Raw genomic sequence first — 50,214 nt, 5'->3', positions numbered from 1 at the left:
CAATGAATACTGACTTCAAAACTGTTCTTACTCGAAAGTAAGAAGTAATTTTAAAGCTATTACCATTCCAACAGAATGGTAATGAATTGACTGTGCCAAGATTAAGTAAACTTAATCTCGATTGGTCACTCAGTTCATTGAACCCAATTGTGTTTCCGAAGAAACAGTCGTTACCTAAGTAACAACTTATTGGATTATCATCAACGAGTGCCCACACAGATTGATAGGTTTATATTTTTAAAGAGCTTTCTAACGAAACCAGCATTTGAATACCGTGTCGCTAGGGGTGCGTATCTTACGCTTCCCGATTTGAGAGTCAAGCGTTTAAACAAACTTTCTTTTCTCTACTTCAACCACCTGGTTTGTGACTTTCGTCTCATTCCCTGTCGTTGGAGCGGCATTATAGGGAGGTATTGAAACAAGACAAGTGTTATTTCACTAAATCAATTTGTTTGCCTAAAAAGCCAGCAAATCATTTAAAATAGGATAAAATTTCAACATTTGAGTCATGTCACATCAATGAATTGGAAAAAGGCCAGCCATATACGTAAGATTCATGTGTCTATTTTGTTAAACGTAGGCAGTTAATTTTCTCTAACCTAGAAGTAGTATCCTGATTATGAGTTCAAATAAATCAATGGTAATGATGATCGCCTTAGTTGTATTGGGTGGAATTGTCTTCTCGCAGGTCGAGATCTCCCCTGCTGTTAGTTTTGTTGTTGGTGTTCTTGCTTCTGCTTTTGTCCTTAAATTTTCCAACACTACAATAGAAGCAACCACAACACTTAGTGATCCTGCTACTAAGACGCTATATGTAGGGAACCTACCTTATAAAGCGAACGAAGCTCACGTTAAGGAGTTATTCGCCAAACATGGGGAAGTCTTTGCAGTGCGCCTAATGAAAGACAAGCGTACGGGTAAGCGACGTGGGTTTGGTTTTGTTGTTATGGCCGCCACTGATGCGGAAACGGCCATTCAAGGATTAAATGAAAAGGATTATATGCAAAGAACACTGAAGGTTCGGATTGCTAATGAACCGAAAACTCAAGAGGAAGAAGACGAACTGAGCTAAAGCCTAATATAGATAGCGCTCTATTCAGCGCATCTTCTTCCCAAGGAGGTGCGCTGGCATAGATTTCTCTGACACCCACACCATTCACTTGATCCTCAATCGCCAACAACTCTTGTACTCGGCGGGCGATCGCTTTTCCTGAATCCACCAGCTGAACATGATTGCCCAATGCTGCTTGAATCTCTTCTTTTATTAACGGGAAATGTGTACAGCCTAGAACAGCCACATCAATCTTGTTTTTTAAAGGCGCAAGCAGCTGGACCATTTCTTGGGCGTCAACGCTTTGCCCTCTGAGTTTCTCTTCCGCAATATCAACCAAACGAGTCAGACCCAGCATTTCCACGGGTTTGCTTTGTGAGAAGTCTCGGATTAGATCATGGGTGTACTCGCGCTTCACTGTTGCAGGGGTCGCAATTAAACCAATGGCTTTATTGGCCAGGTTAGAAGCAGGCTTGATGGCCGGTACAACACCCACAACTGGAATCGATAATTGTGCGCGCAAAGAAGGCAAGACAATCGTACTTGCGGTATTGCAGGCAATCACGACTAAATCGATTTTATGGGAGGCAGTAAACTCTGTTACTAACTGCTCAACTCGCTCAATCAACGTTTGGTGTTCGAGCTCTCCATACGGATACGCGGCATTATCGAATAAATAGTAATAGTCGATTTGTGGTAACGCAGCTTCTATCTCTTGATAGACAGATAAACCACCTACACCAGAATCAAAAATTAAAATTTTAGGTTGCTGAGACACGACACTATTCCACTGATTTATATGCTGGCGATCATACCCTTCGATTTTCTTTTCGCAATGCTTTCGCGCGGTATCTTTGGTGAGAAAAACGCTCACCATGCTCTACGTGTAGAAGCTCTAATTCTAATACTCCATCAAAACTGTGCGTTTGTGTCACCAGCGTATGAAATTCACCGTGCTCACCACAAGGATCGATCTCTTTTGGCAATCTCGCTAATAAAGAAGCATCGTACCATTGCCCGCAATAAGTGCGTTCAATACGATCGCCATCCGCCGTTACGAGCATGGTTTTAATGCCGCGGCTGATTATCTCTTGCGCCAGTTGTGCACTCTCTTGTCCCATCAATGGAAAAACACATTGCCACCCTGCCGGTTCAATGTAGCTACGGCGGTACTCTGCAATGCCATTACAGAACATATCACCAAAGGCAACGGCGTCGAATATTAACCCTGATGTTTTTAGCCCTTCAACCACCAACGATTTATAGCGTTTATTACTTGGGAAGACTTCTGGCAAGACTATCTTTACTAGCGGCAAACCAAGTAAGTCCGCTTGCATCTCTACCACTTCGATAGGTGTCGCTTGAAAAGGCACTTCACCTTCAAGGTAAGTCGTAAAGATGCCCACTACGTTATATTCGTCGCTTTCCATTAAGCGCTCTAAAGTGAGCGTGGAGTCTTTACCGGAGGACCAACTGACTATGATGTTTTTCATTTTTCTCTCTGATAGGAAAAAACCGCCCGGAGGCGGTTTAACAAAATTAAAATTGATACGTCATATTTGCAAAGAATCTACGTTCTGGTGCCGCATAGCCAATTGTGGTTTGATACTCTTTGTCTGTAAGGTTATCAACCTTACCTCTAACAACTAGTTTAGGCGAGATCCAATAGCCAACTGATATATCCCATAAACCAACCGAAGGTAACATATTTTCCTCGGTATAAGTCTCATTGGGATTCCCTAAGCGTTCGCCAGTGAATGTATATGTTAGATTGAAATCAAAATCTTCATAAGCCGCATCCATTAACCATTTATAGTTTTCATCAGCACGCTTTGCCAATTTATTACCCTGCGAGTCTTTATGATCTTTAAACTCTGCAATAACGGTATGGTGAATAAAAGAAGTATCGAACTGACCAGTAATCTCAATACCTTTCAATTTAGCGTCAACATTCAACGGATACCATGGCGAAGCCTGATACCAAATAATCAAATTATCAACTTTGTTATCATAAGCCGTAACTTCAAGATCGAACAGATTGAAACTGCCTATATAGCCAATTTCTCGATTAACAGCTTCTTCTGGCTGCAAATCCGCATTATCTTTTAAGTCAGAATAACTGGGAGCTTTAAAAGCTGTGCCCACCGCAAACCGGACTGCGTGGTTATCTGAAATACGATAAAGAGAACCTAACGACCATGTAGTGTAATTATCATATGAGTCATGCTTATCATAACGAACACTACCCAATACGCTTAGATCACCAAATTGAGCATCAACCGAAGTATAAACACCCGTTGTATCTCTTGCATCACCAGCTAAAGGATCTGGAGAGCCATAAGACATAGATCCATCTTTCAGCTCTTCCCTACGCCAATCAGCACCTGCTCCCATAGAAAAATCATCATTAAACTGATATAGGTTCAGAAACTGCACACTAGTTAACTCAATCTCTTTTTTTGTTCCCGCATTGTCTTTGCCCTCAGATTTTGAATAATCCAAATTCTCAATGGACTGCTGATTTACTCGCAAAACTGAATTAAAGTGCTCACGTTGATACTCTAATGCACCAGTTAAACTTAGATTTTCAGAGTAACCAAAATACTTAGAGCCCTTGTCATATTCTGTAAGGCTATCAAACCAACGTAGAGAAACGGTTCCCGTTAAAGTGTCGGTAATTGACTGACCATAAGAAGCAAATAAATTTTGACTCTCATAGCCATAATCAAGGCCTGTTGAAGGGTCTTTAATGTCAAAACCTTCCGTCTCCTCAAAACCACCGGCCAACTTCAATACACCAGTATTGTCTAATTCTGACGTTATCGAAAAACTCGCTTCTTTTTGCGCATCACTACCAGCTCCAAGCGATAAATAAGTCGCATCTGAACTATTACCAGATTCAGTAATTACATTAATTACACCAGCAATCGCATCGGAACCATAAAGAGCACCGCCAGGTCCACGAATCACTTCAACTCGTTCGATGATCCCAACCGGAATGTGATTAAACTTAATGCCACCAGCAGCTGAATCAATACGAACACCATCAACTAAGAATAGAATTTGGTCACTGTTATAGCCTCGCATAAAGACAGAGGCGCTATGCCCTCTCCCACCACTTTGAGAGACTTCAATACCAGGAACACGCTTAAGAATATCCACAAGTGATTTTGCTTGTATCTCATCAATTTCTTGCTTTGATACAACCGTAGTCGAAGCAACTACGTCATTTAGCGGCTGCTCAAATCGGCTAGCCGTCACTACAACGGTTTCGTCAACGGAGGCTTCTTGGGCTTGAGTGTAAGAGGTATAAGGAAGCAATGACGCAACGGCCACCGCTATAATAGAACGGTTCATTTTTGGGATAATCCTAAATCGCGTAAGTCGAACCGAGTAGGAAGCACTTTGCTTCTGCGTTCACTCGGCTGCTGGCAGGTCTTCGGACTTTAGAGCTATTAAATGTTACCTACTTACTCGACTTCCCGCCCATACTAGGAGCAGTGTCTTGGGAGTGTTCGTTCTCTATTACCGCTGCGCGTCAGTTCTGGAATTACACCAGATTCCCTTTTAAGCCATCTAAACTTCTAGAGAGCACCAGCTAGTCGGCGATGGTATTAATCAATTGATTAATTGTCCAGCAGTTATTAATAAATTACTTTAAATTCAATTATTTCATTCATATACGACCAATTAGATCGCAGAGTAAGAGAACGACTAACGACGCAAAACTGGACATACTGTGGATATCGAATAAAATCTGCGCTCTTAAATAAAATGCACCATACAAAGGTAAGACTATGGCGACTCTTGATGTAAACCCTCAACACTACCAACAGCAGTTGGCTGAAAAAGTTGAACGTCTCACAGGGATGTTTGCTGGCTATAATGTGCCAGAATTGGAAGTGTTTGAATCTCCAGAGCAGCACTACCGTATGCGTGCCGAGTTTCGTGTTTGGCACGAAGGTGAAGACATGTACTACATCATGTTTGACCAACAAACTCGTGAAAAATACCGCGTTGACCAATTTCCAGCAGCCAGTCGTTTGATCAATGATCTCATGCCTTTGTTGATTGATGCGATGAAAGACAATGAATCACTGCGCCGTAAACTGTTCCAAGTTGACTTTCTTTCGACCAAGAGCGGTGAAATTTTGGTGTCATTGTTGTATCACCGTCAACTGGATGATGCATGGATTGAAAATGCGAAAGCACTGAAGCAGCGTTTAAACGATGAAGGGTTCAATCTCAACTTGATTGGCCGCGCACGTAAAATGAAAGTCGTACTGGATCGTGACTTCGTTATCGAAAAATTAGATGTTAATGGCCAACCATACGTCTACCAGCAAGTCGAAAACAGTTTTACGCAACCAAACGCCGCGGTTTCTGAAAAGATGCTAGAGTGGGCCGTCGACTGTACACAAGACAGCAGTGGTGATCTTCTCGAACTTTACTGTGGTAACGGCAACTTCTCTTTGGCATTGGCACAAAACTTCAATCGCGTATTAGCGACTGAACTGGCAAAGCCATCGGTTGAATCTGCGCAATACAATATTGCTGCGAACAAAATTGAGAACGTGCAAATTCTGCGTTTATCAGCAGAAGAGTTCACTCAAGCGATTGAAGGACAGCGTGAGTTCCGTCGTCTAAAAGAAGCGGGCGTTGATCTGGCGAGCTACAACTGTAATACCATCTTTGTGGATCCACCTCGTTCAGGTATGGATATCGACACCTGTAAAATGGTGCAAAGCTATGAACGTATTATCTATATTTCTTGTAATCCAGAGACGCTACAAGAAAACCTCGATGTATTAAGCGAAACCCATAACGTGACACGTTTTGCACTCTTTGATCAATTCCCTTACACCCACCATATGGAAGCGGGTGTTATGCTGGAACGCAAAGCTTAGCCTCAAGTCGCGTCCTGTTAAAAACAAAAAACGAGCCGATGGCTCGTTTTTTGTTTTTATGTTTCGAATGGTTCGACATTAATTTAGTTTGCGACTTCTTCTTCCTTGGCCTTGGTCATGTAACCCAGTTTTTTACCAATCCAAAGCATTAGCAGCATTGAAACCATTATGGCAAAGAAGTTCGAACCTGAATCTGGATATTGTGCTTTCAAGAAAGCTGAGTGACCAAACGCGCCAACAAAGAAACACGCCAAACCGATCAGTGGGATGTCTTCTGATACTGGGTTATTTAAGTATTCTTGATATAGCGTTTGTACCGCTAATACCAACGCAATAATTGGGAAAATCGAAAAGCCGACTTCACTCATCGTTAGCCAAGAAAGTAACGAGTCACTACACATACCCGCAATCAGAGCGAGCACGAGTGTTTTTCTTTCTGAACCACATTTTATTGAACTGTTCTTATTAGACATTAATCTATCCCACCTTTTAATCGGTTACGTTCACGTTCTTTGCGATACCAATAAGCCCCTTTGGCTATCATTCGCAATTGCATGATCAAACGTTCAGCGAGTATTTCTCGCTCACGCCGATCGAGATCTAATACCTCTGCCCCGGAACTGAATACCAAAGTGACAGAAGCTTCTGCTTGGATAAAGGCCTCATCACGACTCATGCCCGTGCTGATCAAGAACTCTGTCAACTCTGCCGCAAAATGCTGAATCTCACGTGCAACCGCAGTACGAAAAGCAAAAGAAGTTCCTGAACGCTCACGCAATAATAGACGAAAAACGTTTGGGCTACTTTCAATGAATTCCATAAAGGTTTCCACTGAAGTGCGGATAACGCTGCCTTCTTTAGCAATCCTTTGACGAGCTTGACGCATCAACTGACGCAGTAACAAGCCTCCTTCATCGACCATGGTTAATCCTAGCTCATCCATATCTTTGAAGTGGCGATAAAATGAGGTTGGTGCAATTCCCGCTTCACGTGCGACTTCTCGAAGGCTTAAGTTTGAAAAACTTCTATCTGCACTCAATTGGCTGAACGCAGCATCGACTAATGAACGACGCGTTTTTTCTTTTTGCTGTGCGCGAATTCCCATGGTTTTCATATTCTGATTTCTACTTTTCTGACTAGGGAACCCCTAATATACATCGATTCCCTTAACGACTTAAGTGCCTTTATCCGGCAGATAAAAATAAACCGCAGTTAGATCCTTATTGCAATCATTTCTCTGCAAATTAGAGACCTAAAACAGGGCCGATGTCTGGATTTCGCGTTTTGCGCGTGATCTCATCGACTCTCTGGTATGACGGTTATTTACGCAACCAAATAATCCGTTAATATCTCGCTAAAGTAATGTAACAACAATATAACAAGGATAGAGCCATGGCCGTAAGCAATCATTTTGATGTTATCGTGATAGGCAGTGGCCCAGGTGGCGAAGGTGCCGCAATGGGCTTGACCAAAGCGGGGCTCAATGTCGCGATTATTGAGAAGGAAAGTAGCGTTGGTGGTGGGTGTACTCATTGGGGGACTATCCCTTCAAAGGCATTGCGTCACGCCGTCAGTCGCATCATAGAATTCAACAGCAATCCTTTGTTTTGCAAGAACAATATGAGCTTGCACTCTACCTTTTCAAATATCCTTAACCATGCAAAATCGGTCATCGACAAACAAACTCGCTTACGCCAAGGCTTTTACGATCGCAATGAATGCACCCTACTCTTTGGGGCGGCGCGCTTTATCGATACCAATACGGTCGCCGTCATGCAAAGTGATGGCAGCGAAGAATGTTACAGTGCCGATAAATTTGTGATTGCGACGGGCTCACGCCCTTACCGTCCTGATAACGTCGACTTTAATCATGAACGTGTTTACGACAGTGATTCGATTCTGAGCCTCAAACACGATCCCCGTCATATCATTATTTATGGGGCAGGTGTTATCGGGTGTGAATATGCTTCTATCTTCCGCGGGCTCGGGGTCAAAACCGACCTGGTCAATACTCGAGATCGGTTACTGTCGTTTCTTGATAACGAGGTATCTGATGCGCTTTCTTATCATTTTTGGAACAGTGGCGTCGTTATTCGTAACGATGAAACCTTTGAGAAAATAGAAGGCACCGAAGATGGCGTAATTGTTCATCTTCAATCGGGTAAAAAAATGAAAGCCGATTGTTTGCTGTATGCGAATGGGCGAACCGGCAACACCGATAAACTCAATTTGACTGCCGTAGGCCTTACCGCGGATTCGCGTGGCCAAATTGCGGTTAATCGTAATTATCAAACCGACGCTGAGCACGTTTATGCGGTTGGGGATGTCATAGGCTACCCTAGCCTAGCGAGTGCGGCTTACGACCAAGGGCGCTTTGTCGCGCAAGCGATCACCAAAGGCCAAGCCGATAATTACCTAATTGATGATATTCCTACGGGCATCTACACAATCCCGGAAATCAGTTCGGTCGGAAAAACCGAGCAAGAATTAACGGCAGCCAAAGTACCTTATGAGGTGGGACGTTCTTCGTTTAAACATCTCGCTCGAGCACAAATTGCGGGCAAAGACATTGGTAGCTTAAAGATACTCTTCCACCGTGAGACGAAAGAAATTTTGGGCATCCACTGCTTTGGCGAGCGTGCTGCTGAAATCATTCATATCGGACAAGCGATCATGGAGCAAAAGGGCGAAGCGAACACTATCGAGTATTTCGTCAACACTACATTTAATTACCCAACCATGGCGGAGGCGTATCGCGTTGCCGCTCTCAACGGGTTGAATCGTCTTTTTTAAAAAATTGAATTTATCCTAATAAAAAACCGTTCTAAGAACGGTTTTTTATTATTTTTTAATACCTTAAGACTTTTTGGCCTACCCTAGGCCAAAAAGGTCCCTTTACGCCATTGATAGGCCAATACCATCGCTAAGGTGACACCGCGCATCGCCATAAAACTCAACATCGCGAACCACAGCGCATGGTTTTGAGCACTTGAAAACACCATAAAAATAAGGAAAAAACTGCAGGTCGCAATAAACATGCTATTGCGCATCTCTCGTCCTTTTGTCGCTCCGATAAAGATACCGTCTAACAAAAAGCACCACATTGAGACCAATGGCATTGCCACTAACCACGGCATAAAGACCAACGCCTTATCATGCACGGCTGGAATATCGGTGATCACATTGATCAGAGAAGATCCGAGCACGCCAAAAGCAATGGTCAGTCCGATACAAATCACCAAGCTCCAGAAAAAGGTGCCGACTAATGATTGGTTTAGCTCATCACGGTCTTTTGCTCCAATCGCTTTGCCGACCATCGCCTCCATTGCATAAGCAAAGCCATCCATGCCGTATGAAATCATCATAAGAAAACTCATTAGCACCGCATTTGCCGCCACGATATCATCCCCAAAACTGGCGCCTTGAAAAGTCATGAAAGTGAAGGTCGTTTGTAAGCAAAGAGAACGTAAAAAGATATCTCGATTGAGTTTTACAAAACGCATTAACCCGTTTGCCGTATCTTTAATGAGTACTGCCAAGGCTGGCATTTGTTGAACGCGCCAAGTATGACGCACACACATTAAGCCAAAGGCCATACCGGTATAATCGGCGATGACAGAGGCTAATGCCGCCCCTTCTACTTGCCAACCTAACCCTAGAACAAACACGATATCCAATACAATATTGGTGACATTCGTAATGATCACCATCCACATAGGCGCTTTCGCATTTTGTGTGCCTAGTAACCACCCTAATAAAACAAAGTTGGCTAACGCGGCGGGCGCACTCCATGCTCGAATCGAAAAATATTGCTGACCGTAATATTTTACCTTTTCACTGGCCTCACTAAAGCTGAATACCGCATCGCCGATCCATGAATGAAATAAAAGAAATAACACGGCGAAACCGAGCGCCATCGTCATACCTTGTGTAAAGACGAGGCCCAACTGATGAGTATTTTTACTGCCAAATGACTGGGCCGTAAGCCCTGTTGTCGACATACGCAAGAAGCCTAATAACCAGAAGCTCACGCTGATCATCATGCTGCCAAGTGCGACGCCCCCTAAATACCAAGCATGATCTAAATGGCCAATAACAGCCGCATCGACCAAGCCAAGTAAGGGAACTGTGATATTGGAGAGCACCATTGGAATCGCGAGCAACAACACTTTCTTGTGTATTGCTCGATTGGGTAAGATTTGAAGAATTTGCACGTTGAATATTCTTTGCTGACTTTATGTGCAAAGTGTAACTGGATCACCAACGAAGCTGAACCACTACGGGTGTGAATCGCTGCTTTGACCCAATAAAGGTTGTTAGCCAGCGCTGCCATAACTTCCAACGGTGACAATGCTGGTCAAGTGGTGAAGAGGTTTCAACCCAATGCGCCCACGGCAAATATCGCAATATCGCCTCCCCTGGACTCGCAAAACCATGCGCATATTGTCCGGACCCCATTTTTTGTCCTAAGCGATGCATGCAACGATCACCGGCCAACACTAAACTGGCTTTCGCGCTATCAAAATGCAGCCCGAGCGCTTGTATGAATTTAGCAATTTGCATTGGATTACAATCAAGAAGGGCATGCTCGCAAACAATCATCACCGGAGATTGTTCAGGAATGGATAAATCGTTCAACCACGACAAATCATCAACACTGCCACACTGATGGTGATAGCGTTCACTGGCGTGAAACAATTTTTGTCGCCAGAGTAAGTTTTCCGTCACATCCAATTCAAGCCATTGGCAGCGGCCATTATCAAGACGATAGAAACGCGTATCCAACCCCGCTCCTACATTCACAATCCACCCATCTGGATTCTGCTTAAGAAAAGCGCTGACCTGTTTATCGCATAATTGGGTAAGTGTGGCATGAAGCAATTGCTTTTGATCGACATCACCAGAGAAACATTCCGGTGCGAGTTGGCATCGCTGACAAGCGGTGGCAGCAATCGGATCATAAACCAAGCCGTCATCCACAAAACTTTCTCTGCTGCGCAGCCATAAGGGTTGCACTAAATTTGCGGGGATCTGATGTCTTTTTTTGGGGGGGTATCTTGAGGGGGACATTATTATCTACCTTCCTTAGCAAGAAAGTAGATAATAATAAATATCACTCGCAATAGCAATTAAATGAGATTAATTCTCAATTCGATTGTATTACCTCGATTGATTGGCTTACTACATCCAATCGGTATTACGAATAATACCAACGGCAAGACCTTCAATCGTTAGATGTTGGCTTGTTAGGTCAACTTTAATTGGCGCAAACTCTGCGTTTTCTGCATGCAGTAAAACCGTTGAACCTTTACGCTCAAGACGTTTAACCGTCACATCATCATCAACGCGAGCAACCACAACTTGGCCATCTCTCACATCTTGGGTTTTATGTACGGCAAGTAGATCGCCATCCATAATACCGATGTCTTTCATTGATTCGCCATTAACACGCAATAAGAAATCTGCTTGCGGCTTAAACATCGCGGGATCAACTTTGTAATGAGATTCTACGTGTTCTTGTGCCAAAATAGGCTCCCCTGCGGCAACTTGGCCAATCAGTGGTAACCCTTGGTCATCATTCGCTGCATCTTCAAGCAAAATACGAATGCCACGAGACGCGCCTGGAATAATTTCAATTGCTTGTTTTCTTGCTAAAGCTTTAAGGTGTTCTTCTGCCGCATTAGCAGAGCGAAAGCCTAAATCTTTTGCAATTTCCGCTCGTGTTGGCGGCATGCCAGTGTCTTCGATTTTACGTTTGATCAAATCAAAAACTTCTTGCTGGCGGGGCGTTAACGGCTTCATAAGTCACCTGTCTTTTTATACAGTTCACTGTGAGTATATCCAGTAAGTGAACAAATGAAAAGCGAATTGATGATTTTTTAATAACTTACAAAACATGAATACCACGCCCTTCACCAGTGGTGAAAAATAAACGCCCCTGGCGAACAAAGACCCTACCAACACGAAAAACTGCCCCAACATTTCGCGATCATTTGAGAAGAGAATACTCTGTCGGTTTCTTTTTATTAAATGAGAAATGCCTAGATAAAGCTGCTGCTTTTGCACTCAATAATAATTAAAAGGTTCGACCAGTTTCTGGTATCCTTGCCAGCTAAAAAATCTGCTTGGGCACATCTCCACTTCTACACTTAAAGAATTGGAAATGTGCTTATGCTAATTAATTCATTTGAGGCAAAGAACCTTTATGTCTTCTGGACGCTCTCTATCACGTTCTTTTTTAAAGTTACCATTATCGGTACTTGTTAAAGGAACGGCTATCCCTTCAAATCCGATTGAAGACCATAGCATTGATATTAACAAGCCTATTATTTATGCACTGCCTTATCGATCTAACGTCGATTTATTAAGTGTAAAGAAGCAAGTCGTCTCTCTTGGTTTACCTGATCCACTAGAACCGCTCGTTATTAACGGCAAAAGCTTTAACCGTTTTGTTTTCATCTCTTCACGTGAAACCATGATCGGCAATGATAACGATGTTCCTGCAGAATCTATTGCACTATTTTCAGAGCTGCTTGCCCTGCACAAAGATGACAGCGAGCTGGATATCCAAGTCCTACCGATAACGGTACTTTGGGGACGAAAGCCAGGCAAAGAAGGTAAGCAAAGTAATTACCTACAATCCTTAAATGGCCCACAAAAAGCCAAAGCAGTATTGTTCGCGGGTCGTGATTGTTTGGTTCGCTTTAGCCCGGTGGTGTCACTTCGCTATATGGCAAACTCTCACGGCACTGACGCTTCTATCGCTCATAAATTAGCGCGCGTTGCTCGCATTCACTTTTCTCGCCAAAAATTGGCGGCATCGGGTCCGAACCTGCCAAGTCGCCAGGCGCTATTCCGACGCTTAATGAAATCAAAAGCCATTGAGAAAGCAATTGCGGATGAAGCGTTAGCGAAAAATATTCCCATCGAAAAAGCGCGCCAAGAAGCGCAAGATATCATGAATGAGATCGCCGCCGATTTCTCTTATTCATTGATCAAACATGGCAGCCGAGTGCTTGGCTGGTTATGGAACCGCATTTACCAAGGTTTAAACATCAGTAATGCGGCAACAGTGCGTCGACTTGCTCAAGATGGGCATGAAATTGTTTATGTGCCTTGTCACCGCAGCCACATGGATTACCTGCTTTTATCTTATGTGCTTTACCAAGAAGGCATGGTGCCGCCGCATATTGCCGCTGGTATTAACCTGAACTTCTTCCCTGCTGGCCCAATCTTCCGCCATGGCGGAGCGTTCTTTATTCGCCGTAGTTTCAAAGGCAATAAACTTTACTCGACTATTTTCCGTGAATATTTAGCCGAGCTGTTTGCTAAAGGCTATTCGGTTGAATACTTTAGTGAAGGTGGGCGCTCACGTACCGGCCGTTTGCTACAAGCGAAAACCGGTATGCTGGCTATGACAGTACAAGCGATGCTGCGTGGTTTGAATCGTCCAGTAACGTTAGTACCTGTTTACATTGGCTATGAACATGTGATGGAAGTGGGCACTTACGCGAAGGAACTGCGTGGTAGTCGTAAAGAGAAAGAGAACGCAGGCTTAGTGCTACGCACAATCCGTAAACTACGTAACTTTGGCCAAGGCTATGTAAACTTTGGTGAGCCGATCCCGCTGAACCAATACTTAAACGAACACGCGCCAGAATGGACCAAAGATATTGATCCAATGGGTGGCTCAAAACCACAATGGTTAAATCCTGTCGTGAACGATTTGGCCACGAAGATGATGACACACATCAACGACGCTGCAGCCACCAACGCATTAACACTTTGTGCAACCGCTCTGCTCGCTTCACGTCAACGAGCGTTATCACGCGACAGCTTAGTCAAACAAGTCGATTGCTATTTATCGCTACTGAAACAAGTGCCTTACTCAAGCACATTTACCATGCCAAATGATGATGCCGAAGCGCTAGTGAAACACGCTGAGTCATTAGATAAGTTTGTGATTGAAGCAGACAGCATGGGTGAAATCGTTTCATTGGATCGTAACCAATCGATTTTGATGACTTACTACCGCAATAACATCATCCACTTGTTTGCTATCCCAGCGCTGATTGCGCAGATGTTGGTACGTCGCCAACAGCTAACTTTGGCGCAAATTCAAGCCAATGCTGCACAAATCTACCCTTTCTTGAAGCAGGAATTGTTCTTAAGCATTGAGGCAGATAAATTGGACGACACGGTAGAAGCTTACGTTGTTGAGCTGGCTCGCCAAGGTCTGATTACCCTGGAAGACCAAAACGTGAAATTCAATCAGAGTAATTCACAAGTGCTGGTCCTGCTTGGTCGAACCATCTCTGAAACGTTGCAACGTTACTCTATTGCGCTGAACTTGTTAGTCGCAAACCCTGAGTTAGGTAAGGCCGACCTTGAGATGAAGAGCCAAGATATCGCGCAACGTCTTGGTCGCCTACACGGTATCAATGCACCGGAGTTTTTCGACAAAGGTGTTTTCTCATCGATGTTTACCACGCTAAAGCAGCAAGCCTATCTGAATAACGAAGGGGATTGCGACACAGAGAAAACCACTCAGCTTGCCGAATTGCTGTACTCATTCCTTTACCCTGAAGTACGACTGACCATCAAGGAAAGTGTCTGCCAGGCAACGGAAGTACATGACGATCTCGGGGAAGAAACCGAATAACGGGGTTCACTACTCGCTAAGAGTGAAACGCAGACCAACAAAAAGGGCATCTATCGATGCCCTTTTTTACATTTCGAACTTTCACGATACGGTCAGCAGAGGTTACCAAAAGGCAATCAATAAACCGATGGTGATCGCCATACCCACATAGTTGTTATTAAGAAAAGCTTGGAAGCACAACTCTCGATCACGATGACGAATCAAATGCTGCTGGAATACAAACAATGCCGCAACCACAAGGATCGCCCAATAAAAACTGGCCCCAAGTGAATACCACATGCCTAACATAATCAACATTAAGACGGTGAGTAGCTGTAAGCCACCAATGATCATTTTGTCGAAACGGCCGAATAAAATGGCTGTCGACTTAATACCAATATTCACGTCATCATCGCGATCAACCATGGCATATTGCGTATCATAGGCAATCGTCCAAAGCGCGTTCATCACAAACACGAACCACACCATTGGAGGAAGCGCATTTGCTTGTGCAGCCCAAGCCATCGGAATCGCCCAACTAAAAGCCAAACCAAGAAAGAGCTGAGGAAGATGAGTGTAGCGCTTCATAAAGGGATAAATAAACGCGAGCACAATGCCAATAAAAGAAAGCTGAATCGTTAGAGTATTCATGGTCAGCACCAATACAAACGACAGGACAGCTAACAAAATAAATAAGGCAATGGCTTCTTTGCTGCTAATAACCCCTGATGGCAGCGGACGATTCTGTGTACGCTTCACAAATCCATCCACTTTCCGGTCAGCAAAATCGTTAATCACACAACCAGCGGCACGCATCAAAATCACCCCGACCATGAACACAACAAGGACATCCAAACGCGGAACACCTTGTGCGGCAATAATCAGAGCCCACAATGTCGGCCATAGCAACAATAACGTCCCTATCGGCTTATTCATGCGCATTAACTGCCAATAGGCTTGAGCTTTAGCGGTGGTCATCTACACACTCTCCTTGGTATAAACGGGGGCACTCGGCAAAAACAATTCAGCCACAAGCATCGGCTTGTGATTCATCCACAAACGAGAACGACGGGCAAGTAACACGCCCTGTGGTGTTTCAGCCCAACCCACTTGCAATGCATCCCGCCTAACCGCTTCACTGCTAAAGACAGTAATACCGAGAGGCACCTCTCCCTGGCGAGTCAAATCATGAGGCTGATCAGACAATGATGATTGTGGGATCAAGGTACGACCCAAGATCCAAGCCGCGCCATCACCATTCAATACCACCTTTCGTAGTAAGCACTGCTCTTCGGCTAACAGCGCCACCTCTTGGTCATCCAGCTGATCAACAAGCACCACTTCATTATGAAAGAGATCCACGTTCAATTGCTGGCAATAAGTTTCTAATAAACGTGACAATGAGCCCTGTTCCAAAAGCCAATCTCTCGCAATCTGAGTTGGAAAATGAAACGTTTCAGGCTGTTGCCACTCCACCTGGCGCAGTGCGGACAAATAAAGCGCAATCATTTGATTCATACTAGTATTCAATAAGTTGCTTTATCGGCGTACAATAAAGCCTCAATCTGGTGTATTAACCCACAACACTATATTGTGGTTAACAACAATTCACTACAAAATAGATGCTCTATTGTAACAAGACTCAAGCGATTCGAGTATCGCGATCAGAAGAAAGAAAAATTAGAAATATGCTTAAACGTTACATAGCCCAAATATTTGCCCTGTTTTTTCTTATTGTTGCCATACCATCGGTGGCACAAGAAGAAAGCAGCATGCCAAATTTAGCCTACTTCACTTTAGAGCCAGACTTAACCACCAACTTCTATACCAAAGGTGAACAGCTTGGCTATATTCAAGTTCGTATTGATATTATGGTGGCGAACCCTGCGGATTTAGTTTTGGTTGAAAAGCATCAACCTCTAATTCGAGATGCGGTGATTGAAATGCTGGGCGAACAAACGGAAGAAACGATCAAATCCCTCGCGGGTCGAGAAGATCTTCGCAAACGCTTGGTCGAGCAACTCAACGCCACGCTGCTGCCTGAAACAGGCAAGACCGTCATTGCGGATTTATTGTTTACGAAATATCTCTTCCAATAAGCGCGATCGGTTCTCGCAAACGTTAGAGACAAAAAAAGCGGCCTAGCCGCTTTTTTTACTTTTGCACACCACATGTCGCTACGCTTTTCGACTATCGAAAAGCCCTATCGCAACGCCCGTAAGCAAACCGACTAAATGAGCGGTGTTGGCGATCGCCATAAACGGCTGAACGAATCCCAGAACTAACCAAACCAACATAAAACCAATCAAAGGTTTTGGCATGATGAGCCCTTTCTCTGGACGACGGTATCCAATAACCCAAATGTACCCAACGAGCGCATACACCACGCCGGATAAGCCACCAAAGTTCGCACCCTCTATCCAAAATTGACCAATACCCGAAACAGCAGCAGACAACAAAAACAGCTGAAGTAATTTACCACTCCCCACTCGCAACTCAATATCGCCACCCAATTGCCACCACCACAACACATTAAAAGCAATGTGCATAATGGAAAAATGCAGCAGAGCATGTGTCACCCAGCGCCACAGTTGCCATTCTTGGCCAGCAAATGCCGGGAAGTGCAACGCCTCAAAAACAGGCCTACCGGATCCAAACTGCTGTAAGACAAAGATCACACAACACGCCGCCATAATAATTAAGGTGACAGGCCCAGCCTTCGCTTTGATCATTCCCATCATACTGGGTGAGTAATAACGAAAATGGTTGGTGCGGGTCTCCGCCATATCCCAAGATGCCGCTTGGTATTTAGCGTCATTCGGTTGGCTTAAAAATTGTGCCAGTTCCGCCTCGGTTTCCGCTTCATGCTGCGAATCAACAAGCCATAGCGCAAATTGACCATCCCCTTCCGGCATTAACTTAATTTCTATTTGGCGTGATGCCATATAGTCAATAAATGCCTGCGCCATACGGGGCTGGTTTAATGCCATCAGTCTGATCATGTTCTACCCTAATTAGCTTGAATTGGAAGGCTTGCACGATGCCAAGCTTCAAAACCACCGTCGACACTGTAGACCTGCTCAAACCCTTGGTTAACCAAATATTGTGCCGCGCCTTGGCTACTCACACCGTGATAGCACATCACTAGAATGGGCTGATCAAACTCAACCTCATCCATAAAGCTCACCATCGTATCGTTGGTGAGATGAAAAGCCTGCTCAGCGTGTGCCACGGCAAAAGATTGCGGATCTCGAATATCGACAAGGCGTGTATCACCTTGTTCTAGTAACGCTTGCGCGGCGATAACATCAATATGCTGAAACTGGTCCATTTACTTTCTCTTTCTCATTATTATTCACTGCTGCCATTGTAACCTATCCAGTGCTCAATAAGCACACGATGCGAATAAGGTTATCCACCTGCGATCACTTATTCGCCATTTGTGGATAAGTTTGTGGATTACGTTGATAAAGTGCTTTTCTCAATTTCGATCCACAATATGTAGTGACGATCCTTACTTTTTTGTGTGTAAAATGAATAATATCCCCAAACCGAATTCCCCTCTAAAGCCTTTGTTTACCCCGCTTTCTGACACCAAGCCAAGAATTTCATCACAGAGTTACCCACAGGCTAGAGATAAAAAAATGATCGCGTTTAGCGATCAGATATAAAAAAACCGAGATCATGGGATCTCGGTTTATCGATTCAGGCTGAGAAAAAACTACATTTCACCAACGGCCAATTTCAGTTTCTTCATCGCATTTTTTTCAAGTTGACGAATACGCTCAGCAGAGACGCCGTAGTTTTCGGCTAACTCTTGTAATGTCGCCTTATTATCGGCTAACCAACGAGAACGCACGATGTGCTGGCTACGCTCATCAAGGCTGGCCAAGGCCAAACTTAAACGATTGTTGGTGTGCGCTTCCCAGTTTGCCGCTTCGACATTCTCAGCGACATCAGAAGACTTATCTTCCAAATACAGCATTGGAGCCGTTATTGATGCGCCGGTATCGTCATCGTCAGCGCTAATTTCAAATGTCGGGTCTTGCGCCGCTAAGCGTGATTCCATTTCACGAACGTCTGAAGGCTCAACGCCCAGCTCACGTGCGACGGTTTCTACTTCGCCGTTATTAAACCAACCTAAACGTTTTTTAGACTTACGAAGATTGAAGAACAGTTTACGCTGTGCTTTGGTTGTCGCCACTTTCACAATACGCCAGTTACGCAGCACGTATTCATGAATTTCAGCCTTGATCCAATGCACGGCAAAAGACACCAATCGAACCCCAACTTCAGGGTTAAAGCGTTTTACCGCTTTCATCAAGCCAATATTGCCTTCTTGAATGAGATCAGCCATTGGTAAACCGTAACCAGAGTAGCCGCGCGCCACGTGTACCACGAAACGCAGGTGTGAAAGGATCAACCCTTTCGCTGCATCAATTTCGCTGTTGTAGTGCAAGCGCTCTGCTAGCCCACGCTCTTCATCAGGCGTCAGCATTGGGTAGCTGTTCACTGAGCGAATATAGCTATCTAAGCTATCTTGGGATACGACCACCATTGGGTACACTTGGTTACTCATTCAATTCCTCATCAATCTAAGATCTGAATTAGGCTCTTTTTAACCCGACAATCTTGAACCTAAAATGAACAGGTTTCAAGCAAGGGGTCGACATTATGCATAAACAAAACATCAGCACAAGCAAAAAAGTATACGGTAGCGTATACTTTTTGCAAGTCTAATTTGTTCAAAAATAGGACAGGTGAAATTTATACAGGTTCAATTTCATTAAGATGGCGCTGTGCTGAGACTTTCGCAGCCAAGCAACCAAGAAAGGTGCCTAACATCAGTAGCAGCAAGGATTCATCCCAACTTAAGCCGATTAATCGGAAGCGGCTATCATACAGAAGCGCCAATTGTTCAACACTGCTATTAAGCAAAATTGTGATTAACACGGTAAGAATCCAAGCACTTACTGAGCCCAATAGACCAAACCACATCCCTGAATACAAATAAGGGCGAAGAATGAAACTGTCTGTAGCACCAATCAGCTTCATGGTTTGAATCGCATCTTTGTTGGCCTGAACATTAAAACGCAATGTATTTCCGACAATCAGAAACACTGATCCCAGCATTAATATCGACAAGGTCATCACGATGCCAGTGACAAGATGCTTGATCGCATCCAAGCGACTTAGCCAATCCTCGTCCAAACGAACATCACTGATCTCTTCTTCGGCTTGCACACGTTTCGCTAATAATTGAACGCTTTGCTTATCATCACTGGCAGGCGTAATCACTAAGACGCCCGGTAATGCATAATCATCAAGCAGCGTAATGGCTTGCTCGAAACCAGAATACTGGCTCAAATCATCGAGACCTTGCTGAGGTGAGATGTATTCAACAGCTTTGACTTCTTGCAGTCTTTCCAGCTCATCTTTGAGCACCATAATACGCGGTTCTGGTGTTTGCTCTTTAATGTAAGCACTGACATGCGAAGGACCTGCGACACTTGTCGTGGCGACCGCAATGTTCTTACCCAATAAATACAAAGAAGCGGGTAACGTTAACGCCATCGAAATAACCGCAAGCGTTAGAATATTACCGAGCGGGCGCGACCACAGCGCCAAAAAAGAACATTTGGCCTGTTTAAAATGAATAGTGAAATAACTATCACGTTGAACGCCGTCATTCTTTTTACTGGCTTTTTTATTGCGGACATTAGCGGCCATAGTCTTCAACCTCACTCATAAAGCCTTGGTTCAATTCCATATGGCGGTACTGCGGACGCGAATTCACTAAGTTAACATCGTGCGTCGCTATCAAAATCGTCACACCTGCACGATTAAATTCTTCTAAGAGTTTCAACACTCGGCTCGACAGTTCTGGGTCGAGGTTACCGGTGGGCTCATCAGCCAACAATACCGTTGGTCGATTCACAACGGCACGGGCAATACCGACTCGTTGCTGCTCTCCACCAGACAACTGACTTGGTAAGCAACGCGCTTTATCAAGTAAGCCGGTTTTATCTAACGCCGCAGAGACACGACGTTTTATTTCATTTTCAGCGATCGATTCAATACGCATAGGCAATGCCACGTTATCAAAAACGGTGCGATCCATGAGTAAGCGATGATCTTGAAATACAATACCGATATTGCGACGCAGTAGAGGAATGTCCTTACTCGGAATTCGGGTAATGTCATGCCCATTAAAGCTTATCTTGCCATCCGTTGGACGCTCAATGGCGCAAATCAACTTGAGCAAAGTACTTTTACCCGCACCTGAGTGACCACCTAAAAATGCGATTTCACCACGACGTAGATGAAAGTCGACTTTCTGTAGCGCTTGTCGGCCACCCCGATAAGCCTTGCTGACTTGCTGAAACTTAATCACCCGTCATTCCTCTCGCTAGCAACCGGTTAATCTTCTCGACTAAATAATGCGTCAATAAATTCTTGTGTCTCAAATGGACGCAAATCATCAATGCCTTCACCAACACCAATATAGCGGATTGGAATTTGGAATTGATCGGCCAGCGCAAAAATAACGCCACCTTTGGCTGTGCCATCAAGCTTCGTTAATGTAATGCCGGTTAGCGGAGCCACATCACTGAATAATCTCGCTTGGCTAATCGCGTTTTGACCCGTTGCCGCATCCAAAGTCAACATGACTTCGTGCGGAGCAGAATCATCAATCTTTTTCATAACACGAACAATCTTACGCAGCTCTTCCATTAGGTTCGCTTTGTTTTGTAGTCGTCCGGCCGTATCGGCAATCACCACGTCATAACCGCGAGCTTTCGCCGCTTCAATCGCATCGTAGATAACCGAAGCGCTATCCGCTCCGGTATGCTGAGCGATCACAGGAACATCGTTGCGCTCGCCCCATACTTGCAATTGTTCCACCGCTGCCGCACGGAAAGTATCACCTGCAGCCAGCATGACTTTTTTACCTTCCGCTTGAAACTGTTTCGCTAATTTACCAATGGTGGTTGTCTTACCCACACCATTCACACCCACCATCAGAATCACAAACGGGGTGTTGCCGTTATTCACATCGAGTGGTTTTTCGACATTAGAAAGAATGTCTGCCATCTCTTCTTTTAGTAAGCCATATAATGCCTCACCATCTTTCAGATCTTGGCGGCTGGCCTTCTCAGTTAAATTATTGATGATCTTCATGGTGGTTTCCATGCCGACATCGGCAATCAATAACTGCTCTTCCAACTCTTCAAAGAGTTCGTCGTCAATCTGCTTCCCTTTGAACAAGCCAAAGAAACCCGCACCGATATTCGCTTTCGTGCGAGCAAGGCTGCGCTTTAAGCGAGCAAAAAAGCTCTCGGTTGGTTTTTCTTGTTCGACCACTCGAGGAGCGGCTGGCGCTTCTACTTCTGCTTCCACTTCGGCTTTTTCAAGATGAACATCAACCTCAGGGGTAAGCTCTGCAACAGGCTCTTGTTCGGCAATATCTTGCTCTACAGGCTCTTGCTTTACTTCTTGTTCTTGTGGCTCAACCACTTCAGGTTGTGATTGTTCTACTTGTTGCTGTTCTTCGGCTGGTTGCTTTGCTTGGTCATCGTCTCCGAAACCAAGCCAAGAGAGCAATCCGCGCTTCTTTTTTTCCGTCATCTGGGGCTATCCTAGATTGTCTTAATTAACTCTCAAACTTTTCCAATGCTATGGTAGCAAGGTGGAAAAGAAACATGACAACAGTGTGAAAAGTCTCTACGCCAAGCGTGATTTAAGGTTACACTTTGTCATCAATGAAATTTGGCTGTACTCAGGCGTAATCGCTGAGCGACTGGGTATAGTATCACTTTATTCTCGGTCAAAAAATCTATGCAAAGACGTCGCCAGCAAAACACATCACAAAAAAAACCTTCCACCGGCTTTATTCGCATTATTAGCGGTTTATGGCGTGGCCGAAAGTTACCAGTACACGATGCCGAAGGCCTTCGCCCAACCACCGATCGCGTAAAAGAAACGCTCTTTAATTGGTTGGCACAAGATGTGCCACAAGCAAAATGTTTAGACCTTTTTGCCGGTTCCGGCGGCCTTGGTTTTGAAGCCGCATCACGCCAAGCTGAAATGGTGACATTAATTGAGCTCAACCCCACGGCATTTAAGCAGCTAGAGCAAAATGCCACGGCACTGAAAGCCAACAACATCACGGTCAAAAACACCGATGCTCTGAGCTTTTTAAAGCAGCCAGGAACACCGCATCATGTGGTCTTTATCGATCCACCTTTCCGGAAAGGCCTCCTCAGCGAAGCGGTCGTATTACTGGAACAAAATGGCTGGTTGGCGGATGATGCTCTGATCTATATTGAAACAGAAAAAGAGTTGGCGATAGATGGCCTACCAGAGAGCTGGAGCTTGCATCGAGAGAAAAATGCAGGGCAAGTCAGTTTCCGACTCTACCATCGACAAACAGAATAAGGACATTCAATGAAATTTTTGATCTTATTAGCGAAAGCCGGCATCGGCTTTGTATGGCTGGTGCTTTTACTGAATATTTTTATGCCTTTTCCAGGTAAAGCCGCAATTGCGCTCTATATCATGACGGCATTCTTATTCTTTATGCACGGCTTACAAATGCTGATCTTTATTGGGGCGTTTGGCGATAAAGTGAAAATGAGCCGATGGGAAAGATGGTCTATCCTCATCTTTGGCATTTTTGCTCTGCTCGATATTCGTCGCAAGCACATGATGTAAGCATACTCATACGGCCCACGTCGTAGATTATAGATAATAAAACGCCGCTCAAATGAGCGGCGTTTTTTATGACAACACGTTATCGCGATACTTTGCTTGTTTAAGCCAAATAGTTTTTTACCCCATCAAGGAACATCTGAGTGGAGAGCATAACCAAGAGTAACCCCATCAAACGCTCGACGGCTTTTAAACCGCGCTCGCCCAACACTCGATGAAAGAAGTTATAGAACATCAGGATAAAAAACGTTGCACCCCAAGCGATCAGGACTGCCGCCGACAGCTCAAGTAATTGCTCTGGATGCTGACTAGATAGCAATAAAATCGCGGCAATTACCGATGGGCCAGCAAGCATTGGGATCGCCATAGGCACAATGAATGGCTCTTCCCCCGCCGCCAAGCCAGTAATACTGCCACCGCTCGGAAAAATCATCTTAATCGCAATGATGAAAAGAATGATACCGCCCGAGATACTCAATGTTTCCGGCTGCACATGCAAAAAGCTCATGATGCTCTTACCGGCAAACAAGAACAGCATTAGGATCATTAGCGCAAAACAAAGCTCACGCATAAGCACCTTGCGGCGACGTTTTGGATCCAAATGCTTAAGAATCGACAGAACAATCGGTAGATTTCCCAGCGGATCCATAATTAAAAACAGCATGGTCGCTGCAGAAAAAATATCCATGACTTCCCCTCTAAAATACAGTCGGCGAAGTATAACGACTTCCCTAACGACACGCTCTATTTAAGCCTGACTCATCGTGATGTTACCTAACAAGATTTCCTTTATAGATAGACGAATTAGTGCCCACAGACTCGCTCAGCATTAATCACCCACTTACCATCCACTTCGGTGATTTTTTCACGCTGAAGGAAAAAGTCGAATAGTGTGTCAAACTGAAAACCTTCTCGCTTACAAGTGCGAAACTGAGCTTGCTCACCAAATTGCTCGCTCACCACATCACTCAACTCTTGCTTGGTCATTGGTTTTTCGCGTAATAGATTTAACACTTTGTGGGCGTGGATTTCGTTACTCATACTTAGCACCTTTGTATTGAAGTTAGTCTTTATAAATCGGCGCCAAGCATAAGGGAAAAATATGAGGGCAACAATCCATGTTCACCCATCCCACTGACCACTCCAATTTAACCCGGCATTGCAATAAGTACGTTAGATGATGAATGAAGCAACGATCAAGGTATGGGCCAATAAATAGCTGCCTGAAATCAGATAACGACCCGCAGCAATCGGCTGCCGATAATCATGAACCGCCAACAGAATGGCTGACATCGTTAAGGACAAGCTACCTAAGAAGGCCAGTAAGGCTTGATGAGTATGTTGCAACAACCACAACTCACCCGTCACCCAATTTAACTGCAGTAAGGCCATTCCCATGATCACAACCGGGAAAATAAGCCGATCAATTTTCGGTAATAACAAGAAAAAGGCCACAACCCCCATTGCAAGCAACATCGCCGCGAGCCACCAAACCACTTGGCCGGACAGCTGTAACCAAAAAGCCGTGCTATAGCAAAGCTGGGCGGCAATAAAGCTGGCAAAGCAGATGCGCTGACTACGCTTAGTCATGTAAAGCCCATCCGCCAGCATGGAGATCATCAACCCCAGGGATATCCACCATTCAAGCTGCCCCACCAAGCCCTCTTGACTCCAAAGCATGACCAATAACAGCAGTAATGAAAAGACCGAAAAAAACACCGCCGTTTTACGCTGATGGTTTTCACTGGCAGAAATAGTAATAAAACCCGACAGGGCAATAGCAAGGTAACTCCACATAATGACACCTCCCTAAAAACGAAGAATCAGTTTAGGCTTGAGCTTCAAATTGTCTACCCATGAAGGGAAAAATTTGGATCTTGATGACTCTTCACCATTGGTTTGAGAAACGATTGTAAATTTCATGCGATTTCGCTCAATTCATACCCCCTAGCAACCAAATCAGCACTAACCGTCAAAACCACCACTCCAGAGACTCACCAAAACACACACACCATCAGAACTCAACTAAAAAACCTTAAATAACAATAATATAAGAAATAAATCCCGCAAAAAAAACAGCTTATAAAAAAGAAAACCTCACTGAATTTAAAATTATCGAACGCAAAAAAAGGGAAATGACCTAACATTCTTAAAATGCACCTAACAAAACTCTCTCACCGTATGAGAAAATTAAGTTTCACCACAAAAAACCACCCTCAGAGACTCAAACCCTCAAAAGAAGATACTATCTTATTGAGCGTTTTATACACAAAATTATAAACCAATAAAAACAACAACTTAATAAAGCCCAACCACTAAAGCCATGCTTGTAACGACTCAAAAAACAACCAGAACCAATGACTCTTACCGCCCATAAAACGGCATAAACACCAAACTTAATTTGTTTTTTATATGCTTTTTCAAGATCTAGCTTGATCAAACCACTAAAAACCTGCTATTCTTTAAAACAGAAAATGAGGCATCACTAGAAAGGAGCAGAGTTGTGATTACTTCTGAACAAAAACAAGGACTTGTAATGATTGCCGTTGTCGTAGGTTTAATGACTCTGCCAATGATGTACTAAGTCGAATTAAAAAAAGAAAGGGACGCCAATGGCGTCCCTTTTTGCATTATCTGAATGTAATTTACTCGGTTTGAGCATTCTTTGTGCTCACATGACCGTTTAACTAATTGAAAGTTAACTACTCCTTTCCAGGCTTAGCATTCAATTCGCTTAGAAATGCTGTGATAACTCATCCCAGTGAATATAATAGAAAAGTATTGCCGCCAGCGTAATCAATGTCATCAGTGAAATCGCCACTCGCCAAATAAAGCGACTACTGCGAGGCGTTAACTCTTTTTCACACTCATCGCAGACTTCAAGAAAGTCACGGCGGCTTTTCAGCTTGTAATCATGCTCGTGGACAATTTTGTTGCGAATCGTCGCGATGTAGCGCAGTTTACCAATGATATTATGCGGTAACCGCTCTTCACTGCTGGTGATAAGTTGATGTAAGCCTTTCCCTTCAGCATGGTATTGCGTTCTTAAGAGATGTTCGATTTTTCGCGTGCGTTTCACGACACTGTCAATATCTGACATCCGCTTTCTCCCTGTAAAATAACTCCACTCTTCATTCCTATTTATGTTCTAAATGAATAAGTTGCAAGAAAAATAATACCAAATGTCCGCTCGATTCAAATATTGATTAATGCCGGTAGCGCTGATCGTGTGTGATATGAGTCGAAGTTCTATTGGTCACATGACCATTATGTGGTTTATATCTCAGAGCATAGCCAACATAGCAATGAAAAAGTAGCTAGAATGCAGACAGAATTCATTGGGAGGAACGAATGCCAATTTCACTCTATATCGCGCTAGCACTACTTGCATTACTTGCTGGTTGGGTTTTTTCGAATTTCTTTCGACGTCACATGCAAGGCGAGAATGCACCAGAGCAAACCGTCGATGTCACGATTCTCGATAAGCAAGCCATCGCTAATGATGAAAGTGAACCCGGCCACGACGAACAAGAATATTGGATCTATGTACAAAAAGGGAAAATAGGTCCAAAACGCGAATTTCAAGTCGGCATACATTACTTTCAAGCGCTCAATCCTGGCGATAAAGGCACACTCACCTATCAAGGTGACAAGTTCCTTCATTTCGCCATGAAGCGCTAAGCGGCTTTCTCTCTAAGGCAGTAGCCACGCTGTCTTCTTTGAGCGCGCTAATAACCAACTTAGGCCTAGCGCGCCAGTGCCACTCAATAATATCCATAATGGAATAACCCATAATGGGTGCCCCTGATACCAACCCAGCGCTTTCATTGGCCACAAAAAGATCGGGTGCAATAAATAAATCCCTAAACTGTATTGGCTAATGAAAGCCACGATGGCATACCCTTTCTCCGGCAATTTATCCCCCAAGTAACGGCACACAATAAAAATCATACTCGCCGCCAATACCACATTTAAGGTTTTGTATGACAGCCAGCGCCCTACCGTATATTCCCCAGCGTCAACACTGTTTGAGACCACCATCCAAACCGTAAGCATTAATGAAAACACACCCAACCAAGTAAAAGTCATGACACTGGTTTTATTAAGCGGTAGCTTTTTATACAACAGGTAACCCAGAGGTAAATAACCACTATAGAGCCACATCTCTGCGCTCCAAGGGCCATCAATTTTGAGCAGATAAAGTAACGTTGTGACCAACCATACGGCGACAAAAGCATACAGCGCCTCATCATTGCCGCGCTTCACTGCCCACTGAAAGAAAGGGATAACGAAATAGAGTGGAATGAAATAATAGAAAAAGCCTAAATGGTAGTAAGTCGCATGTGACGGACTATTTTTAAGCACGTTGAGCGCCTCTTGCCCGTCAAAATCGGCCAATGTCCATCCAGACAAATACGCATAAAACAACGACCAAACGATAAACGGCAACAGCACTTTTCCTAAGCGTCGTTTGATGTAATAACCCAGTTCAAAATCCCGTTTATCGCTGAGCATCAACGCGCCCGTAATCAAAATAAACACCGGCACAGCCCAGCGACTAATACTGTTCACAGAAACGGCGGTTGCCCATTGGTCAAAGGGGATCACACCCAATTCATTACGGTACGGAGCTAAAACATGAATAGCGATAACCGCGATGGCCGCAACGCAGCGCAAAAGGTCAAAGAAACGAACGCGTTCTCTCATAAGATCATCAAACAAGGGGGGTTATGCTATTGAATATAGCAATAAAAAAGCTGACTAAACCAAAGATACGTTACGGTTTAGTCAGCTTTTAGTAAGGGAGTCATGCAGAGCATGCTCGAATAGAGCGGATTATGCTGAAGCAGGATTAAGCTTAGGTAGCTTTATTGAAATCACAGTGGTGATCGCTAAGAAGGCAAAAGAAACCCAAAGACACGCTGACAAGCCTGCCATTTGGAAGACCCATCCAGAAAGGACGGTACCAATTAAGCGCCCCATCGCATTGGCCATATAATAGAAGCCTACATCCAATGACACACCATCGCCTTTTGCATAGCTCACGATCAGATAAGAATGCAACGATGAGTTTACGGCGAACACCGCGCCAAAAATCATCAGACCCACCACAATCACGAGTTGTGGCTGCCAACCAATTTGCACAGCATAAGCGATTACGGCCGTAATGACCGACAGTAACGCCGCCCACGCAAAGGCCGCACTGCCATCAGGCACTCGCCCTTGCGCTTTACCCGTAATCTTAGGCGCTAAGCCTTGCACAAACCCATAGGCAATAACCCATAGCGCGAGAAAACCCCCGACCCAAAGGTGCGGCCAACCAAAGACAGTACCCAAGTAAATCGGCAGAGCAATCACAAACCATACGTCACGCGCACCAAACAAGAACATGCGCGCAGCCGACAGAATGTTGACCGGCTCCGACTTAGAAAAAATCTGACGGAACTTAGGTTTTACTTTCGCCTTGCCCAAATCGCTTTCAAGACCCAGTAAGCTGCCAATCAATACCAGCGTCAAAACGGCTGCCATGATCAGTACTGCGGCCTTAAAGCCCACCAGCGATAGCAATAAACCACCAATAAAGAAACCGACACCTTTTAGCGCATTCTTCGATCCAGTTAGGATGGCGATCCATTTATACAGCGCGCCTTGCTGATCGTCAGGCACTAACGTCTTGATAGAACTTTTCGCACTCATTTTGTTGAGGTCTTTCGCTATCCCCGACATTGCCTGAGCAAACATTACCCACGGAATCGTTAACCAGGCACTCGGCACCGCTAACATCACTAGCGCTGCAATCTGCATCCCTAGGCCAAGGTTCATGGTTTTATTCAACCCCAACCTTGCCCCTAACCAGCCACCAATAAGGTTGGTCACTACGCCGAAAAATTCGTAGAAAAGAAATAACGAAGCGATCTCTAGCGTGCTGTAGCCTAAATCGTGGAAATAGAGCACCACCAGCATTCGAAGGGCGCCATCCGTGACGGTGAAATTCCAGTAGTTAAACGTCACCAACATATATTGGCGAACACTTTTACTTAGATTGGCAAACATAACCCACCTTGTTTATTCAGTAAAAAGAGCTTTTGGACACCCATGATCCAAAAGCTCTACAAACTGTTATTCGCCTTGAGCAACCTGCTCGATATACGCAATTTGCACTGGTTTGGTAAACGCACCAGGACGTAAAGCCTGAACTTGTGAAACGATCTCATCTAATGCCCAATCACGCTCAAGCAATAGGTGCGCAGCAAGTAATCCTGTACGGCCAGAACCACCCATGCAGTGCATCGCCACTTTACCGCCTTTATCCACGATCTCTTGCAGTGTCGGAGAAGCCGCTTGCCATTTGGTCATGAAGTTACCATCTGGAGCACAATCGTCTTCGATTTCAATTTGAAACCATTGCATGCCCAACTCTTGAGTCAAAGAGCCAAGCTGTGAAACGTTTTTCTCTGCCAGTTCTTTATAATCCAAAGCCGTCACAATCGCTTCAACGCCCTGCTCTTTAAGCTGCTCTAAGCTCTCATATAGCGAAGCATCTTTAGTACCCGGGCAAGGCGTTAAGATCAATGCGCCTTCAGCAACATCTAGTTGCCATGTTGGATGAGCTAAAATTGAATCTGTCATTGTTATTTTTCCTTATGCTAAACCAACAGTACGAACCAACTCGGCTGTGCGAGTGGCGTAACCCATTTCATTGTCATACCACGCATAAATTTTCACCATGCGCTTACCTACCATCATCGTTGACAGAGCATCAACGATGGTTGAGCGAGGATCACCTTTGTAATCAATCGATACCAATGGGCGCTCTTCAAAACCTAAAATACCTTTTAGCTCACCTTGCGACGCTTCTTTCAGTAATGCGTTGACTTCTTCTACCGTCGTATCACGCTGTACATCAAAGATAATGTCCGTCAATGAGGCATTGGCTAGTGGTACACGCACCGCGTGACCATTGATCTTGCCTTCAAGCTCTGGAAAAATTTCCACAATCGCGGTGGCCGATCCTGTCGTGGTCGGAATCAAGCTCATGCCACAAGCGCGAGCGCGGCGCAGATCTTTATGCGGTGCATCCAAAATAGTTTGCGTGTTGGTCAAATCATGAATCGTCGTAAAGGCCGATTGCTCAATGCCGATTTTTTCTTGAATCACTTTTACAATGGGCGCGATGCAGTTTGTAGTGCATGAAGCCGCGGTCACAATGCGATGAACGTCTGGGTTAAAGATAGCGTCATTTACGCCAACCACAATGTTTGCCACGCCTTCTTCTTTAACAGGAGCCGACACCACCACGCGCTTAACGCCTTGTGCCAAATATTTATTTAGTAGCTCAGTTTTACGATGCTTACCGGTCGCTTCAATCACCACATCACAGCCAGACCAATCCACCGCATCAATCTCTTTCTCACGTGTGGTTTTGATGCGCTGACCAGCAATCAACATCTCATCGCCTTCCGCAGTAACCTCGTGATCCCATCGACCTTGAACTGAATCGAACTCAAGTAAATGCGCCAGAGTATGGCAATCACCCGCAACATCGTTTACCAAAACAAACTCCAGCTCTGGCCAATCGAATGCAGCGCGAAGTGCAAGGCGGCCAATACGGCCGAATCCGTTAATACCTACTTTAATAGTCATAATCGAGTCTCTTTCTACGTTTATTGGCAGCAAACAGGACGAGCCTGAATCGCGTTAAGTCTATCTATGTCTTGCTGGTACTCTGTCTTTAAACAATTTGACGCAACAAGATCGTCAATCAATTTATTCATCCATCCTGGTAAAGATGACGAACGACGATAAAACACCCATTGCCCTTGGCGCACATCCACCAAAATACCGGCCGATCTTAGCTGAGCAAGATGACGAGAAATTTTCGGTTGGCTTTCATTGAGCGCTTGAGTTAAGTCACCAACACACAAGCACTCCTCACGCATGATTAGCATTAAGCAACGTACGCGGGTTTCATCGGCAAGTAGTTTGAAAAACTGATGTGGCAACATAATTAATATACTCATATATGGATATGCGTATATCTTTATCTATTTAATCGGGAAGATCAAGTGGAAAAAATTCGATGTCACAAAAAGTTCATAAATAGCGCAATCAGGAAAGTAACCACCAGCACTCTGAGATGGGTTCATTGAATCAAGGTTGAAGCGCTGATGATAAAGAAAAATAAGCGAGGGAAGGGTCGGTAGAAAGGCGTCGATAAGATTGAAAGAATGAGCAGAAGCCACGGTACGCGACTGCTCATAAAAAACTGCGAATAAAAAGTAAGCCCTCAGAAATTGGGCGAATCTTTTAGCTTTTGGCCATCGCCAATAGAGCGCCGCAGCCGACAAACATCGAACCAAACACTTTATTAATTTTACCCATCACACGATCGGAACGGATAAAGCGGCCCATTTGAGAGGCTAATGTGGTGTACCCCAACATCACAATGGCATCGATCACCACCGTCGTGGCACCAAGGATAAGAAATTGCACCAGTTGCGGTTTTGATGGGTCAATAAACTGTGGAAACAGCGCCACCAAAAAAACAATTGATTTAGGATTGGTTAGATTAATGAACACCGCATTGCGCATCAGCAGCCAACCACTTAAGTGTTCATCACTATTGTGCGTAGATAGGCTATTTGTATCACGCCATTTTTGAATCCCTAACCACACGAGATAGCCCGCACCAACCCATTTAATGACGGTGAAAGCCATCGCTGACTGCGCAACCAGAGCACCAATACCAGCGCCAACCAAGACAATATGGAAAGCCAATCCAATTTGTAGGCCAACAATCGCCCCTAAAGATCGGCGTGTGCCATAACTAATGCCATTGCTGATTGAGTTAACGGTGCCCGAACCAGGCGCAAGACTGAAAACGATCGCCGTAACGACATAAGCGAACCAAACATGCAATTCCATGCTATTTCCTCTCGACTAAACGTATTTAGCCGCACATAATTTAAACTCGTTGCACCACCCCAAGATGTTAGGGCCAACAGAACATGACGACAGAGAGCGTAATCATTCAGTCTCCTTATACTCAAGAGTCTAATTTTGAGCAAGCAATCAATAATGAAGTTGCTGAGCAATGGCGCGAGCGCGAAGAAGGCTTTATAAAGACCCGAGATAAACGACAACTTTATTGGATTTCTCTCACCTCGCCCAAGCATTCTAAAGCGATTGTTGTCGTCAATGGCCGTATTGAGTGTAGCGATAAATATCAGGAGTTGTTTTTTGACCTCTTTCAGCAAGGCTACGATATTTATTCTTACGATCATCGGGGGCAAGGGTTATCTGAGCGCTTAATCGCTCATTCTGATATCGGCTATGTGGAAGAGTTTGATGATTACGTTGATGACTTAGCGCTGATGGTGAAGCATTTCAATTTAAGCCGTTATGACAAACGTTACCTCCTCGGCCATTCAATGGGCGGTAACGTAATGACTCGTTACGTACAAACCCATCAAGATCAGCCATTCGATGCCATCGCCGCCACCGCGCCTATGTTTGGAATGAACATCAAATGGTATTTAAAACCGATTGCGATGGTACTAAGCCAATTACTGACGGCTCTGCACAGCCAGCCGAGCTACGCCCCTGGACAAGCACCTTATTACTCGAAACCTTTTGATGGCAACTTACTGAGCCAAAGCCAAATTCGCTACCAATGGTTCAGAAAACTATACGACGAAAAGCCGCAACTTCAAGTGGGTGGCGCAAGTACACGTTGGGTGTGGCAAGGTATGATGGCATGCAAGCAATGCTTGCTGCTCACGCGCCAAATAAAACGGCCTTATCTATTGTTGCAAGCGGGTGATGACCGCGTCGTGTCAAACTCAGCACAAATTCGTTTTATCAAAAAGTTGGCCAACACCAATTCTCAATGTGCACTGAAAATTATTCATCATGCACGTCACGAGTTATTGTTTGAACGTGATGAATACCGAAATCAAACGTTACAAACCACCTTAGATTTTTTCGCTCAACATTGATCTCATCGCAGGTTAAATAAGGAAAATGCGTGATACTTTTTTACCCTCTTTTTCCGGTCTAAATTCAAGTAGACTGTGCTTTATCGCAATGCGAATCTTCGTATTGCTGCGGTAGTTCAATGAGGACAATATGACCACCACACGCAAAGACACTCCTTTTCAAATAGTTGCATCTGATCTTGATGGCACTCTTCTTGCGCCAAACCACCAGCTAAGTGACTTCTCAAAACAAACGTTGAAAGATCTGCACGACAAAGGTTACACCTTCATCTTTGCAACTGGTCGTCACCATGTCGACGTGGCGAGTATCCGTGAGCAAGTGGGTATTCCGGCGTATATGATCACCGCCAATGGCGCGCGCGTGCACGATCAACAAGATCAATTAATGTACAGCAACAATGTCCCTGCTGACTTAATTCCATCCGTGATCGAAACGATCAGTGTGGATCCTGAGATCTTCATTCATATCTACCGTGATGAAGATTGGATGTTGAATCGCGATGATGAAATGCTGCGTGAGTACCACAAAGATTCTGGTTTTACTTACACGTTATTTGATATTCAAAATCCACCAACGGAAGGCGTGGCAAAACTATTCTTCACTCATCCAAAGCAAGACCATGATTATCTGGTCACGTTTGAAGAAAAGCTGAATAGCAAATTCGGTGATGCTCTTAACATTGCTTTCTCAACACCTTGGTGTTTAGAGGTGATGGCCGCTGACGTATCCAAAGGGGAAGCACTTGAAGCGGTTGCGGAATCGATGGGCTTAAAACTCGACAACTGTATCGCTTTTGGTGACGGCATGAATGATGTCGAAATGCTGCAAATGGCAGGAAAAGGCTTGGTAATGGAAACCTCACACCCACGCGTTAAGCAAGCACTGCCAAATAATGACGTGATTGGTAGTAACGCTGATGATGCGGTTGCGCATTACTTGCGTGAACATTTGTTTTAAGTCGCTTATTCGTGATGAGAAGGCAGCTTTGGCTGCCTTTTTTATGTTTATTGCCGCCATTTTTTCTGATCATTTATTCCTTTCCAGTTTTGGGCAACTTTTCGCGCAGGTTCGCTGTCTATAAGCAAGAGGTCTGGTTCCACTTTCAATAACCAGACATAATAGCTTTGATGACCGTTCGCATAAGGAAGAGATACATGAAGGCGCTGAGAACCCCAGCGGCAATCGCCAGTCTGATGGCACTGCAAGCTTGCTCAATGTTTAATGCTAGCCCAGAGCTAGACCCCACTAAGAGCCACGCATCCAACGCCAGTTTGGACCAACCAAGCTCCATCAAACCTCAATCTTTTATTATGCGAGGTGAGGTCATTCTTGGGCATGAAGTCAGCTCTATTCAACCTTGTGGTAGCGAACAGCAGTATTGGTTATCACTGGATAATGATAAATTTCAACAAAGCATGAAGCTTATCAATACGCCTTATCAACCGATGTATGGCGAAATGATTGGTCACTTAGAAACGTCTGGCAGTGATGGATTTGATGCTGACTACAGCGCTCGTTTTGTGGTTGATAAAGTGAACTTGCTGACGGCCGAAAACCCGCAACGATGCCAACGCGCGGCCCAGAATACCCGAGCCTTTGGTAATGAGCCGTCTTGGTCACTCGATTTCACCTCGAGCTATTTGAGCTTTCAGCCTATGGGAGGCCAAAAGCAAAATTTGACGATCAATTCCTCACGAATCGAACCAAATCGACGTCGCTACGATTTTGATCAAGGGCAGCTTGAGCTCAACCTACGCAGTTGCTCTGACACCATGAGCGATACGCTTTATGGTTGGAGTGCGAGCCTACAAATAGACAATAAACGCTATGAAGGCTGCGCTACGCTCTCTAACGATGACGCAACAAAAGATTGGGTGGGTATTTATCAAGCCGCTTCGACCAAAAATAGCACCTTCAGCGTCAGACTGGATTTACATCCCGACCATGCCGCAACCACGACTTACCAGTACCAAGATGGTAGTGGGGACTCCGTTGAGCGAGGCTATTGGCAACAACTAAATCATGACCAACTGCAAGTCGTGATGACACACCACCAGCAGCAGCCGTTACTTTCTGAACGTATTTTTAATCGAAATGGTTATCAGCTTCATGCTGGAAAAGAAAAGGTGGGGAATATCATTTACCCTATCGCAGATGGCGGACTGGTCTTATTTAAATCAAAACAACAAACCGATGCCACGGCCATTGACCATTCGGTACAACAGGTACGACAACCAGCACTAAAAGAACCACTGGCGGTCGCTTCCTCTGCTCAATTTAATCCTAAGGTCGATCGCGCATTACGGGATTATTTCACCATGCATAACACCGATCCGAGTAATACACGCTATCGCTGGCTAACCTATGATTTAAATGGTGATGGACAGCCTGAACTTTTAGCGCAATTGGATTGGTGTGGTTCAGGTGGCTGTACCTTATTGATTTTTGAGGACCACCAAAAACAATGGCGATTCAATAGCCGAGTCACCTTGGTCAATACGCCACTCAATGTCGGACACAAAACACAGCACGGCTGGCGTGATCTGGTGCTCTTTGTCCGTGGCGGTGGCGCAGAGCCGAATCAACATGTCCTCCGTTACGATGGGATTAGCTATCCGATGAATCCAAGCATTGCGCCCGTCGCAGGACTGAATGATATAAGCCAAGTTCAACTCTTTAGCGATGGCTTAACGCCACACCAACAAGGGGTACAGATGTAATGACATCGTCATTCACTTCACCGACCGATCAGCGCACCACAGAGAAAACCGCTTGTTCAGGCTGTGGGTTACATCACCAATGTGTTTGCCTGCAACAACCCACATTTGATATACCCGCGCACATCGCGTTACTGATGCATGAAAATGAATTAGCACGTGAAACGAATACCGGTCAGTGGTTATTAAAAACCATTGCTTCGACGAGTCAGCATATCTGGCAGCGTAAGCAGCCTTGCCCCACTCTGATCGACTTAATCGAAAACCCCGCTTATTGTGCTTACTTGCTCTTTCCGAATGAAGACAGTATCGCACTAAGTGACGCCACTGCAGCCACACAGAAAAATGGAAAAAAACCGTTATTTATTGTTCTCGATGGGACTTGGCAAGAAGCAAAGAAAATGCTGCAAAAGAGCCCATGGCTACAGGCTCTTCCAAGCGTGCATTTAACGCCACAACAACAATCGACCTATCAATTGCGTCGTAACCAGCAGCAAGGACACCTATGTACCCTTGAAGTAGGAAGCTGCATAGTGGCGGAACTCGGATTAGAACCGCAAGCTCAGCAACTGGATGATTTTTTCCAATACTATATGCGCGCCTTTAAAGCCGACAAAAGCGGCCATGCTCTCAAACAGTAAGCGAACAGGCCATCACTCCAAACGTGATGGCCTTTAAAGTTCTAACAATGCCGCTAATCGATCAATTTCAATATCAGGAAGGACACGGGCATCGCGAGCGTGTGTGAGCAATATACCTTGATCGTTATACCAGCAAGCTTGAAAACCATTGCGTTTCGCTCCGGCGACATCGGTATGAAGATGATCTCCGACATGTAAGATATGGTGCGGCTCAAGCGCGAGATGCTGATGTGCTTTAACAAACATGTCAGCATGAGGCTTTGCATTGCCATCACGCCCACCTTTCAATACCAAACAAAAATACTGACTTAACCCAATTCGATCTAAGTCGACATTACCATTGGTTATCGCCACCAGCGGTCTCGTTTTAGCCAATAACGCCATTACGCGGTGTGTTTCGTCCGGCACCACGAAATCGCTGCGGTGCGCCAAGGTCACTTTCAGTAAATCATCCGCCGCTTGTTGAGCTTGCGCCAATGAGTAGCCCAAAGCGATCAACCCTTGCTCGGTCGTTCGATGACGCCACAAAGTCAGATCGCTGTTTAGACCGGGATCTTGTTCTGCTAATGACGTTTTCAAATCCAACCACCAGCGGCTTGAACGCGTCGCTGAAATCGGGTGATGAAGATGAAACCATTGATTCACTTGCTGAGTCATCTTTCTGATCACCGGACGGTTATCATATAACGTGTCATCAAGATCAAAGCTCATCGCTTTGATGGGCTGTCGTGAACGGTAATATTTCATCTTGTCACCTTCTTGCTGCTATCAAATCCATTGTTTGAAATCGAATTATTTCTTTCTCGCTCTAGGATGAGCCTGGTCATACACTTCCGCCAAATGTTGAAAATCAAGGTGGGTGTAGATTTGCGTCGTGGATATATTTTCATGCCCAAGCAGCTCTTGTACCGCTCGAAGGTTATTGCTCGATTCCAACATATGCGTTGCAAATGAGTGGCGCAATTTATGCGGGCTAATATGGCTCGCCACTGATTGCTTTTGCCCCCATTCCGCCATGCGTTTCTGAACATTACGGTGAGAAATACGTCCACCAAGTTTAGACACAAACAACGCATTTTCATCGCTATTGGCTAAACTTGAACGCACTTTTAACCATCTTTTCACCCACTCTTTCGCCATGCCGGAAAAGGGAACCTTACGCTCTTTATCGCCTTTACCAATCACTCGCAACTCACCGCTAAATAAGCTGACATCTTTAAGATTGATACTGACCATTTCAGCCAAACGCAGACCGGCACCGTACATCAATTCCATCATTGCGCGATCACGAATCGAAAGCGGATCGTCATCCGTCACATCGAGCAATTGCCCAACTTCATCAACATCCAGGTTTTTAGGCAAAGGGCGTTTTTTCTTCGGGGCGGAAACCCCTTTTGCAGGGTTAGCCGATAGCACTCCACGTAACAAAAGAAAATCAAAGAAACTGCGTAAACAAGAAAGTCGAGTAGCTAAGCTGCTGGCCTTCATGCCTTCTCGCATGCCTTTACTGGCTAATTGACGCACCCAAGCGGCATCGACTTGCGTCCAATCATTGACTCCCATGCTGCGCAAATGCTGAGCCATGGTTTCCAACTGTTGTTTGTAATTGCGTTGAGTATGGAGACTAAGCCCTTTTTCGCTTCGTAAATATTCATAGAAACGCTCTAAGGGCTTTTGCAGACTATTAGGCAGAGGTTGTACTGATTCGCTCATTGCTGTCCAATTGCCAAGGTAGCGTCACGATCACATGAGAGAGAACGGAGGCTAAATGGCGTAAAAACAAAGTATCCATATGGGGTTGGAAGTGGCCGCCATCTTCACTGGAAAACGCGATCAATCCTTGAGTTTTCCGTTTAATTAAAGGTAGCACAACATAAGAACCCAGCTCTGGTGACGATGTATTCTCACCAAAGAGCAATTCTCGGTCGGCTTTACGCATGCGGCCTAAATACGCGGATTTACCATTAAGGTTATTGGTTGCAAAGCGTTGGTAATGCTCTTGTAGCAGCAGATTGCGCGAAACTGACGACTCAAATAATCGCACATAGGCAATTAAGTCGAGTGATTTCGCTTTATTCTCGACCGCGACTATCGCATCAGACACGGTTTCACATTTTAATAGTTGCTCTTGCAGATCCATAAACTCGTGAAACGTTCTGTCATTGTTGGCTGCCAGCGACATCAAGGTCGTAATTTCTTCTTCTAACTCTTCAATGCGCTGACGCTGACGGTTGAGTTGGATATGAACCAAAGAAACCGCGCCTTGCTCTTGCTGTTGAATAGCAAGGCGATCGACCAACTCACGACGGCCTACGAAAAAATCGGGATGATCACGCAGATACTCTGCGACGACTTCTGCAGTGAGTGCATCTGCTTCAATTTGAGACACAAAACGATCCTTAATTAACAGTTAATCTGGCCATCATAAACATGGCTAGCGGGACCCGTCATGTAAAGTGGGTGCCCGACGCCCTTCCAGCGAATGCTAAGAGAGCCGCCCGGTAAATAAACCGTAACATGTTCATCAAGTAAACCTTGTGAGACCCCTACCGCAACCGCAGCACAAGCGCCACTGCCACAAGCTTGAGTTTCTCCGGTACCACGCTCATAAACGCGCAACTTCACTTCGTTACGGTTCAAGACCTGCATAAAGCCAGCATTAACACGTTCTGGGAAGCGTTCATGAGATTCTAATAGTGGGCCAAGTGTTTCAACTTCAGCCGTATCTACATCATCCACAACCGTCACAACGTGCGGGTTGCCTAAGCTCACCGTACCACAAAATAGTGTGTGATTTTCTGTACGTATAATGTAGGTTTTTTCCATTTGCTTGGCTTTAAATGGAATTTTGTTTGGCTCAAATTCAGGCTCACCCATATTAACGGTAACCTGATCATCCTCTTCGATCATGAGGATCATTTTGCCTTTTTTGGTACTCACACTAATGCTGTATTTATTCGTCAGCCCTTTCATGCGAGCAAAGCGAGCAAAGCATCGAGCACCATTACCACATTGTTCGACTTCACTGCCATCGGCATTGAAAATTCGGTAATGAAAATCCGTTTCAGGATCGTAAGGCGCTTCAACCACCAAAAGTTGGTCAAAGCCAACACCTGTGTAGCGATCCGCCAAACGACGGATCAAATCAGGTGAAAAAAAGATGTTTTGAGTAATGCAATCCACAACCATGAAATCATTACCCAAACCATGCATTTTAGAAAAATGGAAATGCATACAGTCTCTGTTACTCCGGTAATACACTCTCTAGTGCCCACAGACTCGTGAGTTCTTCACGCTGGCGAACAAGGTGGGCTTGGTTACCATCGACCATGACTTCAGCCGCGCGAGTACGTGTGTTGTAGTTTGACGACATGACAAAACCATAAGCACCTGCAGAACGCACCGCTAAAAGATCATTAGGTTCTAATGCTAATGAGCGATCTTTACCTAAGAAGTCACTGGTTTCACAAATTGCCCCCACAACATCATACTCGGTCGCTTCTGTATTGCGTGGATTTACCGGTACGATATCTTGCCAAGCTTGATAAAGCGCAGGGCGCATTAAGTCATTCATCGCAGCATCCACAATCGCGAAGTTTTTGTGTTCAGTATGCTTTAGAAATTCAACTTTGGTCAGCAACACACCTGCGTTCGCACAAATCGCACGCCCAGGCTCAAATATTAATTCAAGATCGCGGTGATTCTCTAAACGCGCTAATAGCGCTTTGGCATAATCGGATGGTTGAGGAGGAAGCTCATCACGGTAAACCACGCCAAGGCCGCCACCGACATCTAAGTGACGTATGTTAATGCCTTTGCTTTTCAGATCATCAATCAGAGTTAATAGACGATCGGTCGCATCAATAAAAGGGGTAATATCGGTCAACTGAGAACCAATATGGCAATCAATGCCTTTTACATCAAGGTTGGTCAGTTGCGTTGCCAGTTCATACACTACTGGCGCACGATCAAACGCGATACCAAATTTGTTTTCACGTAAACCAGTCGAAATATAAGGGTGCGTCTGCGCGTCAACATCGGGATTAATTCGTAGTGATACCGGGGCTTTAACACCAAGGTCTGCTGCCACTTTATTTAAGCGTTCCAGCTCAGGCTCAGATTCAACGTTAAAACACTTGATACCCAACTCTAACGCGCGTTTCATTTCAGCTTCAGTCTTACCCAAACCAGAAAAAACAACTTTACTTGCTTCACCACCGGCAGCAATGACTCGCTCAAGCTCACCACCGGAGACGATATCAAAACCAGAACCTAAACGAGCCAAAGTATTCAGCACGCCAATATTCGAGTTCGCTTTAACCGCAAAGCACACCAAATGTGGGTGCTCACCTACCGCTTTATCAAAAGCATGCCAGTGTCGCTCTAGCGTCGCACGTGAATAAACGTAAAGTGGTGTGCCAAATTGCTCTGCTAAATCAGATAAAGGCACATCTTCGGCCCAAAGTTGACCATCATCCTGATAATTGAAGTAATCCAAAATTGCTTTCCCTTCTAAGATTTTTTTGTCGACTGACCGACATTACTTGTCGATATTAATTTTCTTGAGACTGCTCATTCTGCGGAGCGTCACTTGGCATGTATAACGGTCCTGTTTGACCACATCCTACCAAACCCAACATGGATAGTAGAAACAGAGCTAAGATTGATTTTTTCATAGGGCTAATCGTGATTATTATTCCAATGCCCCCTATAATCGCACCACACTCAAGAAAAGCAATAGGATAGACAAGATGAACGAGACAGAATTTCATCAACTTGCGGACAAGCAAATGCAAATCATCGAAGAAATGATCGATGATTCTGGTGCCGATATCGATTTTGAAACCTCAGGAAATGTGATGACTCTCGAGTTTGAGAATCGCAGTCAAATCATTATTAATCGCCAAGAACCGATGAAAGAAATCTGGTTAGCCTCTCGCTCAGGCGGCTTTCATTTTGCTTATGTAGGGCAGCAGTGGATCTGCTCGAAGACAGGTGTTGAATTGATCAACATGGTGAAGCAAGAGTGTGAAAAACACGCCGACGAAGAGATTGAATGGGTATAAAGCTTCCTGCATCAAGAGCACGCAGCGCCACTTGTCGGTAAAAAAAGAAAGAGCACCAAAAGGTGCTCTTAACATTCATTAAGCATTCATTGCGCGTATCGGTTTTACATAAGCTGCGCCATCATTCCGATAAGGCACAATGTAAGACGCTTCTTCCTTACTGTGCACAATCTGATAGTACTGCGGAAGATTGAAGTTAATTAACTTCGACTTCACCTCATTCTCATCTCGAACAGAAGTGTAGAAGCTATTAACGTTAGCAATCATCTCATCTTTCTCACCATTAAACTGGTGATACACTTCAACGCGATTTGATTCATCCAATACGTAGATATTAAAGCCTTGTTCGTCATCTTCGAAGAAGAACTGCACAAGACCTTCACTGGCAAAATTATCCACAATCTCAGGCAATTGGTAGTCTTGCTCTTGATCAAGCATTAACAATGGTGAGCCTTTCAGCTTGTTAGTCGAAATGCTGCGATAGAAATCGACAGAATTTTCTAACATTTGCACCGATACACCGCGTCGTTCGAAGAACAAACCGTGCATCTGCTGACCAATGCGAAGCGCTTTGAAGCGACGACGCTTTTCTTGCTCAACCGGTTTAAGGCGTAGGTCAATGCATTCAGCTAATAGCTGATACACCATATTACGCATCACACCACGAAGGTTTTTGCTGTAACAAAAGACATCCACTGATTCCGGCGGTAAAGCATCTTGGTGCATTTTACCCAATACGGTTTTCAAGGCGTCCAGCATCGCCGTCTCACCTTGAAAATGCAAAGTACGCACTTCATGCCAAGAGTTGCGATAAACCAAATCAACACTACCCACTAAACATTTTTGTTCTGGGCCATAACTGAATACATCAATATTTTTGAGATCGACTTTAAGCGATTTACCGCTCAAATCCGCCGTTGGATCATCTTCAAAGTTAATGAACATCGCCAGCTGGCTTATCTCACATGGGCTTGCCAATGCTTGCATGGTTGGGCGACGCTTGCGAAGTGAAAAGGTATTACGCAGATCACTGACCATTTGGTAGAACTTATCGATATCCAAATGCGCATCACGAATCACCGAGTTTAAACGCGTCGACTCAGTGATGAGACCATTAAAGAATGCCCAAGCGACCAATTTGCTCAAGTACTCGTTGTGCTCAAGGTGTGGCTGACCCAAAATGCGAATCGGCTGTAATGGTTGTTTATATAGATACCAGCCCGATTGGTTTGTACGGCCTTTAGGTACCTCAATAAACGTCAAATCAGCTTCATGCAAGTCAGGCGATATTTGAGGGTTAAGTAAGGTTACTTTGCCTGGAAGTACTTCAAAAGCTGCGTATAACTTACGCGCTAGGATACTGATGTCTTGCGGGCTAATCGCCGACGTAATGTCATTGCGACGAGCAAATTGAATCAAGTTTCGATAGCTGAGCATCAACGCATCAAGCAAAGCATGATGCACCACTTTGACCTGCTCAACTTTCCAATGGCGGCGATCGTCTAGTTCAACAATCGTTGACTGCGGCCACTCCCATTGCTTCACCATCTCGTTCATTGCCTCACGACGCCAAGCTACGGAACCAACACCAGGCTCTCGTGACAATTTTTCATGCGTTTTGAGATAAAAGCAGCGACGAACTAAATCCAGACGAGTGCTATCTCCAATGCGCTCTAAGTAACGAGTTACTTTCTCAAGCATCAGATAATAAGTATCCATCCCGTAGAGATCGGGTTCATCGGCAAAAAAACGACGCTTGGTATCTAAACTAAGTAGTTGAGTATTTGGGTACTCCCACGAATACGCTTCTAATAGAATGGCCTTTAATACGGATTTATAAGGTGAGTCGATACTCTTATACAGTTGCCATAGATTGGAGCCGAAGTATTCTTCCGCTGGAATCCGGTTCAACTGACCAAAATCAATCCAGTCAGCACAATCAATTGCACCCTCTTGGCACAAACGTTCAACGTATTCGTCGTAGCACTCTTCCATTTCAGGCGGAACGATCTGCCATAATAGATGTTGACCTGCTAAGCGTACTGCGCTGCGATAAAACTCATCGAGTAATAACATGTGCTGCGATGAACCACAGTTATCACCGGTCATTTCTTCTGAGCGATTTGATTTAAAACGGTCGGCATCCATGATGAAGAAGTTGGCTTCTACACCTTGGCTTTGCGCCCAGTCGGTAATCAACAAGCATTTGGCATTGAGGCTTTCGCGCTCATCATGCGGCATCAAAGGTGACACGCACACCCAAATATCAAGATCACTGGATGTACTTTGCCCAATGGAGGACGTACTACCCATCGTGTATAACGCTAAAATGGCGGGAGTTTCTCGCGAAGTGAGCGACTGCCCAATCGTGAGCTCGGTATCTTCGACAAACTGGCGTTGTTCTGAATTCAGCTCAAAACCGTGAATACCAAAAGGGACTTGCGCGTCATAATAGCCAGGAAAAACAGGGTGATTATAGTGCAGAAGGGCAGGAATAAGATGGAAGACTCGCTGAGCTTGCAAATCCATAAGCGCCAGCGCGCGATCAATTCGCTGCCGGTTTAGGGTATTTAATCTTTGGATCAACTTCTCAGTGTAAGCCTGCAAGGGTTATTCCTTGAATGATTTCCTATTCGATGCTCTGATTAATTATCAACCTAAAGCACCAACAAAACGTGATCAATCTATCATTTTTATTTGAATTGGTAAAGATTTGTACGATCGAATCTACATTGTTTTGCTGCTCAACTGTCGCTATTTTCTCAACGCCTAGTTTGGTCTCTAACCGCTTTTTCTAATAACAGCCTAGCCTATAAACGGGATAATCATCACACTATTTTGGTAATAATATGCTACCGAAACGAGAATTCCTCCTCACTTGCAATCCAAAGTAATTTTTTCCCCGACACAGTGGTACGATAAGGGTATTCACCTTTAAATTATCGTAGGCGATCATGACACACACATCCCCAATCCGAATTGCGACACGTAAAAGCCCACTAGCCTTATGGCAGGCTTACTTTGTTAGAGATGCACTGCAAGCCGCTCATCCAGGCTTAGAAGTAGAGTTAGTCACGATGGTCACTAAAGGGGATGTGATTCTCGACACTCCATTAGCGAAAGTGGGTGGTAAAGGTCTGTTCGTAAAAGAGTTAGAAGTCGCGATGTTAGAAGGTCGCGCCGATCTTGCTGTTCACTCGATGAAAGACGTACCCGTTGATTTTCCTGAAGGCCTAGGCCTGGTGACGATTTGTGAGCGTGAAGATCCGCGAGACGCCTTTGTCTCCAATACCTACAACTCGATTGATGAACTGCCTCAAGGCGCCGTAATCGGCACTTGTAGCTTACGCCGCCAATGCCAAATAAAAGAACGTCGCCCAGACATTATCATTAAGGATCTGCGTGGAAACGTAGGCACTCGCTTAGGCAAATTGGATGCGGGCGAATACGATGCGATCGTTTTAGCGGCTGCAGGCCTAAAACGCTTAAAGCTTGAAGAGCGTATTCGTAGTTTTATGGAAGCTGAAGAATCATTACCAGCTGTCGGTCAAGGTGCGGTTGGCATTGAGTGTCGCTTAGACGATGAACGCCTAATCAAACTTCTTGCCCCACTTAACCACAAAGACACGGCAGATCGCGTCTTATGCGAACGTGCGATGAATCTGACTTTAGAAGGCGGTTGCCAAGTACCGATTGGCAGCTATTCTCTGCTCGATGGTGACGAGATCTGGTTAAGAGCACTGGTTGGTGAACCAGATGGTTCTCAAATTATTCGTGGTGAAATTAAAGGACCACGAGTTCAAGCAGAAGAATTAGGTATCACTCTTGCCAACCAACTCCTCAATGACGGCGCTAGAGATATCCTAACTAGGCTTTACGCAGAGCACGAGTAAACACCAATGACAGTCTTGGTCACTCGGCCCGGTGAACAAGGGGAAGCGCTTTGCCAACTGCTGCATTTACATGGCATTGAAGCGCTTCATCATCCTCTGATCACCATTCAAAGCGGGGAACAACTTTCCCGCTTACCTGAGCAAATCCTCAACGCTGACATTATCATTGCCGTCAGTCAGCACGCGGTAATATTCGCCAACAAAATCCTATCTCAAACCCAAGACAAATGGCCTCAATCAAAGACTTACCTTGCCGTTGGTCAAAAAACTGCACACTATCTAGGCAGAGTCACGCAACAAAACGTACACTATCCAGAGGTAAGTGATAGTGAACATTTACTCCGAATGACGCAACTGAGCGATGTCGCAGGACAACAAATTTTAATCTTGCGCGGAAATGGGGGCAGAGAGCTCATCTTTGACACCCTCGTAGGACGAAAAGCTCGGGTTGGATATTGTGAAGTGTATAAACGAGAAAACCTCGCTTTTCGCTCAGAATTAACCGTGCCATTCTGGCAAGATAAGCACGTAAAGCAATTGGTCATTACTAGCTCGGGGCAGCTTGATTTTTTCATTCAACAAATCGCACCTCAATACCAAAGCTGGTTACAACAGTTAACGCTCTTCGTACCAAGCGCACGGATAGCACATGAAGCGCGACGATTTGGATTCCATTCTGTCGTCAATACAGGCAGTGCTTCAAACCAAGATTTATTGGCAACTCTCTGGCCAAACAAACAGGACGAGAACAATGACAAATAAAAAAAACAACAACGATAACGTTGAATCAGAGAAAAATACCGCAGTGAACACTGACGAACCGCAGAATAAAGATGCTTCCAGCGTATCGAATAAAAACGCGAAAGAAACCATCGAAACTCCAAAATCGGCGCAACCGGTTCAAGAAACAGCGACAAAATTTGAAGAGAAACAAGGTAAACGAGGCGTAAAACTCGGTATCGTTGCCATTGTTCTTTCCATCGTATTTGGTGGTGGCCTGACCTACCACTTACAGAAAAAAGACGCGCTATATCAAGCGCAAATCGACGCTCTTCGTACTCAGCTTGAACAAACACAATCATCACTCAGTAGTGATCTTGCTGCCACAGAGCAAGCGACAATAAAAAAAGCGACGGAAGTCACCCATCATGCAGAAACGATTTTAGCGCAGCAGCAAAAAAGCATTGAAAGCCTGCAACTGGCAATTTCTGATGTAAAAGGTCGACGCCCTAATGATTGGCTATTGGCTGAAGCGGACTATCTCGTTAAATTAGCGGGGCGCAAATTATTTTTAGAACACGACGCTGAAACCGCGACATTATTAATGGAAAGTGCCGATCAACGTATTGCCTCACTCAACGATCCTAGCCTTGTACCATTACGCAAACTGATGGCACAAGACATTACTACCCTAAAAACGATTCCAATTATTGATCGCGACGGCTTAGTTCTACGACTAACGGCTCTACAACAACAAGTCGACAACCTACCGCTTGCGAATGCAATTCTGCCTGAAGAAGTACAAGAGCAAACACAAGAAGTCTCACAAGATATCAACGATTGGCAAGATAACTTAAAAACCTCGCTTAAAGATTTCTCAGAAAACTTTATTACCTTCCGCTCACGTGACGGCAATATTATCCCGCTGCTTTCGCCGCAACAGCATTTCTATCTCAAAGAGAATATGAAAGCCAAGTTAGAAACCGCCATCAAAGCAGTTTATCTTGAGCAACAAGAGGTCTACACCGGCGCACTTGATATTGCGGAACAATGGACGCAATCGTTCTTCGATGCCGATAGCAATGCAGTGAAAGAATTCGATAAGGCCCTTACTGAACTCAACCAACAAAATGTTCAGGTCGACTATCCAATAAAACTGGCGACTCAACAAACATTGTCAGATGTCATTCGTGACCGTTTAAGACGTGAGGTAACAATATTAGGAACGGAGGGTAAATAATGTTTAGACTCATCTTTCTTTTTATTGTCCTTGGCGCTGGGCTTTATGTCGGTAGCCAATATTCAGGGCAACAGGGTTATGTGTTAATTTCCATTGCGAATACCACACTCGAAATGAGCGTAACGACACTCCTCATTTTCATCATCGCAACTCTCGCTGCATTATTTGGCCTCGAGTATTTAATTAAAAAGATGTTCTATGCCAGTTCAGCAACATGGAATTACTTTAGCGTACGAAAAATGCGTCGTTCTCGTCGTCTAACGAATGAAGGAATCATCAGCCTACTGGAAGGGGATTTTAAAACGGCTGAGAAAAAAGTGACCCGCTGGGCGAATCATCATGATATGCCACTACTCTGCTATCTCGTCGCTTCTGAAGCGGCACAAGGCATGTCTGATGACAAAAAGCGTGACCATTACCTTAACCTAGCATTAGAACAAAAAGATTCCCGCTTAGCTGTTGAGTTGACTCGTGCAAAGCAGCAAGTGCGCGAGGGGATGTTTGATGATGCTTCAACAACACTATCGTCTTTAAGCGTTGACTACCCTAATAATGCTGTCGTACTGAAGCTGCTTAATAACGTCTACCTTGAACTAAAACTTTGGCAGCCACTGTTAGATCTCCAGCCAAAATTAGCAAAAGCAAAGCTCATTACTAAAGATGAACAGCAACAGCTTGAGCTGCGAGCAGAATGCGGTTTATTGACAGAAATTGCAGAGCAAAAAGGAAGTGAAGGTCTAATCCAGCACTGGAACAGTCTTTCTCGTAAATTGAAGACTGATTTACACCTTGTTGAATGTTTTTCTACTCAGTTGATCAAACGAAAAGCGGATGAACACGCTTTTACTGTCGTAAAAGAAACACTGAAAAAACATCCTGCCGCAGATTTGTATAAATTACTTCCGCAAATGAACCTAGCAGATAACCACCCAGCCATCGTTTTCTTAGAGGACGTACTACGTAAAGATGGCAATAATGCCGAAGCGCATAGTGCACTGGCTCAATTCCAGCTACGTAATCAGAAGTGGCCAGAAGCCCAGCAACACTTTGAAAAAGCACTCGCTGTTCGTTCGAATGTTTCTGACTATGCATATTTGGCAGACACACTAGAGAAGCAAAATTTAAATAAAGCCGCACATGAAGTATCAAAGAAAGCACTGACATTAGTCGGCAAGTAGCCATAATTTACTTCTTCTCTAACCACACTCTTAAAACCGACCAAAAGGCCGGTTTTTTTATATCCAACACAAGGTTCGCCTCTAAACTGCTACTTTGCCAAGCTTCAATGCCAATAAAGACACGATCAGTGACTTTGATACAAATAACCTTAACGTCGATCGAACGAGAGCAAGCAAATAGATTTAGTTATTTCTTAAGGAAAGATTAGAAGGGCTTCAAGAAAAACCGAGGACACGCCATTTTTCTCTCAAATCCTCATCGTGTGAATGCCTTATTAAAAGTGATATCCACAGCCATACCATTCCACGCGTTGCTCCCCCTCACCCTCTAACACTATCTATTTCAGCGAGTTACCACCGATGTAAAAAAGCCCCAGCATTTCTGCTGACGCTTAATATATGGCAGGGGTGGAGAGATTCGAACTCTCAACACGCGCTATTTGATATTCGGGGAATCCGATGCTCAGCCAATGGAGCTGAGGCAGTTATTACAGACGTAAAAAAGCCCCAGCATTTCTGCTGAGGCTTAGTATATGGCAGGGGTGGAGAGATTCGAACTCCCAACACGCGCTATTTGATATTCGGGGAATCCGCTGCTCAGCCAATGGAGCTGAGGCAGTTATTACAGACGTAAAAAAGCCCCAGCATTTCTGCTGAGGCTTAATATATGGCAGGGGTGGAGAGATTCGAACTCCCAACACGCGCTATTTGATATTCGGGGAATCCACTGCTCAGCCAATGGAGCTGAGGCAGTTATTACAGACGTAAAAAAGCCCCAGCATTTCTGCTGAGGCTTAGTATATGGCAAGGATGAAGAGATTCGAACGCCCGACATGCGCTATTCGATATTCGGGGAATCCGCTGCTCTACCAATTGGAGCCAATGCCGTTATTACAGACGTAAAAAAGCCCCAGCATTTCTGCTGAGGCTTAGTATATGGCAAGGATGAAGAGATTCGAACGCCCGACATGCGCTATTCGATATTCGGGGAATCCGCTGCTCTACCAATTGGAGCCAATGCCGTTATTACAGACGTAAAAAAGCCCCAGCATTTCTGCTGAGGCTTAGTATATGGCAGGGGTGGAGAGATTCGAACTCCCAACACGCGGATTTGGAATCCGCTGCTCTGCCAATTGGAGCTACACCCCTAAATATCTAGCATACGCTAGATTCAAAAAAACCTCGCTTGAAGCGAGGCTCTTGAATAAGTGGCGGAGTGGACGGGACTCGAACCCGCGACCCCCGGCGTGACAGGCCGGTATTCTAACCAACTGAACTACCACTCCGCAGTGGCAAACTTACCGTAGTAAGCGTCCATTTTGTTTCTAGATGGTCTATCTAAAAACGAAATTTAAAGCCTGGCGATGTCCTACTCTCACATGGGGAAACCCCACACTACCATCGGCGCTATTGCGTTTCACTTCTGAGTTCGGCATGGAATCAGGTGGG

50 protein-coding genes, 2 tRNA genes, 1 rRNA gene and 1 riboswitch are annotated in these 50,214 nt (G+C 44.7%); of the genes, 17 read left to right on the top strand and 36 right to left on the bottom strand.

From position 1 onward, the window contains the following. Positions 1-619 precede the first annotated feature (619 nt). Positions 620-1,072, top strand: a complete 453-nt coding sequence (locus OJ16_RS07420; RefSeq protein ID WP_040989006.1) for an RNA recognition motif domain-containing protein — start codon at positions 620-622, stop codon at positions 1,070-1,072. Here OJ16_RS07420 and murI read toward each other — a convergent pair. Genes murI through OJ16_RS07405 form a run of 3 tightly spaced genes read right to left on the bottom strand, consistent with a single transcriptional unit; the run spans position 1,029 to position 4,408 of the window. Then, positions 1,029-1,829, bottom strand: a complete 801-nt coding sequence (murI, locus tag OJ16_RS07415) for a glutamate racemase (protein WP_040989005.1) — start codon at positions 1,827-1,829, stop codon at positions 1,029-1,031. The genes OJ16_RS07420 and murI overlap by 44 nt on opposite strands. A gap of 31 nt (positions 1,830-1,860) precedes the next feature. Next, positions 1,861-2,544, bottom strand: coding sequence for a Dph6-related ATP pyrophosphatase (locus tag OJ16_RS07410; protein ID WP_040989004.1), 684 nt, complete (start codon positions 2,542-2,544; stop codon positions 1,861-1,863). Between the two features lie 46 nt (positions 2,545-2,590). Beyond that, positions 2,591-4,408: a TonB-dependent receptor domain-containing protein gene (locus OJ16_RS07405; RefSeq protein ID WP_040989003.1), complete on the bottom strand. Its 1,818-nt coding sequence runs from the start codon at positions 4,406-4,408 to the stop codon at positions 2,591-2,593. A 56-nt stretch (positions 4,409-4,464) separates the two neighbouring features. Continuing rightward, a riboswitch (cobalamin riboswitch) is annotated at positions 4,465-4,665 on the bottom strand. A 183-nt stretch (positions 4,666-4,848) separates the two neighbouring features. Between OJ16_RS07405 and trmA the strand changes: the two genes are divergently transcribed. Then, positions 4,849-5,958 (top strand): tRNA (uridine(54)-C5)-methyltransferase TrmA, encoded by a 1,110-nt coding sequence (gene trmA / locus OJ16_RS07400; protein WP_040989001.1) that lies wholly within the window; start codon positions 4,849-4,851, stop codon positions 5,956-5,958. An 83-nt stretch (positions 5,959-6,041) separates the two neighbouring features. Here trmA and OJ16_RS07395 read toward each other — a convergent pair whose 3' ends face one another. Together OJ16_RS07395 and fabR are read right to left on the bottom strand one after the other, a co-directional pair. Beyond that, the gene (locus tag OJ16_RS07395) at positions 6,042-6,431 is read right to left on the bottom strand and encodes a YijD family membrane protein (RefSeq protein ID WP_040989000.1); all 390 of its coding nucleotides are present in this window, start codon (positions 6,429-6,431) and stop codon (positions 6,042-6,044) included. Then, positions 6,431-7,072 (bottom strand): HTH-type transcriptional repressor FabR, encoded by a 642-nt coding sequence (gene fabR / locus OJ16_RS07390; RefSeq protein WP_040988999.1) that lies wholly within the window; start codon positions 7,070-7,072, stop codon positions 6,431-6,433. The genes OJ16_RS07395 and fabR overlap by 1 nt, the downstream gene beginning before the upstream one ends. 278 nt (positions 7,073-7,350) lie before the next feature. Here fabR and sthA point away from each other — a divergent pair, with 278 nt between their 5' ends. After that, positions 7,351-8,751 carry a Si-specific NAD(P)(+) transhydrogenase gene (sthA, locus tag OJ16_RS07385; protein WP_040988998.1) on the top strand — a complete coding sequence of 467 codons (1,401 nt, stop codon included), beginning with the start codon at positions 7,351-7,353 and terminating at the stop codon, positions 8,749-8,751. Positions 8,752-8,834: 83 nt separating this feature from the next. Here the strand turns inward: sthA and dinF are convergent, their stop codons facing one another. From dinF to lexA, 3 genes are all read right to left on the bottom strand, one after another. Continuing rightward, positions 8,835-10,172 carry an MATE family efflux transporter DinF gene (gene dinF, locus OJ16_RS07380; RefSeq protein WP_040988997.1) on the bottom strand — a complete coding sequence of 446 codons (1,338 nt, stop codon included), beginning with the start codon at positions 10,170-10,172 and terminating at the stop codon, positions 8,835-8,837. A gap of 43 nt (positions 10,173-10,215) precedes the next feature. Continuing rightward, positions 10,216-11,028 carry a class I SAM-dependent methyltransferase gene (locus OJ16_RS07375; protein WP_040988996.1) on the bottom strand — a complete coding sequence of 271 codons (813 nt, stop codon included), beginning with the start codon at positions 11,026-11,028 and terminating at the stop codon, positions 10,216-10,218. Positions 11,029-11,139: 111 nt separating this feature from the next. Continuing rightward, on the bottom strand, positions 11,140-11,760 hold the full coding sequence (lexA, locus tag OJ16_RS07370; RefSeq protein WP_040988994.1) for a transcriptional repressor LexA: 621 nt from the start codon (positions 11,758-11,760) through the stop codon (positions 11,140-11,142). A 403-nt stretch (positions 11,761-12,163) separates the two neighbouring features. On the opposite strand from lexA, the gene plsB reads away from it, so the two are divergent. After that, positions 12,164-14,620 (top strand): glycerol-3-phosphate 1-O-acyltransferase PlsB, encoded by a 2,457-nt coding sequence (plsB, locus tag OJ16_RS07365; protein ID WP_052810287.1) that lies wholly within the window; start codon positions 12,164-12,166, stop codon positions 14,618-14,620. Positions 14,621-14,722: 102 nt separating this feature from the next. On the opposite strand, the gene ubiA is transcribed toward plsB, so the two are convergent. Then, on the bottom strand, positions 14,723-15,577 hold the full coding sequence (ubiA, locus tag OJ16_RS07360) for a 4-hydroxybenzoate octaprenyltransferase (RefSeq protein WP_040988993.1): 855 nt from the start codon (positions 15,575-15,577) through the stop codon (positions 14,723-14,725). Continuing rightward, entirely contained in the window at positions 15,578-16,117 is a 540-nt protein-coding gene (locus OJ16_RS07355; protein ID WP_040988992.1) for a chorismate lyase, read from the bottom strand. It lies immediately after the preceding gene. Between the two features lie 170 nt (positions 16,118-16,287). Between OJ16_RS07355 and OJ16_RS07350 the strand changes: the two genes are divergently transcribed. Next, entirely contained in the window at positions 16,288-16,698 is a 411-nt protein-coding gene (locus tag OJ16_RS07350; protein WP_040988991.1) for a flagellar basal body-associated protein FliL, read from the top strand. Between the two features lie 78 nt (positions 16,699-16,776). Here the strand turns inward: OJ16_RS07350 and glpG are convergent, their stop codons facing one another. The 6 genes from glpG to ftsY form a co-directional block, all read right to left on the bottom strand. Next, positions 16,777-17,601, bottom strand: coding sequence for a rhomboid family intramembrane serine protease GlpG (gene glpG, locus OJ16_RS07345; protein WP_040988990.1), 825 nt, complete (start codon positions 17,599-17,601; stop codon positions 16,777-16,779). 8 nt (positions 17,602-17,609) lie between these two features. Further along, entirely contained in the window at positions 17,610-17,930 is a 321-nt protein-coding gene (glpE, locus tag OJ16_RS07340) for a thiosulfate sulfurtransferase GlpE (RefSeq protein WP_040988989.1), read from the bottom strand. Between the two features lie 390 nt (positions 17,931-18,320). Beyond that, entirely contained in the window at positions 18,321-19,178 is an 858-nt protein-coding gene (gene rpoH, locus OJ16_RS07335) for an RNA polymerase sigma factor RpoH (RefSeq protein ID WP_040988988.1), read from the bottom strand. A gap of 188 nt (positions 19,179-19,366) precedes the next feature. Continuing rightward, positions 19,367-20,329 (bottom strand): permease-like cell division protein FtsX, encoded by a 963-nt coding sequence (ftsX, locus tag OJ16_RS07330; RefSeq protein WP_040988987.1) that lies wholly within the window; start codon positions 20,327-20,329, stop codon positions 19,367-19,369. Next, positions 20,319-20,993 (bottom strand): cell division ATP-binding protein FtsE, encoded by a 675-nt coding sequence (ftsE, locus tag OJ16_RS07325; RefSeq protein ID WP_040988986.1) that lies wholly within the window; start codon positions 20,991-20,993, stop codon positions 20,319-20,321. The genes ftsX and ftsE overlap by 11 nt, the downstream gene beginning before the upstream one ends. A gap of 26 nt (positions 20,994-21,019) precedes the next feature. Beyond that, positions 21,020-22,228 (bottom strand): signal recognition particle-docking protein FtsY, encoded by a 1,209-nt coding sequence (gene ftsY, locus OJ16_RS07320; protein ID WP_040988985.1) that lies wholly within the window; start codon positions 22,226-22,228, stop codon positions 21,020-21,022. A 210-nt stretch (positions 22,229-22,438) separates the two neighbouring features. Between ftsY and rsmD the strand changes: the two genes are divergently transcribed. Both rsmD and OJ16_RS07310 read left to right on the top strand, forming a co-directional pair. Next, on the top strand, positions 22,439-23,038 hold the full coding sequence (gene rsmD, locus OJ16_RS07315) for a 16S rRNA (guanine(966)-N(2))-methyltransferase RsmD (protein ID WP_040988984.1): 600 nt from the start codon (positions 22,439-22,441) through the stop codon (positions 23,036-23,038). A 9-nt stretch (positions 23,039-23,047) separates the two neighbouring features. Continuing rightward, a complete protein-coding gene (locus OJ16_RS07310) occupies positions 23,048-23,314 on the top strand; it encodes a DUF1145 domain-containing protein (protein ID WP_040988982.1) in 267 nt (88 codons plus the stop codon). A gap of 100 nt (positions 23,315-23,414) precedes the next feature. Here OJ16_RS07310 and OJ16_RS07305 read toward each other — a convergent pair whose 3' ends face one another. The 4 genes from OJ16_RS07305 to OJ16_RS07290 form a co-directional block, all read right to left on the bottom strand. Further along, complete coding sequence (locus tag OJ16_RS07305; RefSeq protein WP_040988980.1) at positions 23,415-23,999, bottom strand: YhgN family NAAT transporter; 585 nt, start codon at positions 23,997-23,999, stop codon at positions 23,415-23,417. 116 nt (positions 24,000-24,115) lie between these two features. Continuing rightward, entirely contained in the window at positions 24,116-24,352 is a 237-nt protein-coding gene (locus OJ16_RS07300; RefSeq protein WP_040988978.1) for a YecH family metal-binding protein, read from the bottom strand. A gap of 132 nt (positions 24,353-24,484) precedes the next feature. Continuing rightward, complete coding sequence (locus OJ16_RS07295) at positions 24,485-25,108, bottom strand: lysoplasmalogenase (protein WP_040988976.1); 624 nt, start codon at positions 25,106-25,108, stop codon at positions 24,485-24,487. A 937-nt stretch (positions 25,109-26,045) separates the two neighbouring features. Continuing rightward, positions 26,046-26,411, bottom strand: coding sequence for a hypothetical protein (locus OJ16_RS07290; RefSeq protein WP_040988974.1), 366 nt, complete (start codon positions 26,409-26,411; stop codon positions 26,046-26,048). A 251-nt stretch (positions 26,412-26,662) separates the two neighbouring features. Between OJ16_RS07290 and OJ16_RS07285 the strand changes: the two genes are divergently transcribed. Then, a complete protein-coding gene (locus tag OJ16_RS07285) occupies positions 26,663-26,992 on the top strand; it encodes a DUF2500 domain-containing protein (protein ID WP_040988973.1) in 330 nt (109 codons plus the stop codon). A gap of 12 nt (positions 26,993-27,004) precedes the next feature. On the opposite strand, the gene OJ16_RS07280 is transcribed toward OJ16_RS07285, so the two are convergent. The 6 genes from OJ16_RS07280 to rhtB all read right to left on the bottom strand — a co-directional run bounded on the left by OJ16_RS07280 (position 27,005) and on the right by rhtB (position 32,236). Further along, positions 27,005-28,018, bottom strand: coding sequence for an acyltransferase (locus OJ16_RS07280; protein ID WP_040988971.1), 1,014 nt, complete (start codon positions 28,016-28,018; stop codon positions 27,005-27,007). 129 nt (positions 28,019-28,147) lie between these two features. Next, positions 28,148-29,365 carry an organoarsenical effux MFS transporter ArsJ gene (arsJ, locus tag OJ16_RS07275; RefSeq protein WP_040988969.1) on the bottom strand — a complete coding sequence of 406 codons (1,218 nt, stop codon included), beginning with the start codon at positions 29,363-29,365 and terminating at the stop codon, positions 28,148-28,150. A 66-nt stretch (positions 29,366-29,431) separates the two neighbouring features. Further along, entirely contained in the window at positions 29,432-29,947 is a 516-nt protein-coding gene (locus OJ16_RS07270) for a cyclin-dependent kinase inhibitor 3 family protein (RefSeq protein WP_040988967.1), read from the bottom strand. A gap of 6 nt (positions 29,948-29,953) precedes the next feature. Further along, positions 29,954-30,955: an ArsJ-associated glyceraldehyde-3-phosphate dehydrogenase gene (locus OJ16_RS07265; RefSeq protein ID WP_040988965.1), complete on the bottom strand. Its 1,002-nt coding sequence runs from the start codon at positions 30,953-30,955 to the stop codon at positions 29,954-29,956. A 20-nt stretch (positions 30,956-30,975) separates the two neighbouring features. Continuing rightward, complete coding sequence (locus tag OJ16_RS07260) at positions 30,976-31,317, bottom strand: metalloregulator ArsR/SmtB family transcription factor (protein WP_006713603.1); 342 nt, start codon at positions 31,315-31,317, stop codon at positions 30,976-30,978. Between the two features lie 301 nt (positions 31,318-31,618). Further along, complete coding sequence (rhtB, locus tag OJ16_RS07255) at positions 31,619-32,236, bottom strand: homoserine/homoserine lactone efflux protein (protein WP_040988960.1); 618 nt, start codon at positions 32,234-32,236, stop codon at positions 31,619-31,621. Positions 32,237-32,319: 83 nt separating this feature from the next. Between rhtB and OJ16_RS07250 the strand changes: the two genes are divergently transcribed. From OJ16_RS07250 to OJ16_RS07235, 4 genes are all read left to right on the top strand, one after another. Further along, on the top strand, positions 32,320-33,309 hold the full coding sequence (locus tag OJ16_RS07250) for an alpha/beta fold hydrolase (RefSeq protein WP_040988958.1): 990 nt from the start codon (positions 32,320-32,322) through the stop codon (positions 33,307-33,309). 130 nt (positions 33,310-33,439) lie between these two features. Beyond that, the gene (locus OJ16_RS07245) at positions 33,440-34,267 is read left to right on the top strand and encodes a Cof-type HAD-IIB family hydrolase (protein WP_040988957.1); all 828 of its coding nucleotides are present in this window, start codon (positions 33,440-33,442) and stop codon (positions 34,265-34,267) included. Between the two features lie 197 nt (positions 34,268-34,464). After that, positions 34,465-36,030: a COG3650 family protein gene (locus tag OJ16_RS07240; protein ID WP_040988955.1), complete on the top strand. Its 1,566-nt coding sequence runs from the start codon at positions 34,465-34,467 to the stop codon at positions 36,028-36,030. Continuing rightward, complete coding sequence (locus OJ16_RS07235; protein WP_040988953.1) at positions 36,030-36,668, top strand: tRNA-uridine aminocarboxypropyltransferase; 639 nt, start codon at positions 36,030-36,032, stop codon at positions 36,666-36,668. The genes OJ16_RS07240 and OJ16_RS07235 overlap by 1 nt, the downstream gene beginning before the upstream one ends. A 33-nt stretch (positions 36,669-36,701) precedes the next feature. Here OJ16_RS07235 and yigB read toward each other — a convergent pair whose 3' ends face one another. The 6 genes from yigB to lptM are packed head-to-tail and all read right to left on the bottom strand — an operon-like array spanning position 36,702 to position 41,344. Next, the gene (gene yigB / locus OJ16_RS07230; protein ID WP_040988951.1) at positions 36,702-37,415 is read right to left on the bottom strand and encodes a 5-amino-6-(5-phospho-D-ribitylamino)uracil phosphatase YigB; all 714 of its coding nucleotides are present in this window, start codon (positions 37,413-37,415) and stop codon (positions 36,702-36,704) included. Between the two features lie 45 nt (positions 37,416-37,460). Then, positions 37,461-38,381, bottom strand: a complete 921-nt coding sequence (gene xerC / locus OJ16_RS07225; protein WP_040988950.1) for a tyrosine recombinase XerC — start codon at positions 38,379-38,381, stop codon at positions 37,461-37,463. Further along, positions 38,353-39,057, bottom strand: a complete 705-nt coding sequence (locus OJ16_RS07220) for a DUF484 family protein (protein ID WP_040988949.1) — start codon at positions 39,055-39,057, stop codon at positions 38,353-38,355. Before OJ16_RS07220 ends, xerC begins: the two co-directional genes overlap by 29 nt. Before the next feature lie 14 nt (positions 39,058-39,071). After that, positions 39,072-39,902: a diaminopimelate epimerase gene (gene dapF / locus OJ16_RS07215; RefSeq protein ID WP_040988947.1), complete on the bottom strand. Its 831-nt coding sequence runs from the start codon at positions 39,900-39,902 to the stop codon at positions 39,072-39,074. A 10-nt stretch (positions 39,903-39,912) separates the two neighbouring features. Beyond that, positions 39,913-41,166 (bottom strand): diaminopimelate decarboxylase, encoded by a 1,254-nt coding sequence (gene lysA, locus OJ16_RS07210; protein WP_040988945.1) that lies wholly within the window; start codon positions 41,164-41,166, stop codon positions 39,913-39,915. Positions 41,167-41,221: 55 nt separating this feature from the next. Beyond that, positions 41,222-41,344 carry an LPS translocon maturation chaperone LptM gene (lptM, locus tag OJ16_RS20285; protein WP_408063502.1) on the bottom strand — a complete coding sequence of 41 codons (123 nt, stop codon included), beginning with the start codon at positions 41,342-41,344 and terminating at the stop codon, positions 41,222-41,224. Between the two features lie 75 nt (positions 41,345-41,419). Here lptM and cyaY point away from each other — a divergent pair, with 75 nt between their 5' ends. Next, positions 41,420-41,734, top strand: coding sequence for an iron donor protein CyaY (gene cyaY / locus OJ16_RS07205; protein ID WP_040988943.1), 315 nt, complete (start codon positions 41,420-41,422; stop codon positions 41,732-41,734). Positions 41,735-41,812: 78 nt separating this feature from the next. Here the strand turns inward: cyaY and OJ16_RS07200 are convergent, their stop codons facing one another. Continuing rightward, on the bottom strand, positions 41,813-44,341 hold the full coding sequence (locus tag OJ16_RS07200) for a class I adenylate cyclase (protein ID WP_040988941.1): 2,529 nt from the start codon (positions 44,339-44,341) through the stop codon (positions 41,813-41,815). Positions 44,342-44,688: 347 nt separating this feature from the next. On the opposite strand from OJ16_RS07200, the gene hemC reads away from it, so the two are divergent. The 4 genes from hemC to OJ16_RS07180 are packed head-to-tail and all read left to right on the top strand — an operon-like array spanning position 44,689 to position 48,765. Continuing rightward, positions 44,689-45,627, top strand: a complete 939-nt coding sequence (hemC, locus tag OJ16_RS07195; protein ID WP_040988939.1) for a hydroxymethylbilane synthase — start codon at positions 44,689-44,691, stop codon at positions 45,625-45,627. A 6-nt stretch (positions 45,628-45,633) separates the two neighbouring features. Further along, a complete protein-coding gene (locus tag OJ16_RS07190; protein ID WP_040988937.1) occupies positions 45,634-46,389 on the top strand; it encodes a uroporphyrinogen-III synthase in 756 nt (251 codons plus the stop codon). Continuing rightward, on the top strand, positions 46,379-47,587 hold the full coding sequence (locus OJ16_RS07185; RefSeq protein WP_040988936.1) for a uroporphyrinogen-III C-methyltransferase: 1,209 nt from the start codon (positions 46,379-46,381) through the stop codon (positions 47,585-47,587). Before OJ16_RS07190 ends, OJ16_RS07185 begins: the two co-directional genes overlap by 11 nt. Beyond that, positions 47,587-48,765, top strand: a complete 1,179-nt coding sequence (locus OJ16_RS07180) for a heme biosynthesis protein HemY (protein ID WP_040988934.1) — start codon at positions 47,587-47,589, stop codon at positions 48,763-48,765. The genes OJ16_RS07185 and OJ16_RS07180 overlap by 1 nt, the downstream gene beginning before the upstream one ends. Before the next feature lie 1,072 nt (positions 48,766-49,837). Here OJ16_RS07180 and OJ16_RS07175 read toward each other — a convergent pair. The 3 genes from OJ16_RS07175 to rrf form a co-directional block, all read right to left on the bottom strand. After that, positions 49,838-49,914, bottom strand: a tRNA-Trp gene (locus OJ16_RS07175). Positions 49,915-49,974: 60 nt separating this feature from the next. Further along, positions 49,975-50,051 (bottom strand) — tRNA-Asp (locus OJ16_RS07170). Positions 50,052-50,121: 70 nt separating this feature from the next. Then, positions 50,122-50,214: ribosomal RNA gene (rrf, locus tag OJ16_RS19600) — 5S ribosomal RNA — on the bottom strand; the annotation flags it as partial.

The organism is Vibrio renipiscarius (assembly GCF_000827885.1).
Lineage (GTDB): Bacteria > Pseudomonadota > Gammaproteobacteria > Enterobacterales > Vibrionaceae > Vibrio > Vibrio renipiscarius.
This window is presented reverse-complemented; position numbering and strand designations above follow the sequence as displayed.

What these genes read in the sequence shown, in the direction of transcription:
- yigB (WP_040988951.1), bottom strand. Translation starts at nt 37,415, where the DNA reads ATGAAATATTACCGTTCACGACAGCCCATCAAAGCGATGAGCTTTGAT.
- OJ16_RS07305 (WP_040988980.1), bottom strand. Translation starts at nt 23,999, where the DNA reads ATGGATATTTTTTCTGCAGCGACCATGCTGTTTTTAATTATGGATCCG.
- glpG (WP_040988990.1), bottom strand. Translation starts at nt 17,601, where the DNA reads ATGATCAGACTGATGGCATTAAACCAGCCCCGTATGGCGCAGGCATTT.
- OJ16_RS07260 (WP_006713603.1), bottom strand. Translation starts at nt 31,317, where the DNA reads ATGTTGCCACATCAGTTTTTCAAACTACTTGCCGATGAAACCCGCGTA.
- OJ16_RS07350 (WP_040988991.1), top strand. Translation starts at nt 16,288, where the DNA reads ATGCTTAAACGTTACATAGCCCAAATATTTGCCCTGTTTTTTCTTATT.
- OJ16_RS07250 (WP_040988958.1), top strand. Translation starts at nt 32,320, where the DNA reads ATGACGACAGAGAGCGTAATCATTCAGTCTCCTTATACTCAAGAGTCT.
- OJ16_RS07240 (WP_040988955.1), top strand. Translation starts at nt 34,465, where the DNA reads ATGAAGGCGCTGAGAACCCCAGCGGCAATCGCCAGTCTGATGGCACTG.
- cyaY (WP_040988943.1), top strand. Translation starts at nt 41,420, where the DNA reads ATGAACGAGACAGAATTTCATCAACTTGCGGACAAGCAAATGCAAATC.
- OJ16_RS07355 (WP_040988992.1), bottom strand. Translation starts at nt 16,117, where the DNA reads ATGAATCAAATGATTGCGCTTTATTTGTCCGCACTGCGCCAGGTGGAG.
- ubiA (WP_040988993.1), bottom strand. Translation starts at nt 15,577, where the DNA reads ATGACCACCGCTAAAGCTCAAGCCTATTGGCAGTTAATGCGCATGAAT.
- rpoH (WP_040988988.1), bottom strand. Translation starts at nt 19,178, where the DNA reads ATGAGTAACCAAGTGTACCCAATGGTGGTCGTATCCCAAGATAGCTTA.
- rhtB (WP_040988960.1), bottom strand. Translation starts at nt 32,236, where the DNA reads ATGGAATTGCATGTTTGGTTCGCTTATGTCGTTACGGCGATCGTTTTC.
- ftsX (WP_040988987.1), bottom strand. Translation starts at nt 20,329, where the DNA reads ATGGCCGCTAATGTCCGCAATAAAAAAGCCAGTAAAAAGAATGACGGC.
- OJ16_RS07310 (WP_040988982.1), top strand. Translation starts at nt 23,048, where the DNA reads ATGAAATTTTTGATCTTATTAGCGAAAGCCGGCATCGGCTTTGTATGG.
- OJ16_RS07405 (WP_040989003.1), bottom strand. Translation starts at nt 4,408, where the DNA reads ATGAACCGTTCTATTATAGCGGTGGCCGTTGCGTCATTGCTTCCTTAT.
- dapF (WP_040988947.1), bottom strand. Translation starts at nt 39,902, where the DNA reads ATGCATTTCCATTTTTCTAAAATGCATGGTTTGGGTAATGATTTCATG.
- xerC (WP_040988950.1), bottom strand. Translation starts at nt 38,381, where the DNA reads ATGAGCGAATCAGTACAACCTCTGCCTAATAGTCTGCAAAAGCCCTTA.
- lexA (WP_040988994.1), bottom strand. Translation starts at nt 11,760, where the DNA reads ATGAAGCCGTTAACGCCCCGCCAGCAAGAAGTTTTTGATTTGATCAAA.
- arsJ (WP_040988969.1), bottom strand. Translation starts at nt 29,365, where the DNA reads ATGTTTGCCAATCTAAGTAAAAGTGTTCGCCAATATATGTTGGTGACG.
- OJ16_RS07295 (WP_040988976.1), bottom strand. Translation starts at nt 25,108, where the DNA reads ATGTGGAGTTACCTTGCTATTGCCCTGTCGGGTTTTATTACTATTTCT.
- OJ16_RS07180 (WP_040988934.1), top strand. Translation starts at nt 47,587, where the DNA reads ATGTTTAGACTCATCTTTCTTTTTATTGTCCTTGGCGCTGGGCTTTAT.
- OJ16_RS07395 (WP_040989000.1), bottom strand. Translation starts at nt 6,431, where the DNA reads ATGTCTAATAAGAACAGTTCAATAAAATGTGGTTCAGAAAGAAAAACA.
- trmA (WP_040989001.1), top strand. Translation starts at nt 4,849, where the DNA reads ATGGCGACTCTTGATGTAAACCCTCAACACTACCAACAGCAGTTGGCT.
- OJ16_RS07280 (WP_040988971.1), bottom strand. Translation starts at nt 28,018, where the DNA reads ATGAGAGAACGCGTTCGTTTCTTTGACCTTTTGCGCTGCGTTGCGGCC.
- glpE (WP_040988989.1), bottom strand. Translation starts at nt 17,930, where the DNA reads ATGGACCAGTTTCAGCATATTGATGTTATCGCCGCGCAAGCGTTACTA.
- OJ16_RS07300 (WP_040988978.1), bottom strand. Translation starts at nt 24,352, where the DNA reads ATGAGTAACGAAATCCACGCCCACAAAGTGTTAAATCTATTACGCGAA.
- OJ16_RS07245 (WP_040988957.1), top strand. Translation starts at nt 33,440, where the DNA reads ATGACCACCACACGCAAAGACACTCCTTTTCAAATAGTTGCATCTGAT.
- OJ16_RS07290 (WP_040988974.1), bottom strand. Translation starts at nt 26,411, where the DNA reads ATGTCAGATATTGACAGTGTCGTGAAACGCACGCGAAAAATCGAACAT.
- OJ16_RS07420 (WP_040989006.1), top strand. Translation starts at nt 620, where the DNA reads ATGAGTTCAAATAAATCAATGGTAATGATGATCGCCTTAGTTGTATTG.
- sthA (WP_040988998.1), top strand. Translation starts at nt 7,351, where the DNA reads ATGGCCGTAAGCAATCATTTTGATGTTATCGTGATAGGCAGTGGCCCA.
- OJ16_RS07185 (WP_040988936.1), top strand. Translation starts at nt 46,379, where the DNA reads ATGACAAATAAAAAAAACAACAACGATAACGTTGAATCAGAGAAAAAT.
- OJ16_RS07235 (WP_040988953.1), top strand. Translation starts at nt 36,030, where the DNA reads ATGACATCGTCATTCACTTCACCGACCGATCAGCGCACCACAGAGAAA.
- fabR (WP_040988999.1), bottom strand. Translation starts at nt 7,072, where the DNA reads ATGAAAACCATGGGAATTCGCGCACAGCAAAAAGAAAAAACGCGTCGT.
- OJ16_RS07410 (WP_040989004.1), bottom strand. Translation starts at nt 2,544, where the DNA reads ATGAAAAACATCATAGTCAGTTGGTCCTCCGGTAAAGACTCCACGCTC.
- ftsY (WP_040988985.1), bottom strand. Translation starts at nt 22,228, where the DNA reads ATGACGGAAAAAAAGAAGCGCGGATTGCTCTCTTGGCTTGGTTTCGGA.
- rsmD (WP_040988984.1), top strand. Translation starts at nt 22,439, where the DNA reads ATGCAAAGACGTCGCCAGCAAAACACATCACAAAAAAAACCTTCCACC.
- OJ16_RS07285 (WP_040988973.1), top strand. Translation starts at nt 26,663, where the DNA reads ATGCCAATTTCACTCTATATCGCGCTAGCACTACTTGCATTACTTGCT.
- lptM (WP_408063502.1), bottom strand. Translation starts at nt 41,344, where the DNA reads ATGAAAAAATCAATCTTAGCTCTGTTTCTACTATCCATGTTGGGTTTG.
- OJ16_RS07190 (WP_040988937.1), top strand. Translation starts at nt 45,634, where the DNA reads ATGACAGTCTTGGTCACTCGGCCCGGTGAACAAGGGGAAGCGCTTTGC.
- OJ16_RS07375 (WP_040988996.1), bottom strand. Translation starts at nt 11,028, where the DNA reads ATGTCCCCCTCAAGATACCCCCCCAAAAAAAGACATCAGATCCCCGCA.
- OJ16_RS07265 (WP_040988965.1), bottom strand. Translation starts at nt 30,955, where the DNA reads ATGACTATTAAAGTAGGTATTAACGGATTCGGCCGTATTGGCCGCCTT.
- hemC (WP_040988939.1), top strand. Translation starts at nt 44,689, where the DNA reads ATGACACACACATCCCCAATCCGAATTGCGACACGTAAAAGCCCACTA.
- plsB (WP_052810287.1), top strand. Translation starts at nt 12,164, where the DNA reads ATGTCTTCTGGACGCTCTCTATCACGTTCTTTTTTAAAGTTACCATTA.